We start from the raw sequence: 57,671 nt of genomic DNA on the forward strand, positions 1-57,671 counted from the left end.
TCGAGGACGTGGCGGGATGAGCGTCAACGCGAGAAAGGCATCGGAGACCAGTCCCGAGAAGCTGGCGTCCTCGCGGCCGCGCCCCTGGGCCCGGTCCCTGACCGGATCCAGAGGCGGCTCCAGGGGCGGTCTGAGTGCACCGACGCTGCTGGGTGCTGCTTCCCTGGTGGCCCTGCTCGTGACACTCGCGGGCGCCGTGCTGAACGGAGCTGCCGTCCCGCAGGCACTGGTGGATCCCGGAGCGTTCGTCCGCTGGGGGCTCCCCGTGACCACGCTGATCGTCCGACTCTCGGGCATGGTCGCTCTGGGCGGGTTGACTCTCTGTGGTGCTGTGCTGGCCCCCAACACGCAGGCCTGGCACCGTGCTGCGGCGATCAGTGCCGCAGCAGCCCTCTGCTGGGCACTGGCACAGACGCTGTACCTGCTGCTGGCTCATGCATCCATGATGGGGACGCCGATCGCGGGCCCCGGATACCTCGAGCTGCTCGTCGGTTTCGTGGTGGGAATCGAGCTGGGATCGCTGCTGGCATGGGCAGTCATGCTCGCGACGCTGACCGCTGTCCTGGCCGTGCTCAGTTCGACTCCGGCCGGGGCCCGATGGGCTGCGGCGGCCGCGATCCTGGCACTCATCCCGATCGCTGGACTGGGCCACTCCGGCAGCGCCGGGAACCACGACCTGGCGGTCTCCGCGATGTGGCTGCATCTTGTGGGCCTTGGTTGGTGGGCCGGTGGGCTCATCGTGCTGTTCGTCTCCACGAGCCGCACGGGAGAGAACCTGGTGAGCGCTGCCGGACGGTTCTCCACGATCGCAGGCTGGGCGGTCGCCATGGTGGTGCTCTCCGGCGCGTGCAGCCTGCTGATCCGTGTGACCGACCCGGTGGAGCTCGTCTCCACGCTCTGGGGACAGCTGATCCTGGTCAAGCTCGGGGCGTTCCTCCTGCTAGGGATCGCCGGGTGGTGGCACCGACGCGTGACCCTGCCGGCCTTGGCACACGCCGACGGGGGTCACAGCGGACCGTTTCGGCGACTGATCGTCGTCGAGGTGCTGATCATGGCGGCTGTGATGGGGGTGTCTGTCACCCTGGGCACCACCCCACCGCCCGTCCCGCAGTCGAACCTCGCTGAGAACGCCGAGCTGCTCGCGCTGCCGGATCCGTGGTTCACCGGTCTCCTGACCCAGTGGCAGATCGACCCGCTGTTCCTGCTTCTGGCAGGTGCTGGCACATGGGTCTATGTGTCCTGGGTTCGCCGACTGCGCCGCCGAGGAGATGCCTGGCCTGCCGGAAGGACCGCGAGCTGGCTCATCGCCATGGCTGTGCTGGTCTGGGTGACCAACGGCGGGCCCGGCGTCTACGGAGAGTCCGTGTTCAGCGTGCACATGCTGCAGCACATGATCCTGCTCTCCGTGCTCCCGATCCCCCTGGCGCTGTCTGCTCCGGTCTCACTGGGGCTGCGTGCCCTGCCCCGCCGCACAGACGGGACGGCAGGTCCGCGTGAGCTGCTCCTGGCAGCGCTGCACGCGCGCTGGGCACAGTTCCTCGCGCATCCGGTCGTCGCTGCGCTTCACGTGGTCGTGGCGATGGCGGTGTTCTACTTCTCGCCGCTCTTCGAACTCGCACTGCGCAGCCACGTGGCGCACGTGGTCATGATCGTCCACTTCACCCTCATCGGTTACCTGTTCACCAACGCGATGATCGGGCTGGACCCAGGTCCGCTTCGCCCACCGCATCCGCTGCGACTTGCACTGCTGCTGCCTTCCACGGTGTTTCACACCGCCTTCGGGCTCTTCCTGCTCAGCTCCGGCGCCCCACTGGCGGCTGACCATTTCAGCACCGCGTCACCGCACTGGGCCGGTATGGTCGCCGACCAGCAGATGGGCGGAGCCGTCTCCTGGGCCCTGGGCGAGATCCCAGTGCTTGCACTGGCAGTCATCCTCGCCCTGCGGTGGGCCGCTCAGGACGAGCGCAATCAGATCCGTGCGCGGGAACGAGCGGCGAACAGCGCTCGCTAGGTCGTCGCGACACGGCTTCAAGGTCAGGGTGAACCCACCTGCCGCTTGCGCCGCCGTACTCATTAGACTTCACTGCATGTAATTATCGGCGACCCTCGAACCTCCTGCGGAGGCGAGGGGCCGGGCCCGAGCGTGAGTTCGTCCCGGAGTGGGGATTGTTGGAAGGTCGTCTGTGAGCAAAGAACCAGCCGCTGAGGAATTGGACCTGCCGTCCGAGAATGAGGCTGCGGAACCCGCGGTCGAGCAGCAGCGCCCAGACACCTCCGACGACGACGCCCCGGCCAGCACCGCCGCCTCCACGAAATCCGCTTCCTCCACGGAGTCCCCAGTTTCGTCTGCCTCGGCGAGTTCCGGCGAGTCCGCCGACTCTGCCGGTTCGCCAGCGTCCGCCGACTCTGCCGGTTCGCCGGAGGAGCCGGGTGGCACTGGCGCAGAGGGTCGCGATCCCGTGGCGGCCTGGCTGGAATCCGTGGGCTCGGGCACTGAGAACGACACCATGCTGCGCTTCGCGCCCAGTCAGCACAACGCCATCGACCTCACCGACGCGAACTCCTCCGGGATGATGCAGCTGATGGCCGGTCGCAAGACACGGCTCTCCACGCTGCTCAATGACCCTTCCGCCTTCAACGTCGGCAAGCAGGCCGCTCAGGGGATCCGCGCGAAGATCCGCGAGATGTCTGAAGAGCGCGGGATCGACGTGGGGTTCCTGGCCGCCGGCGTGGCCAGCTGGACCGAGGACGCCGGCAGCGGGCCCTCCGGGGAGCGGTTCACCGAGGACTTCACCGCCCCGGTGATGCTGGTGCCGATCACGCTGCGTCCCCGCGAGGACGGCAGCGGAGACTTCGAGATCCAGTTCAGCGCACCCGCCCGGCTGAACCCCGCCCTGATCCGGCACCTCGCCGCTCGGCACCGCACCCACCTGGACGCTGAGGAGTTCCACAACACCGGCTACGTCACGGCCCGCTTTGATCCGAACCGACCGGCAGACATGCTGGCCCGGATCGCCGCTGAGGTCCCCTCCCTGGAGTCCGTACAGGTGTGGCGCCAGCTCTACGTGTCCACCTTCGCGGACCTGACCTTCCTGGGAGACCCCACCGGACTCGAGCTGGATCACCCGGTCATCCATGCCATGGCCAGCTCCACACAGCTGGGTCAGACCCGCGCCGTGCGCACCCTGATGGACCTGCCGCCGGTGGATGAGCGCGAGCCGCGCGATGAACGCCTCGTGGCAGATGCTGATCCCTACCAGCAGGCCTCCCTGGACGCCATCCTCGCCGGACAGTCCGCAGTGGTCTCCGCCCCCGCCGGAACCGGTCAGACCCAGACCGCGATCAACGCCGCCGCCGGCCTGGCCTGGCAGGGCAAACGCGTCCTGGTCCTCGCCGAGCGCACCGCCACCCTGGAGCAGTTCAAGGAACGCCTCTCCGAGGTGCACCTGGGGACCCTGGCCGGGAACATCTCCGCCGCGTCCACCCCGGAGGAGATCCGCGAACAGCTCATCCGCGCGATCCGCCGCGCCGAGCGTGCCGAGCCCCCTCGGCTGACCGCCCTGCACACCAGACTCAAGACCTCCCGCCATCAGCTCGTGAACCACGTGAAGTCGCTGCACAACGTGCGCCGCCGCTGGGACTGCTCGCCCTACCAGGCCATGCAGGCACTGGCCGCGCTGACCAGCCTGAACCCCGCGCCGTCGACCGCTGTCCGGCTCAAGCGCTCGGTGCTGGACAACACCGTGGACCGCACCCAGATCACCGTGAAGCTCAGGCGCGCCGCCGAACTGGGCGCCTTCTCCGCCGAGACCCGTGACAGCCCCTGGTACAACGCCCGGCTGTCCAACCGGCAGGAGACCCGGGACGCGATGACCCTGGTCGTCCAGCTGCGCGATGAGCTGCCGCAGCTGAGCCGGATGATGCGCTCGGCCTGTCAGGCCGCCGGAATCGCCCCGGGGGAGACCTTCAGCGACTGGAACCGGCAGGTGCTGCTGTTCCAGCGCGTGCAGGAGTCCCTGGGCAAGTTCAGCCACGACGTCTATGCCCGTCCCGTCGATGATCTGATCGCCGCCACCGCCCCGGGCTGGTGGCGCCGGCAGAACAACGTGGAGATGACCTCGGTGACGCGCTCGCGGCTGCGCCGGGTGGCCAAGGAGTACGTGCGCCCCAGCGTGGCCATCGGGGACCTGCACACCTCGCTGATCGAGGTGCAGAGTGAGCGTGAGGAGTGGGCCGAATGGTCCATCTCCGGCTCCGCGCCCAAGGTGCCCCATCGGGTGGACCGGCTGACCGACACCTTCGGCGAGGTCCAGGGCCGGCTGCAGCGCCTGGATGAGGTCCTCGAGGCCGGACCGCTCGCTGATATGCCGATCGAGAAGCTGCTCGACACCGTGGAGACCCTCGCCGGCGACGAGAAGCCGCTGGAGACGCTGCCCGAGCGCACCCTGCTGGGCGAACAGCTGCGGGAGCAGGGCTTCCGGGATCTCATGGAGGACTTCGCCGCCCGCGGGGTCAGCGCGAACGTGGTCGCCGATGAGCTCGAGCTCTCCTGGTGGCAGTCCGCGCTGGAGGCGATGATCTCCGGAGACGACTACCTGGCGATGACCACCGGGGAGAACCTGCGCAGCATCGAGTCCACCTTCCGCGAGGCCGACGCCGGGCACATCGAGTCCAGCGCCCAGCGGCTGGGCCACGCCCTGTCCGTGCGCTGGAAGTCCGCCGTGGAGGCCCACCCGCAGGCGGCGGGCAGCCTGCGCGAGCTGCTGCGCGATGCCGCCCCCACGATCGAGTCCCTGGAAGCGATCAACCCGAAGCTGACCCAGCCGCTGGTGCCGATCTGGACCACCTCTCCGCTGGGGCTGGGGGAACAGTTCCCCGCCGACTACCGGGCCGACGCCGTGATCCTGCTCGACGCCGAATCCCTGGCCGTGCCCACTGCGCTGAACGCGATCACCCGGGCGGGGCAGGTTGTGGCCTTCGGCGATCCGGTGGCGGGTTCGCCCACGCCGTTCCACGTCTCCGCCGATCCGGTGGCGCGGGAGACCGAGCAGCACCGCCCCGCCTCGATCTATGCGGAGCTCTCTGCGGTGCTGCCGCTCTACCCGCTGCGCCAGGTCCACCGCGGGGTGGACCAGGAGCTGACCGGACTGCTCTCCTCCGCGCTCTACGACGGGGAGCTCACCCGGCTTCCCGACGCCGCCCAGCTGACCGGACAGAACCGCCGCTTCACCGTAGAGCAGGTGGCCGGGGTGCCGGCGGGATACCGTGACGCCGTGGAATCTCCCACCGGTGAGGTCAACCGCGTGGTGGACATGGTCTTCGAACATGTCAGGTCCCGACGCAGCGCCTCACTTGCGGTGATCACGGGCTCGGAATGGCACGCTCGCCGGGTGGCCGACGCGATCCGGCTCAACCTCGCCAACCACGCCTGGGCCAAGCCCTTCTTCGCCGAGGGAGCCCACGGTGAGGGCTTCGTGGTGACCCCGGTGGAGCGCGCCGCGGGCCTGGTCCGTGACGACGTGATCTTCAGCCTGGGCTTCGGCCGCTCCGTGAAGGGCGAGGCCGCGACCCGCTTCGGGGAGCTCTCCGAGCCGCGCGGCCGCGAATACTTCGCGATCGCGGTGACCCGGGCCCGAGAGCACCTGCGCGTCGTGACCTCGCTCTCCAGCGCGGACATGGACCGACCGGCGCTGACCGAGGGCGCTCGCGATGTCTATGACCTGGTCAGGCTCGGACTCGAGGGGGACACCAACCCCACGGCGTCCGCGCAGCTGACCGATCCGCTGGTGCTGGACCTGGTGGACCGGATCCGTGCCCGCGGCGGCCGCGTGGAAGACGGGTTCCGCGGAACCCTGGACCTCGCCGCCTGTTCGCGGAAGGCGACCCCGGACACGCAGATGGTGCCGGTTGCGATGGTCTCTGACGGCACCAAGAGCTACGGGGCGATGTCAGTCCGGGAGCGCTCGCGGCAGCGCCCCACAGCCTTCGAGCACCTGGGCTGGAGCTATATGGCCCTATGGACCATCGAGGTGTTCTCCAATCCGGTGCGGTGCACCGAGGCTGTGGCCGAACAGGTGGGCCTGGCCTCCGGACCCGAGTTCGCCGAATCGGGACGCATCACCGTGCACACCGCCGGGATCACCCCGCGCGGTCGACGGGCGCGCGAGCAGGAGGCCCGCGGCGAGGGCATCCGGTTCGGCGGCGCCGCCGACATCGAGGATGAGGACTCCCACCGCAAGTCCAAGAAGTGGCTCTCGCCGCGGGAGCGCGGGGCATGGAAGGAATAGCGGACTCGGGGGACGCCGGGGCTGCCGGGGGCGCGGCTGGCACCGGACGCAGGGGACGACGCCGTGTGGTTGCCCCGCCGACCTCCGGACAGTCTCACGAGGTCGAGTCGAACTTCTCCGATCCCTTCAGCGAACCTGACGCGGATGCTGATGCTGCCAGATCCGGGGAGCGGCCTGATCCGGACGGCGAACCGGGAGCCGATCCCCAGTCGGCAACTCACCCAGGCCAGACCGCGAGTCAGAGGACAGGGAACGGGCCAGGGAAGAAATCCGGGCAGAGGCCCGGGCTCAGCGAACATGAGGAGTGGCTGCTCAGTCAGCGCCCGCCGCACTGGTAACCCTCCTGGCCTGGGCGCGCCGGTACGCTCTTCCCCAGAGACGCGGCATGCATCCGCAGGGGTGGCATTCTCCACAGTCCTGGGCCGGCCCGGTTCGGCGGGATCCGCCGCGCGCATCCTGGTCTCATGCGCACGCTTCCCTCAGCGAAGGAATCCTCCGGGCCCTTCATCCCCGAACGCCCGCGCCGGGCACGGCGACCGACTCCGGCTCAAGGTCCGACTCAGTCGCGTCGCGCCACCCAGCTCTCCCAGCCGTCTGCGCCGCACCGTGGGACTGAAGATGATCCATCGGTTCAGTCTCCTCAGCTCAGCCACCCTCGTCATCTGACCCAGTCTCGGCCTGCCCCGACGCTGCCGAATTCCCCGACACCGCTGAGGCCCCGGAAGCGTCGTCGCGGGTCTCGCGGTCCGCGACGGGGCAGACCTCCACGGGTCAACCGGCGTCTGAGTGGCTCCGCGCTGCCGGGTCTGCTGCGACGGTTCCGGATTCCGCTGGCGGTGCTGCTGGGATTGGGCGCTGCAGCTGCTGCCCTGATGACGGCCGGTGAGGGTGAGCTCGAGACGGCCTCGGCGCTTCGAGTCAGCACCGATGTCGCGGCGGGAGAACGGCTGGTCCCGGGAATGGTGGAGGAGATCGCAGTGGATGTCGCCGCAGTGCCCCGTGGCTACAGCGCTGAGTTGGAGCAGGTGGTGGGACAGCAGGTCGCCGTGCCCCTGCCCGCTGGTGCGCTGATCCATCCGAACCAGCTCGTCGGTCCGGGTCTGCTGGCGGGGCAGGACCCTGGCACGGTGGCCGTGCCGGTGCGTCCCGCCGATCCCGCCATGGTCGGTCTGCTCACTCCAGGTCAGCGCGTCGATGTCCTCGTCTCCTCGGACTCCCCGGAACGAGGCTCACACTCCGAGCCGGTGGCCCGTGAAGTGCCGGTGCTGTGGACGCCACAGGACGAGTCGGAGAACTGGCTGCCGAGCGGGGGAGAGGCCGGAAGCGTGGTCATCCTGGCCGTGGATCTCGCCGCCGCGGAGTCCATCGCACAGGCCACTCACGAGGGGAGGCTGCACCTCAGCCTGCGCGGAGCGGGAGGTTCCGGGTCGAACCCGGGCGAAGCCTCAGCGGGAGGAACTCGATGAACTCGACGACCGTGAAGTCGACGATCCCGAGCTGGACGATCCCGAGCTTGACGAACCGGCGCCTGAGGCCCCGGAGCCCGAAGAGCCCGCGCTGGAGGCTGCCTTGCTCGGCTCGGAGGACGGTGACGATCCCGAGGAGTCGGAGGAGCCGCTGGAGGCGGGCGAGGAGCCTTCCGAGCCAGAGCCCTTGGAGGACTCTGCGCCTGCTGTGGCTGCCGCGCGGGAGTCTGTGCGGTAGAAGCCGGAGCCCTTGAAGGAGACACCGACCGAGCCGAACTTCTTCCGCAGCGTGCCCTGGCACTCCGGGCACACGGTCAGCGAGTCCTCGCTGAACTTCTGCACGATGTCGAAGGCGTGGCTGCAGTCCTTGCAGGCATAGGCGTAAGTGGGCATCGAGTTCCTCAGAGGCGAAGGGCGCTGCCGGGCAGAGGGTCCACCCGGCGACGTGCGTGATTGCTGCCAGTCGATTATAGGGGGCTCACGGTCATCGCGCCGCGTTCGGTGACGATCCCGTGCACTCGCAGGTCATGGGACTCCACCGGGAAGGCCGCACGTTCGAAGACCTCTTCAGCATGGACCACTGCCAAGAAGCGCGGCGAAAGGTGAGCGGGATGCCCGACAACGCCACCACCCACCCGGGCGCCGCCAGCGGTCATGCTGGGTGCACCCGGGCCGAAGGTGGAGTCATAGAAGCCGCCTCCCTGGCCCAGCCGCGCGCCGTCGGCGTCCACAGCCAGCCCCGGAACCAGGACGGTCAGGCCCGGGTGACGTATGAGCAGCTCCGTGGTGCTGATCCTGTCCCCGACAGGCTCGTCCAGGGGAAGGACCTCATGCCGCTTCAGGACAGTGTCCTCATTCCAGGCCACCCACTGCAGCTCGCGTCGCCGCGGGTCAGCCGCCACGGGAAGGTACACCTCGCCGCCGCCGCGCCGCTGCTGACGGAGAAAGGGGCGCAGATCAGGTTCCCCCGGCATCGGCAGGTAGCCGGTCACGGCGGAACCCGCAGGCACCACTTCACGCAGAACAGCGGCCAGGGACTCACCACGGGTGGTGAGGTCATCCACGCTGAGCTTCCGACGCTGGGCGCGCAGCCTCCGTCGGACCGCAGCCTTGGCCTCCTGGACCGGCATGGGCTCGTCTGTCACGGCAGAACCCTCATCGTCGCTCTTGGGCCTGGACCAGCTCCGCGCGCAGGTGTTCCGCGGCGTCGGCCAGACTCGGAGAGAACGTGTACTGACAGCTCAGGCGCAGCAGGGCGCTGTGTTCGTAGGTGCGCAGCGCATGGTCAGAGACCCCGTTCCGGTAGGCGGTGTCGTTGATCAGCCGCGAGACCACTGCGCGCTGCTCTGCTTCCCAGAGTCCGCGGAGTTCGTTCCAGCGGGCGCAGGCGCGCAGCGAACCCAGGTCCAGCGCAGGGTCGGCCCGGCCGGCGGAGGAGACCTTCAGCAGCCCGGGTCCGAGATCGGGTGACCACAGCAGGTCCTCGTCACGCAGTTCCCGGTGGGCAGGGATCAGCCGCCCCCTCGGCAGCTTCCGCAGCGCCTCGCACGTTGCCTCCACCGCTTCTTCGAAGAGATCGGCGCCCATGATGTAGGGACGGGTCTTCTCCTCCCAGCGCTGGAGCCGGCGGACTTCGGCGGGAGCATCGTGCACCGGCGTGCTCTCCGGGAGCTCGCCGGGATGCTGGATCGCCGTGGACCACGCCTCGAGGACCTGGTCCCAGGCCGCCTCCCACTCCTGCGGCGCGAAGCGCTCTGGACGGTGCAGCGAGATTCCGGGCAGCGCCTGGAAGGTGGCGCTGGACTCGTCCTCGGCGATGGTCCGGGGGAGCCGGAAGGGACCCGAGAACGCCTGGGCGTGCTGCATCCCTTCGCGCAGCGTCTGCGCCCGGTCCAGGGGCATCACCACGGTGTAGGTCTCGTCTGCACGGTCTGCGCTGCCGGGGCGGTTCGCACGTCCGGCGCTCTCGGCGTGACCACTGGAAGTCCCCGAGCTGTGCCGCACCACCGCGCGGCGACCCGGCTCGTGAGCGATCACGATTCCGCCGCGAGCCACCTTCTCCAGGGCGGGCATGTCGGGGTCGGTGCCGGCGGCGAAGAGCTCCAGGTGCTCGGCGGGAGGATCCGACTCGGTGGGGGCCTGAACCCAGAAGCGGCCCGCCCGTCGAGCCCGGCGGGACAGAGGTGTCCCGGCCGCGGTCCGATCGGTCCGCGAGCCCGTGCCCCCAGCGACTTCGGGGCCCCTCGGTTCCCCCTCGGCGGGGACCGCGTGGCCTTCCGGAACGGCGGCCACCTCCACCATGAGCACCCCGGGCTCGCCGTCAGCGGGCCAGGCGCGCTCGACGGACCAGCGGCGCCCTTCCGCCGCGAGGGTCCGTGAGGGCAGGGGTGCGACTGTGTGGAGCATGCTCGGGACGTTCCTTTCCGGGTGGTTCGGATGGTCCCAGCTTATGCGCCGACCGACTGTGGTCACCGCTGGAAACGGCGGATCACTGCTGGTTCACAGCCAGGAATCAATCCAGATACGCATCCGCCATTCCCCATGGGGGATCATCTCCGCGGTCCACAGCGGCAGGAAGAACACCGAGACCGCCACGCACAGGAGCACGAAGCACAGCACGATCACCGTATTGCGCTGCCGGGCGGCGATGATCGCGCCGCGGCTGCGGATGAAGCCGTCTCGACGCTGCGGTCCGGTGCCGATGCGCAGCACCAGTGCCGCCATCGCGGTGATCGCGAATATCAGGAAGGGGTGATAGCTGATCGTGTAGAAGAAGAACATGGTCCGGTCGGGGAAGAGCAGCCAGACGAGCAGTCCGGCGACGAAGCCGGAGAGGATGGCCCCATAGCGCCAGTCGCGACGTCCGACCCAGAGCGCAAGCACGATGAGGACGGCGACCAGTCCGGTCCACCAGATCAGCGGATTCGCCAGGTCGAGCACTGCCGAAGAGCACTTCTGCGCACCGCAGGTCTCCCCGGTCTGCGCATAGACCTCGCCGGCGGCGATCGAGTCGTAGTGCATGGACACTGGGCGGCCCATGAAAGGCCAGGTCCAGGGGGAGGACGCATATTCATGCCCGCTGCTCAGACCCTGATGAAAGTCTGCGGCGGAGACGTGGTAGTTCCACAGTGAACGGATCGGGCCAGGCACCAGCTGCGCCAGGCCCTCCGCCGGGTTGCTCAGGTGCCAGGTCCGGCCCCACCCGTCCCGCGAGAGCAGCCACCCCGACCAGCTGGCGAGATAGGTGACCCCCGCCAGCGGCAGCACGGTGGCCACCGCCGGCAGTGCATCGCGGAGCAGTCCAGTCCGGAACCACCGTTCGACGCCGGCGGCTCGCCGGGCCTGGAGGTCCCAGAGGATGACCATGATGCCGAAGACCACGAGGAACGCCAGGGCGGAGAGCTTCACCGCCACGGCCGCGCCGAGCAGCACCGCGGCGAGCAGCCTCCAGGGTCGCAGCCCCAGCCATGGCCCGCCGCGCACCCGGCTGCTGTCCGGCCCCATTGGTGACTCGCCAGTGGCCACCCAGGCGGCCAGTCGCCGTCGTCCGCTGTATCTGTCGGCCAGCAGGGCGCCGAAGGCAGCCAGGACGAAGAACATCATGAAGATGTCCAGCAGGGCGACTCGGCTCATCACCAGGTGATGCCCCTCGATGGCGGTCAGCGACCCTGCGATCACCCCGAGGAACACCGAGCGGAAGATCCGCTGGGCGATCAGCGCGACCAGCAGCACCGCCAGCGTCCCGGCCACCGCCGCAGACACGCGCCAGCCGAACGCCGAATCATGTCCGAAGACCCGCAGGCCGATCGCGATCAGCCATTTGCCCAGCGGGGGGTGCACCACATAGGCGCCCTCCTCGGTGGGCTGTGCGTCCCCGGCCAGCCATGCTTCATCCGCGTCCTCGGGCCAGACCAGCTCGTACCCGGCGCTCAGCAGGGCGTAGGCGTCCTTGGCGTAGTAGGTCTCATCGAACATGAGCAGATGCGGGGTGGAGAGATCGCGCAGCCGCAGGATCCCGGCGAGGACGGTGATCAGCACCGGCAGGACCCAGCCCCAGACCCCGGGGCGGTAACGCTCCGCACCCAGCCGGCGCTGCATCCTCTCCAGCGCAGCTTCATCCGTCTCCTGCGCAGCTCCACCCGACGCAGCTCCACCTGGCGCAGCGCTGCCGCGTTCATCGTGGTTCGGAGTGCCGGTCTGCGCCTGGGCCTCGGCGCGCCCGGCAGACTTCCCGGCGGGGACCGGGATGCTGCGGGCAGGCTCGGCGGGGGTCACTATGGGTATGCTACTTGGCGCAAGCCGATCACCGATCAGAAGCAGGCGTGTCATGGACTCAGGCGAAGCAGACGGATCCGATGACACTCTCGAGGACACCTTCGATGAAGCCTCCGAGGACACCCTCGAGGAGCAGCCCGCGCAGGAGGCCACCCTCCAGAGCGCCGGTGCCTCCACTCTCTGGGACACCCCGATCGTCCTGGCCGCCACCCCCATCGGCAATCTCGGCGACGCCACCGATCGATTGAAGCGGCTGCTGGCCAGCGCCGAGGTCATCGCCGCCGAGGACACCCGCACCGCTCGCCACCTGGCCCGCGCGCTGGGTGTGGAGACCCACGCCCGGCTGGTCAGCCTGCATGAACATAACGAGGCCTCCCGCGCCGAGGAGCTGGTCGCCCAGGCCACCACCGGCACCCACATCCTGGTGGTCTCCGACGCGGGGATGCCCTCGGTCTCCGATCCCGGCTTCCGCCTGGTGGAGGCGGCGATCGCCTCCGGCGTGGGGGTCACCGTCGCCCCAGGAGCCTCCGCGGTGACCACGGCGCTCGCCCTGTCCGGGCTGCCCACGGACCGCTTCACCTTCGCCGGATTCGTCCCGCGCAAGGCGGGGGAGCGCAAGAAGCTGCTCACCCGCCTGGCCGGAGAGGAATGGACCACGGTCCTCTTCGAATCCCCCCACCGGGTCGCGGCGACATTGGCCGAATTCGCCGCCGCTCTGGGCGAGGACCGCCCAGCCGCCCTGGCTCGTGAGCTGACCAAGCGCTACGAGGAGGTGCTGCGCGGGGGCCTCGGAGAATTGGCCGCCCAAGCCGCGGAACGCCGCCTGCGCGGTGAGATGGTCCTCGTGCTCGGCGGCGCCTCAGCCGCCGGAACGGGGGCCGAAGCGCCGAGCCTGACGGAACTGGCCGACGTCGTGCTGCAGAAGGTCGCCGAGGGCACAAAGCTCAAGACCGCGGCCAAGGAGCTGGGCGCGGCGCACTCCCTGCCTGCCAGTGACATCTATGACGCGGCCCTGGCCCGCAGGCGCACCGAAAAGTCCATTTGAACAGTAGAATGAGCGGCACAGCGGATGAGGGACTCCACCGCAGGAGAATCGATGAGCAGGCGGGGCCATGACCGAGGACAGCCGGGGCGGCGAACAGCCGGTCCAGATCAGCACCACCGACCGGATCCGTGAGGCCGCGACCCAGCAGGTCGCGCAGCTGGATCCGCAGACCAATGCGACCGACGGGGTGCTGGAGCTTCTGGCAGCCCGGCCAGGGCAGCCGGTGTACGCGGTGCCCAACGGCACCGGCGGGTGGGTGGATGTCTCCATCACCAGCTTCGTGGACCAGGTCCGCGGCGTCGCCAAGGGACTGATCGCGCTGGGGATCGAGCCCGAGGATCGCGTGGCCGTGATGGCCCCCACCAGCTACAGCTGGGCCGTGGTGGATCAGGCGATATGGTTCGCCGGCGCGATCTCCGTGCCGGTCTACGAGACGAGCTCCCCGCACCAGGTCAACGCGCTGCTCAAAGAGGCCGACGTGAAGCTTGCGCTCGCAGGAAGCCCGAAGCTGCAGGACTGCCTGCGCACCGCCGCGGCCAAGCTCGACGGCGCCCGCCCCTCCACGCTGCCCATCGGAGAGCTGCGCCAGCTCGACGATCTCACCGCCGCGGGGGAGAAGATCTCCGACGAGCAGCTCGAGGCCGCTCGCTCCCGCGCCACGCTGGATGACGTCGCCACACTGGTCTACACCTCCGGCACCACCGGGGAGCCCAAAGGCGCGCGCATCACCCACCGAAACCTGGCCGAGGGTGCCGCGAACATCCTCCCCTTCGCCGAGGAGATCCTCGGCAAGGACGAGTCCCGCACGCTGCTGTTCCTGCCCCTGGCGCACGTGCTCGCCCGCGCCGTGCAACTCATGTGTCTGCACCGCGGTGTCCAGGTCGCCCATTCCTCGGACCCCGCCGCGCTGCTCGATGACCTGGCCAGCTTCCGGCCCATCTGGCTGCTCGCTGTCCCGCGCGTGTTCGAGAAGGTCTACGCCGGAGCCTCGGCCAGGGCCCGCGCCGAAGGCAGGGGCAAGATCTTCGAGACCGCCCGGGAGACTGCGATCGCCTATTCGAAGGCGGTCCAGGACGCGGACACCGGAGCCGGCCCCGGCCCCTCGGTGCGTCTGCGTGCGCGGCGAGCCGTGTTCGCCAAGTTGGTCTACGCCAAGCTCCACGCCCGGCTGGGCGGCAGCGTGCGCTACATGATCTGCGGGGCCTCTGCGCTGAACTCCGAGATCGCGCACTTCTTCACCGGGATCGGGCTGCCGGTCCAAGAGGGCTACGGCCTCACCGAGTCCACCGCCCCCATCACCTTGAACATTCCCGGGACCACCCGCATCGGCACCGTGGGCATCCCCGTGCCGGGCAACACCGTCCGGATCGCCGAGGACGGCGAGGTGCTCCTGAAGGGACCGGTGGTCTTCGACGGGTACCACGGCGATGCCGCTGCCACCGCAGAGTCCTTCACCGCGGACGGCTTCTTCCGCACCGGTGACCTCGGGAGGCTGGACGAGGACGGCTTCCTGACACTGACCGGGCGGAAGAAGGACATCATCGTGACCGCCGGGGGCAAGAACGTCTACCCCTTGGCGCTGGAAGAGGTCATCCGCACCAACCCGCTGGTGGCGCAGGTCGTCGTGATCGGGGACAACCGCCCCTACGTCGCCGCGCTGATCACCCTGGACGCCGACGCCGTGGCCGACTGGTGCAGGACCAACGGGCACCGGCAGCTCTCGCTGATCGACGCCGCGAAGCACCCCAAGGTGCGCCAGGAGATCGGACTCTCCGTGGAGGCCGCCAACCGGCGGGTCTCGCGCGCAGAGTCCATCCGCAAGTTCGAGCTGCTCGACGTCGAACTCTCCGAGTACTCCGGGCATATGACCGCCTCGATGAAGCTGCAGCGGCACAAGGTCCTCGCCGACTTCGAGGGCGTCATCGATTCGGTCTACACGAACTGAGCTCCCCACCGTCTGTTGGGCGCAATACGGTGGAATGGCGCCGGCCGAGCCGGGTTATTCCGACGCATTGCGCCCAACAGATGGGGCAGACCACGGGAAGGCGCCCCCTTCACGATCGAGTGCGCCGCGCGATGGCCTCCGCGACCTGCTGAACAGCTGAGCTGAACCCCTCCGCGCTGTCCTCGGCGTTGAAGTGGAGGACCATCCAACCGGCGCTGATGAAGAGGTTGTCCCGCCGCTGGTCATGGCGGGCCTGTTCAGCGGTGAAGTGCGTGGCGCCGTCGTACTCCACAGCGATCTTCAGCTCCGGATATCCCATGTCCGCGCAGGGGGAGCGTCGCCTGTCCGGACGCGCGGGAACCTGCAGGGAGGGCTCGGGGAGGCCAGCCCGCACCAGCGCGAGCCGCAGCTTCGTCTCCTTCGCGGAGTCCGACCCCACGCGCACCAGCTTCGAGGCCGACATCGCGCGCCGCCTGCCGGGCGCTCCGCGCATGGTGTCCACCAGATCCTGGAGGTCCTCGGGAGTGGCGAACGGCAGGCGCCTCCCCTCATAGGTGGGATAGGGACGGCGGACCAGGTGATCGCCGATGATCACGAGTTCGTCCAGGCTGAGCAGGGTGGCCAGGTCCAGCCAGGTTCGAACCGGCGTCGTGACGTTCGCGCCGTGGAATTCCTCGAGGTCCTCCGGACGGATGCGCAGACGATGACTGGTCACGTCCGGTCTCCTGATCCGGTGAGTCGTGCCGGCGGGCTGCGAGAGGTGAACAGTGCCTTCCTGCTCCACGCGTCGGGGGAGTGACCAGCGGTGGATCTGTGCGGCCGTGGTGTGCGAGATCCAGCACTCCGGCAGCCTCTGCGCGAGGATCAGCGCGCGTTGCAGCAGCTGCTGCTCGGTCGCGTCTGGCACGGCGAGCCGATGGACGTGGACGCCCCAGGAGACCGGGCTGACATCCTGTCGCCGAACTCGATCTCGGGGAAGACCGGCACGTGTGAGCGCCTCGTGTCCGAACGGGCCCCCGCGGAGATCACGCGGGAGCTCCTGGGGCCGTCTCATGAGCCCATTCTCGACGAGAACGACGAGGCTGCTCAGGTTCTCCACAGGCCTGAAAACGCCCCCTCCGTGAGGACATCGCTCGTCCGGCGCATCTGTTGGGCGCGATGCGGTGTTCCAGGTGCGGCGGATTCAAGCAGTCGTTGCAACAAACGGGTGTTCTAACTGGTGGTGAGTAAGTCTCTCATCGCTTCTGCTGGGGTCCGCCACTGCAGGGTCATCCTCGGTCGTCCGTTGAGCAGCCCCGCCACATGTTCGAGGTCCTCAGGCCCGTGCGCTGAGAGATCTGAGCCCTTCGGGAAGAACTGACGCAGCAGCCCGTTGGTGTTCTCGTTGGTCCCGCGCTGCCAGGGCGAGGCCGGGTCGCAGAAATAGATCGCAAGATCCGCAGCCACGCTGACCTGCTGATGCGCGGCCATCTCTGAGCCCTGATCCCAGGTCAGTGAACCCCGCAGGTGCCCCGGCAGAGACTTCATCCGCTCGGTCAACGCGTCGGCGACCGCGGCAGCGTTATGACCCTGCGGAAGGTGGCAGAGCATCGTGAACCGGGTGCGCCGCTCCACCAGGGTCGCGATCGCAGAACGATTCGACGCTCCCATGATCAGATCACCCTCCCAGTGACCGGGCACCGCTCGGTCCTCGATCTGCGCAGGACGCTCTGAGATCATGATCATCTCGTCACCGAGGACCCGGGGTCGGCGCTGCTGGCCCTGAGGTTTGCGCCGGGCCCTTCCGGTGCGCAGAGCGGCTTGGACTTCCTTCTTCAGTCCGCCTCGGGCCTGGAAGTACAGCGCCTGGTAGAGCGTCTCGTGGCTCACCCTCATCTCCTGATCCTGGGGGAAATCCTCCACCAGTCTCTTACTGATCTGGGCAGGAGACCACCGCAGCAACAGCTTCTGCTGCACCCACCGGCGCAGTTGGGTCTCTGCCACCAATTTGGACGCCTTGGGTCGGGCCCTGCGTTCAGAGGCGGCCCGGTGCGCCCCGTAGGGCAGGTAGCGGTGATCGCGGCCGCTGTTGCGGGCCAGCTCCCTGGTGATCGTGGAGCGGGCCCGGCCCAGTTCCCGTGCGATCTGGGCGGCAGAACATCCATGGTTCCTCAGATCCAGGATCTTCTCGCGTTCCGGCAGAGATAGGAACCTGTCGCAGACCTTCTCTTCGGGGGCGTGGTCAGCAGCAACTCTCATCACCGTCTTAGAGCGCTTTGGCCTCGTGTTGTATTCACGATCCCATTTCCGCGCCGAGGACTCCGCGGCCCCGGCAGCGACTGCGGCTTCAGCAATGCTGACGCCTTGGAGTCGCTGCCGGTGGAACTCGTTCTTGCCCGGATGCTTCGGGCCGCCCCGGGCCCGGCTGCGGTCCACTCCTGCGGCCTTGGCCCAGAGTCGCAGCATTTCCCGGCTGATCCCGGTTTCTCGGGCGACCCGGGTGAGGTTCGGGTTCCGGTTCAGCTGGTCGAGGACCTGATCTTTGAACCAGGGCGGGTATCCCTGCCCGATCTTGGGCCGGGAGTGCTGTGGTGATGGCACTGGCAGCTCCTGAATCTCAGGCTGTTGCAACCACCACTAGAACCCGCCTGCCCGTTGGAGCGATCATTCCGCCGTTTTCCGCCCAATCGATGGGGGGACGTGGGGGAGGGGGTGGGGCGATACAGTTGGTCACCGTGAGTGAAGAGCAGCGAAGCCCTACAGGTGCCGAGTCCAGCCCGTCCGTGGTGGCCGGAGAGATTCCGTGCGCCTATCGTCCGGCGCCCCCCGAGAAGGACGACGACGCCGCCCGCTCGGCTCCCAGCGCCGGCACGCCCTCCGCGGGGGCCGCCGGGAGAGATGCACCCTCCGGGCCCGCGCGGGATCAGGCCGAGGAGAAGTCCGGGAAGAAGCGGCGCCTGCAGTACCCGCCGGCCCCAGAGGCCCTGCCGGTGCCCGTCATCGACAATCACGCCCACCTCGACTTCCGCGACGGCGAGGTCAGCGTCACCGTGGAGCAGGCGCTGGACGCCGCCCAGGCCGTGGGCGTGGTCGGCGCGCTGTGCGTGGGCTATGACGTGGACTCCTCGGCGTTCTCCGTGGACGCCGCCGGGAAGGATCCGCGGCTGAAGGCCGCTGTGGCGCTGCACCCGAACGACGCCCCGGAGCTCGCCGCCCGCGGGGAGTACGACTCCGCCTTCGCCCGCATCACCGAGCTGGCCCGCGACGAGCAGGTGGTCGCCATCGGCGAGACCGGACTGGACTTCTTCCGCACCGGGGAGGAGGGAGTCGCCGCGCAGAGACGCAGCTTCGAAGATCACATCGCGCTCGCCGTCGAGACCGGCCTCGCCATGCAGATCCACGATCGTGACGCCCATGCCGAGGTGGTGCAGGTCCTCGACGACGCGCCCGCCCTCCCGCGCGCCGTCGTCTTCCACTGCTTCTCCGGGGACGCCGAGCTGGCCCGCATCTGCAACGTCAACGGCTGGTACATGTCCTTCGCCGGCACCGTCACCTTCAAGAACGCGAAGCACCTGCGCGAGGCGCTCGCGGTCGCAGATCCGCAGCTGATCCTCGTCGAGACCGACACTCCCTTCCTGACCCCACACCCCTACCGTGGACAGCCCAACGCGCCCTATCTGATCCCGCAGACGCTGCGGCTGATGGCCGAGGTGCGCGAGGCCCGGCTGGAATCGCTGTGCCAGCAGGTCATGTTCAACACCACCCAGGCCTACGGGAGCTGGACATGAACGATCGCCCCGCGCCGGCGCAGCTGCTCTCCGCGTCCCATATCCGCGCCCTGGCCGATCAGCTCGGCGTGCGCCCCACCAAGCAGTGGGGCCAGAACTTCGTGATCGACCCCAACACCATCCGCCGGATCGTCGGGCTGGCCGATCTCGACGGCACCGAGCACGTCCTCGAGGTCGGGCCCGGGCTGGGCTCCCTCACCCTGGGTCTGCTCGACGAGTCCGCGCTGGTCAGCGCCGTGGAGATCGACCCCAAGCTCGCTGGACAGCTGGCCGAGACGGTGCGACAGTTCCGCCCGGATCTCGCCGAGAACCTGCGTGTGATGGAACAGGACGCGCTGAAGCTCACTCCTGAGTCCTTCGCCGGGATCGGTGACGGCAACGGGCCCGAGGTGCTGGTGGCGAACCTGCCCTACAACGTCGCCGTGCCCGTCGTGCTGCACCTGCTGCAGATCCTGCCCTCGCTGCAGAAGGGCCTGGTCATGGTGCAGGACGAGGTCGCGGACCGGCTGGTCGCGGGACCCGGCTCGAAGATCTACGGTGTGCCCAGTGTGAAGGCCGCCTGGGACACGCGGATGCGCAAGGCCGGAGTGGTCGGCACGCGCGTGTTCTGGCCGGCGCCGCGGATCTCCTCCGGGCTGGTCCGCTTCGACCGGCGTCCCGTGGCCTCGGAGGAGGTCACCCGTGAGGAGGTCTTCGCGGTGATCGACGCCGCCTTCGCCCAGCGCCGCAAGACCCTGCGTGCCTGCCTGGCCGGCATCGCCGGCTCCGCGACACATGCCGAGACCGTGCTCCGCGCCGCCGGGGTGGACCCCTCGGCCCGCGGGGAGACCCTGGACATCTCGGCCTACACCGGCATCGCCGCCGCCCTGCGGGACACCCCCGTTGATGCAGACCCGCATGTCAGTGGGGAGCAGTAGGGTCGAGATATGCGCGACAGTGAATTCTTCGGACATGTCACGGCTGCGGCCCCCGGCAAGATCAACGTCAGCCTGCGCGTGGGCCCGCTGCGCGAGGACGGCTATCACGATGTCGCCACGCTGTACCTGGCGGTCTCCCTCTACGAGGAGGTCACAGCCGCCCGGCGCGAGGACAGCGCGATCACGGTCAGCTTGTCCGAGCGCTCGGCCTTCACCGAGGTCCAGACGCAGGATCCGGAGACCGGCGAGCTGGTGACCGCCGCCATCCCGCTGGACGAGCGCAATCTGGTGCACCGGGCGGCGTCGAAGCTGCGCGAACGCCTGGGCATCACTGATGGTGTGGATCTGACCATCACCAAGAACGTCCCGGTGGCCGGGGGCATGGGCGGGGGCTCCGCGGATGCCGCGGCTGCTCTGGTGGCCTGCTCCGCGCTGTGGGAGGCCGGCCTCTCCAAGGAGCAGCTGGCCGAGATCGGCGCCGAGCTCGGAGCCGATGTGCCCTTCGCCATGCTCGGCGGCGCCGCCGTGGGTCAAGGCGTGGGGGACGAGCTCTCCCCACTGCTCACCCGCGGAGAGCTGCACCTGGTCATCGTTCCGGCCAACACCGGGCTCTCCACCCCCAGCATCTACGCCAAGCTCGACGAGATGCGCGCCGCAGCGGGCATCACGGCAGAAGAGCCGGACCTGGACCCGGACCTGGTGCGGGCCGTGTGTGCGGCCGACGCCGAGCTGGTCGCCTCCCTCATGGCCAATGACCTTCAGGCCCCGGCCGTGGCGAAGCTGCCCACGCTCGAGGACATGATGGACATCGGCATGATCGAAGGGGCCCTGCAGGGGATGGTCTCCGGCTCCGGTCCGACTGTGGTGTTCCTGGCCCGGGACGCGGAGTCGGCGCACCAGCTCGCCACCAGCCTGGAGGAGCGGACCGAGGTCTGGGCGATCCCGGTCACCGGCCCCGCCCACGGAGCGCGCCTGGTCAACGGCCGGGAGAACGGCCGCGACCACCACTGAGCCGGCACCACCGACGGCTCACCACTGAGCCGGCACGGCCGAAGGCCCACCACTGAGCCGGCACCGCTGGGCATAGAGTGACGTCATCGATACGACACAGACAGTGACCGCGTCCAAGAACCCGACGACGCCGCGCCCGGCGGGTCTCCTCTGGGGCGCCCTCGGCGTCCTCGCCTTCTCCTTCACGGTGCCCTTCACCCGCGTGGCCGTGGAGTCCTTCTCCCCGCTGTTCATCGGCTCCGGCCGCGCCGTGGTGGCCGCACTCCTGGCCACGCTGGCGCTGGCGCTGACCCGGCAGAGGTTTCCCCGCCGGCGGCAGTGGGCCCGGCTCGCCGTGGTGGCCGGTGGGATCGTGGCGGGATTCCCGCTGCTGACCTCCTATGCGCTGACCACCGCGCCGGCCAGCCACGGTGCCGTGGTGATCGCGGTGCTGCCCGCAGCCACCGCTGTGGTCGCCGTCGTCCGTGGCCGGGAGCGACCGTCCACGATGTTCTGGGCGATGGCCCTGCTGGGCGCCGTCGTCGCGGTGGGCTTCGCCGCCGTCGAGGGCGGGGGCATCACCGGGGTGACGCTTTCGGACGGACTGCTCTTCGCCGCCGTCGTCGCGGCCGCCTTCGGCTACGCCGAGGGAGGACTGCTCTCCCGTGAGCTGGGCGCCTGGCAGACCATCTCCTGGGCGCTGGTGCTGGCCGCGCCGGTCATGATCGTGCTGACCCTGGTGTCCATCGCTGAGCAGCCCCCGCAGGGCAGCCCCATCCATTGGGCGGCCTTCGGATATCTGGCCGTGATCAGCATGTTCCTGGGATTCTTCGCCTGGTACCGCGGACTCGCCATCGGCCCGATGGCACAGGTCAGCCAGGTTCAGCTGATCCAGCCGGTGCTGAGTCTGCTCTGGGCCGCACTCCTGCTCGGAGAGGGGCTGACCTGGGCCACAGTCCTGGGCGGTGTGGCCGTGGTGCTCTGCGCCGGGGTCGCCGTGCGGACCCGGCTCAAGCCCCAGCTGAACGCCGCCTCCGGCTAGCTCACCTGCTCGTAGAGCTCCACCCAGCGCTCCTCGAGCTTGGCGTTGTCGCCCTGCAGCCGCTGCACGTCCGCGCTGAGCTTGCCCAGACCCTCCGAGTCGGTCGGGTCATGATCGGCCATCTGGCGCTGCTTCTTCTCGATCTGCGTGGTCAGCTTCTGCATCTTGCGCTCCAGCGCGCCGACCTCCTTGCGCAGTTCGCGCTCCTCGGCGCTGGAGAGGCCTGCCGGAGCGGGGAAGGACTTCTTCGCGGCGGCGGCGGCCGATTTCCCGCCCTTGCCGGAACCCTTCCCGGAGCCCTTGGCGTCAGCATCGGCGCCGCCGGAGGTCAGCCGCAGATACTCCTCCACGCCGCCGGGGACATGGCGGAACTTGCCGTCGAGGATCGCGTACTGCTGATCGGTCACCCGCTCCAGCAGGTACCGGTCGTGGGAGACGACCAGCAGCGTGCCCGGCCAGGAGTCCAGCAGGTCCTCCATGGCGGCGAGCATGTCGATGTCGAGATCGTTGGTGGGCTCATCGAGGATCATCACATTGGGTTCGGTGAGCAGCACGAGCAGCAGCTGCAGCCGCCGTCGCTGTCCGCCGGAGAGCTCGCCGACGCGGGCGGAGAGGTGTGCCGTGGAGAAGCCGAGGCGCTCCAGCAGCTGGGCCGGGGTGTGCTCCTTGCCGTCGACGACCACCTGGGTCTTCTCCCGGGCGAGCACCTCGCGCACGCGATCACCCTCGATGTCGGCCAGCTGGGAGAACTGCTGGTCCAGGGTGGCCAGGCGCACGGTCTTGCCCCGCTTTACCCGGCCGGCGTCGGGTTCCAGCTTCCCGGCGATGAGGTTCAGTAGCGTGGACTTGCCCGCGCCGTTCGCCCCCAGGATGCCGGTGCGCTCTCCCGGCGCGATCCGCCAGGTGACATCGTTGAGGATCTGCTTCTCGCCGAAGCCGATGGACACGTCCAGGACGTCGACCACGTCCTTGCCCAGCCGGGCGGTGGCCATCTTCTTCAGCTCGATGGGATTGCGCGGAGGAGGGACATCGGCGATCAGCTCATTGGCGGCGTCGATGCGGAACTTCGGCTTCGTGCTGCGTGCGGGCGCGCCGCGGCGCAGCCAGGCCAGCTCCTTCTTCATCAGGTTCTGCCGCTTGGCCTCCACGGCCGCGGACTGGCGGTCACGCTCCACGCGCTGGAGCACATAGGCCGCGTAGCCGCCGTCGAAGGGCTCCACGACCCGGTCGTGGACCTCCCAGGTGGTGGTGCTGATCTCGTCGAGGAACCAGCGATCGTGAGTGACCACGAGCAGCCCGCCGGAGGTGCGCGGCCAGCGGCGGTTCAGGTGGTTCGCCAGCCAGGAGATGCCCTGGACGTCCAGGTGGTTGGTGGGCTCGTCCAGGGCGATGATGTCCCATTCGCCGACCAGCAGCTTTGCCAGGGCCACGCGGCGGCGCTGACCGCCGGAGAGCTCCGAGATCCGGGCCTCCCAAGGGATGTCGCTGACCAGCCCGGAGATGACGTCGCGGATCTTCGGGTCCGAGGCCCACTCGTGGTCGTCCGCGTCACCGACGATCGAGTAGCCCACAGTGTGGTCGAGATCAAGGTCATCGGACTGGTCCAGCACGCCGAACTGCACGCCTTTGCGCCGGGTCACCTTCCCCGAGTCGGGTTCCAGGCGTCCGGTGAGCATGCCCAGCAGAGAAGATTTGCCGTCGCCGTTGCGACCGACGACGCCGACCCGGTCGCCTTCATTGACGCCGATCGTCACCGAATCGAAGACAGTGCGGGTGGGGAATTCAAGGTGTAGGGCTTCGGCCCCGAGAAGATGTGCCACCCATCCAGGGTAATGCCCCGGTTCGGGCGCCAGTTCCATCGGAGGGTCACCTGTGGTTTCATCTCGTGAGTGCGCGCATGCGAAGATGGACCAGCGCGTGGCCGGGAACTGTTGTGCTTGGACGTCCGAGCACCGAGGCCCCGGACGTCGCACTCCGCCTTGGTGTAATGGCAGCACGCCAGCCTTTGGAGCTGTGCAGTCTAGGTTCGAATCCTAGAGGCGGAACGGCACTCATCTGTACAGCCGGGCCCATCCACACCGGAGGGGTCCAAGAACCGCTTCGAGGAGCAGCCTTCGTGACCATGCCCCAGGCAGAGCAGCACATCCCATCCCCGCACCCGGCAGCCGAGAGCGCTGCGCCCGGGAGCGCCGCGCGTCCGACCGCGGTGATCGTCCTCGCCGCAGGCGCCGGGACCCGGATGAAGTCGGCCACGCCGAAGATCATGCATCCCATGGGAGGCGTCTCGATGATCGGGCATGCGCTGGCCGCGGCGAAGGGCCTGGACCCGCACCATCTGGTCGCCGTCGTGCGCCACCAGCGCGAGAAGGTGGCCGCCCACATCAGCCAGCTCGAGCCCGCGGCCGTCATCGCCGATCAGGACGAGGTCCCCGGCACCGGACGCGCCGTGCAGGCCGGACTGCAGGCGCTCACCGCCGCGGGTGCTCCCGCCGAGACCGGCACCGTCGTCGTCACCTATGGTGACGTGCCGCTGCTGACCTCGCCGATGCTCGCCGAGCTGGTGAGCACCCACGAGGCCGGCGGCCATGCCGTCACCGTGCTCTCCGCCGTGCTGTCCGACGCCGCGGGCTACGGCCGCATCCTGCGCAGCCGGGACAACCCGCAGGACGTGCTCGGGATCGTGGAGCACAAGGACGCCACCGACGAGCAGCGCAGCATCACCGAGATCAACTCCGGGATCTACGCCTTCGACGCCGCAGTGCTCAACCGCGCGCTGGCCCAGGTCACCACCGAGAACGCGCAGGGCGAGATGTACCTCACCGATGTCCTCTCCATCGCCCGCGCCGAGGGCGGCAGGGTCTCCGCCGTGGTGACCGAGGACCGCTGGCAGGTGGAGGGCGCCAATGATCGGGTGCAGCTGCAGGCGCTGGGCGCCGAGCTGAACCGGCGCAATGTGGAGCGGGCCATGCGCGCCGGCACCACGGTCATCGACCCGGCCACGACCTGGATCGACTCCACTGTGACCCTGGAGGAGGACACCACGATCCTCCCGGGCACCCAGCTCCACGGGGCCACCCACATCGGCCGCGATGCCGTTGTCGGCCCGGACACCACGCTGACCGATGTGATCGTCGGCAAGGCCGCCACGGTCACCCGGGTCCACGGCTCGGGCGCGCAGATCGGCGACGGGGCCAGCGCGGGACCGTTCACCTACCTGCGCCCCGGCACCGTCCTGGGCGAAGAGGGCAAGATCGGCGCGTTCTACGAGACCAAGAACGTCGAGATCGGCCGCGGCAGCAAGCTGAGCCACCTGGGCTACGCCGGGGACGCCACGATCGGCGAGTTCACCAACATCGGCTGCGGCAACATCACCGCCAACTACGACGGCGAGAACAAGCACCGGACCGTCATCGGCTCCCACGTCCGCACCAGCTCCAACACCGTCTTCGTCGCCCCGGTGGCGGTCGGTGACGGCGCCTACACCGGAGCCGGCGCCGTGGTGCGCAAGGACGTGCCGGCAGGGGCCCTCGCGCTGTCGATCGCTCCGCAGCGGAACGCCGAGGGCTGGGTGCAGGCCAAGCGGCCCGGATCCTCAGCGGCCGACGCCGCCCGGGCCAGTGACGCCCGGGCCGGCGACGCTGGGGAGTCCGACGGGCGGAGCGCGCACGCCCAGCAGAACACCAAGAACTCCGACTAACGTTTCACCAGGCACGAACCCACCAGCAACGCCGGCGAGAGGCAAGAACACCCATGGACGAAATCAGGCTGAGCGGGGAAAAGACCCTGGTACTGGCCTCCGGGCGGGCACACCCGGAGCTGGCAGCAGAGATCGCCGAGGAGCTCGGCACCGAGCTGCTGCCGATGAGCGCCTACGACTTCGCCAACGGGGAGCTCTACGTCCGCTCCTCCGAATCGGTCCGCGGCAAGGACATCTTCCTGCTGCAGTCCCATCCGGCGCCGCTGAACAACTGGCTCATGGAGCAGCTCATCATGGTGGACTCGATGAAGCGAGCCTCCGCCAAACGGATCACCGTGGTCTCCCCGTTCTACCCCTACGCCCGCCAGGACAAGAAGGGCCGCGGCCGTGAGCCGATCTCCGCCCGACTGGTGGCCGACCTCTATAAGGCGGCCGGCGCGGACCGGATCATGAGCGTGGACCTGCACACCGCGCAGATCCAGGGCTTCTTCGACGGACCCGTGGACCATCTCTTCGCGGTGCCGCTGCTGGCCGAGCACATCCGCAGCCGGGTCACCGAGGATGAGATCACCGTGGTCTCCCCGGACACCGGACGTGTCCGTGTCGCCGAGCAGTGGGCCGAGCGTCTGGGCGGGGCTCCGCTGGCCTTCGTGCACAAGACCCGCGACGTCACCCAGCCGAACAAGGCCGCATCCAAGCAGGTCGTCGGTCATGTGGAGGGACGCACCTGTGTGCTCATCGACGACATGATCGACACCGGCGGCACCATCTCCGGCGCCGTGAAGGTGCTCAAGGACGCCGGCGCGAAGGACGTCATCATCGCCGCCACGCACGCCGTGCTCTCCGAGCCGGCCTCCGAACGCCTCGCGAACTGCGGTGCGCGGGAGATCGTGGTGACCAACACCCTGCCGATCCCCGAGGAGAAGCGCTTCGAAGCTCTCACGGTGCTCTCGATCGCCCCGATCCTTGCGCGGGCGATCAAGGAGGTCTTCACCGACGGCTCGGTGACCTCCCTCTTCGACGGCCACGCCTGAGGGGCGCGACAGAGGGCAGCGTTACGGCCGGGTGGCCCAGGAGACGACGACGTCGCCGATGAAGCGCCGCATCCGGTCCTGGCGCGGCTCCGTGGTGAAGTCCGGGTCGAAGAGGTAGCTGAACGTGTAGCGGTTGGCGACCTGGAAGACGCAGTAGGAGCTGATCAGCAGGTGCAGGTCCAGCGCGTTGACCTCGTCGCGGAAGACGCCCTGCTTCTTGCCCTGGACGATGATGCCGTCGAGGATCGTCACCGCCGGCCTGCCCAGATCGCTGAGTGATTCCAGCTTGCGGATGTACTGGCCGCGGTGGATGTTCTCGATCGAGACCAGCCGGATGAAGGCAGTGTTCCGCAGGTGGTGCTCGTAGGTGAGCTCGGCGAGCTGGCGCAGCGCATCGATCGGATTCAGCTCATCGACTTCCAGCGTCTGCTCCGCCTTGCGGATTCCGCGATACGCGTTGTCCAGGACAGCGAGATAGAGCTGTTCCTTGCCGCCGAAATAGTAGTAGATCATCCGCTTCGTGGTGCGCGTGCGGCGGGCGATCTCATCGATGCGGGCCCCGGAGTATCCGTCATCGGCGAAGACCTCTGTGGCCACGGCGAGCACCTCGGCGCGGGTGCGCACGGCGTCGCGCTGACGGGGCGGCGTCTGGGTCACAGTATTCTCCTCTGGGTTCGCCGCGAGAGTATCAGATACCCCCTCAGCCAGGCTCTGCGGTCTCATGCCCCTGTCAGGAGGCGTCTTGGGTTCTCCACCAGCAGCTGGTGCTCCAGCGCAGCATCGACACCCAGGGCGCGCAGCCTCGGCAGGATCCGCCGGTGCAGATGGTCCATGCTCCACTGTGGTGCATGAGCGGCGCGCCAGGAGGGAGGAGTGATGCGGCTGAACACCGCGGCGTCGTGGGAGAGCAGAAGCCTGTCCTGGTAGCCGAGCTCCAGCAGCGCCAGCAGCATGCGGATCCGATCCTCGTCGGAGCCGGTGTGGCTCATCCCGAAGCGGTCGAAGCCCAGGAAGGATCCCGCGTCGGCGAGTTCGCGCAGGTAGCTCAGGTCTGTGGAATCTCCGCTGTGCCCGATGACCACCCGTTCCAGATCGACGCCGAGCTCGCCCAGCAGACGCTGCTGGTCCAGCCCGCCGCGGGAGGCAGGATCGGAGTGTGTGGTGATCGGGACGCCGGTGCTCCGGTGGGCGTGTGCGGCGGCGGTGAAGACGTGGGCCACGTCCGTGGTGATGCCGGCACGGTCCGAACAGACCTTCAGCATGGCTGCGCGCAGGTCGGTGCCGGCGATGCCCTGCTGAATGTCGCGGAGAAACAGCTCCACCAGCGGATCGGGACCCTCCACCAGGCGGCCGGGCCCGTTGAGCCGGAAGAAGTGTGGCAGCACGTCGCTGGTGTACCAGCCGGTGGACACCAGGATGCGGACCGAGGTGCGGCGGGCCAGCTCAGCGACCCGCCGCACGTCTCGTCCCAGACCGGGGACGGTGAGGTCCACGATCGTGTCCACGCCCAGCTCTGCCAGTCCCTGCAGCTGCGTCTCGGCCCTGGCCATGACGGCGGCCTCGTCCCACTCGGGGTGGGGGAGGTCGCGATCCAGCTGCGGGTCGCTGACGATCAGATGTTCGTGCACCAGAGTGGTGCCCAGCTCGGCGCCGGGCACCTCTCCGGTCAGCGTGGGGATCATGCTGGACATGGGGTCAGATCACTCGCTGGTGGAGCGGATGGCCTCGAAGGTCGCCAGCGAGTCACCCTCGAGGGCCTCTTCGAGGTTGGCCACGGTCTGCTCCTGGAATGCCTCGACGTCGACATCGTCGTTGACCTCCCACTCACCGCCGTCGCGCCATTCGGCCAGAGTCTCCTCCTCGTCGGTGGCGACGCAGTCGGTCACCTCGGTCACGGCGGATTCCACGGCGCTGTTCAGCGCCTCCTGCTGGTCCTCGTCGAGCTCGTTCCACCGCTCCGACATGATCACCAGGTTGGTGTTCAGCTGGTGCGAGCTGAGGTTGAGGTAGTCCTGGACCTCGTTGAGGTTCTCCGACTCGATGTTGGTGATCGGGTTCTCCTGGCCGTCCACAGCACCCTGCTGCAGCGACAGGTAGAGCTCCTCATAGGCGACCTCCACCGCGTCGGCACCCATGGCCTCGGCGTTCATCAGGAACTGCGGTGACCCGGGGAAGCGGATCTGCATGCCCGACAGATCCTCGGGGGAGCTGATGGGCTCGTTCGAGGTGAAGTGGCGAGCGCCTGCGGACCAGGCGCCGAGGGTCTGGATGCCGGCGGACTCGGCGAAGTCGTCGACGACCTGCTGTCCCTCCTCGCTCTCCATGAAGCGGGCGAGGTGATCGGCGTCGTCGAAGGCGTAGGCGGCGTCGAGCACGCTGATCGGCTCGTAGACCGCGCCCAGGGCCGAGGCGCCCTGGATGTCGATGTCCACGTCGCCGGAGGCCACCGAGGCGATCCGGTCGGCGTCGCCGCCGAGCTGGCTGGAGCCGTAGATCTCGATGGTGAGTCCGACGTCGGCGGCCTCGACCTCTTCCTTGATCACATCGGCGCCGCAGCGGGCCTGGGGCTGATCATCGTTGTAGCTGTGCGCCAGGGTCAGCTCCACAGACTCGCCGCCACCGCCGCCGTCACCGCTGGCCTCCTCGTCGCCTCCGCCGCAGGCGGTGAGGCCCAGGATGGGAAGTGCCGCGAGGACTGCGGCCTTGCTCAGGGTGTTGTATCGCTTGGACATGATGGGTGTTCCTTTCATCGGTGCAACGCTGCACGCGGGTGTGGTGATTCAGCTTCGATCAGGGCATTGAGGTCATCGAGCATGGCCCGGCGGTCCGCGGTCTCGCCGGTGAAGATCTCGAAGGCGTCGGCGGCCTGGTGCATGGCCATGCCGAGCCCCGAGACGGTGCGGCAGCCACGTTCCTCGGCTGCGCGGAGCAGCACCGTGTCCACCGGTCGGTAGACCACATCGGCCACCCAGTGCTGCGGCTGCAGCAGGTCGGTGTCGAAGGGCGAGCCGGGGTGATGCGCCATGCCGAAGGGAGTGGCGTTGACCACGCCGTCGGCACGTTCCATGAGCTGGGGCAGGTGCTCGGGTTGAGCCTGCTCAGCGGTGAAGCCATGCGTGGTGTGCAGGCTGTGAATCAGGGAGGCGCTCTTGTCGAGGTCCACGTCCACCAGGCTCAGACTCGTGACCCCGCGCATGACCAGCGCATGCGCCACGGCCGAGCCGGCGCCGCCGGAGCCGACCAGCACCACGTCTCCGCAGGCGGTTTCGCCCAGGCCGTCGTCGATGCAGGCCTGGAAGCCGGTGACATCGGTGTTGTGGCCGAGCGTGCCGCCGTCGTCGCCGAACACGACGGTGTTGACCGCGCCGATCATGGCGGCGGAGGGGGCCAGGTCATCGAGCAGCGGCAGGACGGACTGCTTCGCCGGGAAGGTGATGTTCAACCCGTTGAAGCCCAGGCGTCGGGCCATCTGCAGCAGCTGCCCGAGCTCTTGGTCGCTGTCCTGGCCGCCGGCGAACTCGATGCTGCGGTAGATGTAGCGCATCCCGTGCCGGGAGCCTTCGAGCTCATGCATGGGCGGAGTCAGCGAGGGTCCCACGCCGTGGCCGATCAGCCCGGCGAGGATGCTGCGTCCGGTGTCGGTGCTTCTCACAGTCCGAGCACCTCCGGGAAGAACATCAGCGCGTCGGGGAAGATGATCACGAGCAGGAGCACGATCACCGCCGGCATCGCGAACGGCAGGGCTCCCTTGAAGACCTCTCCCACGCGGGTCTCGGAGACCGAGGCGGTCACGAACAGCGCCGTGCCCACCGGCGGGGTGAGCAGGCCGATCATCAGCGAGATGATCAGCACCACGCCGAGCACGATCGGGTCGATCTGGTACTGCAGCGCGATGGGCAGCAGGATCGGCACCACGAGCACCAGGATGGCGGTGGCGTCGATGACCGTGCCCAGGATGAGCATCAGCAGTGCGACCAGCAGCAGGAAGACCAGCGGGCTCTCGGTCAGGCCCAGCAGCGTCTCGGTGAGCAGCTGAGGCAGCCGCTCCAGCGCCATGATGTGTCCGAGCAGAGCGGCGGAGGCCACGATCAGCATGATCGCACCGGTGGTGATCGCGGTCTCGCGGACCGCTGCGAGGAAGCCCTTCCAGGACAGCGAGCGCTGGATCAGCGCGATCAGCAGGACCCAGAAGACGGCGACGGCGGCCGCTTCCGTGGGGGTGAACAGTCCGCCGAGGATGCCGCCCAGGATGATCACCGGAGTCACGGCCGGAAGCAGGACGCCCTTGGTGGACTCGAGCAGCTCCCGGCGGTCGAAGCGGCCGGCCTTGAGGTTCGGGTTGCGGCGGACCAGGATCCAGACCACCACGCAGAGCCCGAGGGCCATCAGCAGCGCCGGCACCACGGAGGCGGCGAAGAGCGCACCGGTGGAGGCCGCGGCGAGGCCGGCGTAGATGACTGCCGGGATGCTGGGCGGCATCACCGGGGCGATCAGTGAGGACGCGGCGGAGAGTCCGGTGGCGAAGCGGCGGGTGTAACCATTGCGCAGCATGGCAGGGATCTGCACCTTGCCCAGCGCGGCCGCATCGGCCACGGCCGAGCCGCTCATCCAGGAGAAGCCGACGCTGGCGCCGACGGTGACATAGCCGAGGTTGCCGCGGATCTTGGCCAGGGAGGCCATGGCGAAGCGGAAGAGCCGGTCGGCGAGGCCTGCGTGGTTGGCGAGCGTGCCGAGGAAGACGAACAGCGGCACGGCCAGCAGCGGGAAGCTCTGCACCGCGTTGGTGACCTGGCGCAGGCTCGTGCCGGAGGACTGGCCGTCGAGCAGCATGTAGACCAGGGAAGGTCCGAGGAACGCGAAGGCGACCGGCACCCGGAGCAGGAGCAGGAGGGCGATCGCGACGCCCAGGAGAATGAGAGTCACGAGTTGTCCTCCGTGGTGTCGGGCTTCAGTTCAGCGGCCTGCAGTTCAGCAAGGGGCATGATGGGGCCGTGCTTGGCGATCATCCACGCGGCGACCAGTGATCGGATGACCGTGCTGACCATTCCGGTGAGCACCGGGATGTAGACCAGCGCCATGGACATGCCCAGCACGGGGGAGCGCAGGGCTCCCTGGGTCTGGACCAGGCCCCAGGCCTCGTTGGTCAGGCCGATGGCGATCACGGCGACGATGAGCAGCGATCCCACCTGCACGGTGCGGATGAGCCGCGGCGCCGGGAGGGTGTCCACCACTTCGAGGGCGATGTGTCCGCGCAGGGTGATGAGCACACCGGCCACGGAGAAGGTCATCCAGGCCAGGCCGAAGCGGGAGATCTCACCGGTCCAGGCAATGCCCTCGAAGGGGGTGTAGCGCTGGGCGGCCTGGGTGAAGACGAGGACGAGGATCACGAGAAGCATCACGCCGGCGAAGCCGAGCTCGATGCGCGTGAGCAGGTCCACCACTCGGCGACTCAGGGGTTTCCTGGTGTTGATCACGGGGTTCCTTTGATCACGAAATAGTGGCGTGCGCCACAACGACTAGAACAAACGTACCGGTTCGTACATTAGGTGTCAAAGCTCACTCTCCCAGCGGCAGAACCCGCCTGTCTGCGGCTGTGGGGAAGCTTTTGCACGGTCCCGCATGTTGCACCGGACAGGCATCCAGGCGCGACCGTCTCACTCGACCGACTCACTCGACCGACTCACAGGAGCAGCTATGGAACCCCAGACCGACACAGGCGCCACCGGCAACACGGCCGACACGGCCGAAACAGCCGACACAGGCGACACGGTTGAGCAGCAGCGTCCGCAGGGCACGGAGTTCGACGTCATCGTGATCGGCGGGGGAGCCGTGGGTGAGAATGCCGCGAACGGGGCGGCCCAGGGCGGTCTGAGCGCGGTGGTCGTGGAGGCTGAGCTGGTGGGCGGGGAATGCTCCTACTGGGCATGCATTCCCTCGAAGGCGCTGCTGCGTTCCCCGCAGGTGCTGCGCAATGCCCGTCAGATGCCGGGAGCCGCGGAGGCCGTGACCGGAGTGCTCGACGTCGAGGCTGTGCTGGCCCGCCGTGATTCCTTCACCAGCGGCTGGAAGGATGACGGGCAGGAACAGTGGCTCGACGGCGCCGGGATCAGCCTGATCCGCGGCCATGGTCGGATCACCGCTCCCAGGCAGGTCACCGTCACCTCCTCCGCGGGGGAGCAGACCACGCTCACCGCGCGGCATGCCGTGACCATCGCGACCGGCTCGGTCCCGGTGATCGCCCCGATCGAGGGCCTGCGGCAGGCTCAGCCCTGGACCAGCCGTGAGGCCACCAGCGCCCACGCCATCCCGGCAAGCCTGGCGATCATCGGCGGCGGAGTCGTGGCCACGGAGATGGCCAGCGCCTACGCCGCGCTCGGCTCGCAGGTCACCCTCCTGGCCCGCAGCGGACTGCTCGGCGGTATGGAGCCCTTCGCGGGTGAACTCGTGGGCAGGGCCCTTCAGGACCAGGGCGTCACGCTGCGGCTGAACACGTCTCCAGAACGGGTCTCCCGCACGGCTGACGGGGTGCGGATCGAGACCTCTGCGGGGGATGCTGTCCTGACGCAGGAGGTGCTGGCCGCAACCGGGCGCTCACCGCGCACCGATGACCTGGGTCTGGAGACCATCGGCCTGGAGCCGGGGACCTGGATCGACACCGACGACACCATGCTGGTCCACGGGTTCGACTGGCTCTACGCCGTGGGGGACGTGACCCACCGGGTCCTGCTCACCCACCAGGGCAAGTATCAGGCCCGCGCGGCCGGGGATGTGATCGTGGCGCGGGCCAAGGGCGCGCCGGTGCAGGATCAGCCCTGGGGCGCCCATGTCGCCACGGCGGATCATGCCGCCGTGCCGCAGGTGGTCTTCAGCGACCCCGAGGTCGCCTCGGTGGGGCTCACCGCCCAGGCCGCCCGGGAGGCGGGCCACACCATCCGCGTGGTGGACTACGAGCTGGGCGACGTCGCCGGCACCGCGCTGAAGGCCGAGGCCTACGCCGGGACCGCACGCATGGTGGTCGACGAGGACCGGCAGGTCATCCTGGGCATGACCTTCGTCGGCTCCGGCGTCGGCGAACTGCTGCAGGCGGCCACGATCGCGGTCACCGCCGAGGTGCCGATCGGCCGACTCTGGCACGCGGTCCCGGCCTTCCCCACCGTGAGCGAGATCTGGCTGCGCCTCCTGGAGAGCTACGGCCGGCCACAACAAGGCTGAGCGGCGGATTCTCGTGACACCTGACCCCGAGAACCCAGCCAACTGGTCGGAGAATCCGCCCCTCAACGCGGGGCGGACCGCTCTGGATCCTCGTCGACCTTCGCGGGTGGGCCCGACCAGCGGCCGGAGCGCACACCTTTGAAGTAGATCCTGCCCAGCACCAGGGAGCCGATGAACAGCACGATCATCGGCACCAGAACGATGTAGACGCTGCCGGTGGCGACCATGAGCGGGACAGACAGGGCGGTGACCAGCCCGCCGCCGAAGAACGGCTCGAAGAACAGCTGCTTATAGCCGAACGCCTCCAGCGCGGGAGATTCGTCGTTCGGATCGGCCACCCGCAGCAGGACCAGTCCGGTGGCCGTGACTCCCATCGACTGGCCGAAGTCAGCGATGCCTCGCTCCAGCCAGAACTCCGGGATGATGCGCGGGGTGAGGACCACCAGCATGGTGGTGCAGAACAGGATCCCGGCGATGGAGAGGATCAGGAAGGTCTCCCAGTAGCTGGCGATGACGTCCAGCGAGATCGTCGCCAGTGCGGCCACGATCAGGATGTCCAGCGAGAGTCCCTGAATGCGCTTCATGGTCTCGTGATCCACCAGCCGGGTGTTGCCGGTGCGGTCCAGGACGACCTGGATGATCACTCCGCCGATCATCGCCAGCGGAAAGAGCGGGACATAGCTGTACTGACCTGACAGGTTAATCAATCTGGTGATGGGAGCCTTGTTCCCGCAGGCGGTGTGGGGCCGGTGATGATTATATTCGTGGAGCCATCCCGCAAGGTCATCCCGGCGCTGTGTCTCGCTGGTATAACAACGCGCATAACCCCACCCATCAGCCAGGGTGCGATGGAATCGTTCGATCTTGCCGTTGGTCTGTGGCCGGCGAGGCCGAGTCCGGCAGTGCCGGATGCCGAGTTCGATACATGTGTCTCGCCACAGGTGTGAGACGTAGGCCGAACCGTTGTCTGAGAGAACCCTTCGGGTGGTGACCCCGCGCTCGGCGAACCACGTCACGGCCCGTTTCAGCACCGCGGTGGCCGTGGCGGCGGTCTCGTCATCGTGGACCTCGGCGTAGGCCACCCGGGAGTGGTCATCGATCACCGTATGCACGAAGGCGTACCCCATTTTGGGGTTGCGATACTGATTCTTCGGCTTTCCCAGGGTCGCGGCCCGGTTCCGTCCACCCTGGGAGCGACCTACGAAGCGCCAGCCGCCGCCGTCGGGGATGTTGCCGAGCTTCTTGACATCTACGTGGAGCAGATCCCCGGGTGCAGCGTGTTCGTAGCGGCGAACGGGCTCACCGGTGGCCCGGTCCACATGGGCGAGCCGATGCAGCCCGCACCGAGTCAGCACCCGGTGAGCGGTCGAGGGAGCGACCCCGGTCGCGGCGGCGAGCTGGACCGGACCGACCCGCTTACGAAGCCGCAGCGACACGATCCGCTTCGTCACCGCAGGCGGGGTCTTTGCCGGCATGCGGTCTGGACGGCTGGAGCGATCGGCCATCGGCTCCCCGGCTGCGTACCGGTCCGCCCAGCGCTTCACGGTCGGCCAGGCGCATTGAAACCGTGCCGCGACTTCGGAGATCGGGACGCCTCGATCGATGACCAGCTGGGCGACCTTCAGGCGGTGACGCGGAGTCAGAGCAGCGTTAGCGTGGGACATGGGAGCCTCCTGTGCGTGAGCGGATACTTAGGCAGTTCCACTCCACCGCAGGAGGCTCTCTTTGTGCCAGGGTTCAGATCAGCGGATCACACAGAGTTAACCAACGTCCCCGGTCAGTACACATAGCCCAGCAGGGTGAGTCCCTCCTCCGACCAGGGCGACCCGGGCTGCCCCCACAGCTGATCCTCGACCCAGACCAGCCCTTCCAGGATGAGCCATCCGATGATGATGGCGAGCCCGACCACGGCCACGTGCAGGGTCAGCGGCTCGATCGAACCTGGCCGAGAGGTCATCCGGCCGGTGGAGACTCGCTCGTCGTCGCTGTAGAGCCCGCGCAGCTCGGCCTTCGACTGCTGGGAGATGCTCTTGATCACGCGAGTTCGCCCGGTGCGCACTCCCCAGTTGATGACTGAGATGCCGATGACGATCCCGAAGACGAGGCCCACGGTGGCGATCGCCAGGGCAAGGTCGGTGGCTTCAGGCATGCCCATGTCCTCGAAGGCCGGCTGCATGCCGGCCGCAGTGCCGTGGCCACCCTCGAAGGCGATCTCGATCAGCGCGCCGAAGACGGGATCGACGCCGAGCAGCGGGGAGAGCACCAGCAGCCCCAGCACGATGCCGACCACGTACTGGCCAGAGCCATAGGCCACCCCGATGGAGAGCTGCGGGCCGACCAGTTTGGCCACCCTGACCGGGGAGGGGATCCGTGATCCCAGAAAGAGGGTGGCGAAGACCACCGAGATCAGCAGGCCAGGCAGCTCGGCCCAGACCTCCACGATCCCACTGGTGAGCAGCCCGCCGTCCTCCAGCCAGGCCCAGCCGAGGGGCTCGCCGAGCCGCCCGATGACCTGCGGCCCGAGGAGAAGTCCGATGAACCCCGCGATGATCGCGCTGGGCAGCAGGAGTTTCTGGATGAACGAGACTTTGACGCGGACGTACTTGCCCAGAAGCATCACTGCTGCCAGCAGCACAATCGCGAACCCGACTACCTCTGGACTCATCGGAGACCCACTTTCCCAGATGGACCGCCGACGGCGGCTGCGCGTGTGGGGGAATAACACCACACTTCAGTCACTGGTTGCGAGGGTTGAGCACCCCTGCACCGCTGAGCGGCGGATCTTCGGGGCATCTGGGCCTGAAAACCGCCTCAACTGCTCGGGGATCCCTCCCTCAGCGTGAGGTGGGGGGGATTCGCCGCTCAGCGTGAGGTGGGGTGCGGATGGGGCCGGCGGCGCTGTGCGGCCAGGCGAACCGGCGCATTGGCGGCGCCGTAGCCGTCGTAGGTCCCCACGCGCTGGACCATCTCGATGAACAGTCCGCCGATGCTCGGCGTGTAGAAGTGGATGAACTCGCCCGCCTCATCGCGGTCGTAGAGCAGGTTGAGCTCCCTGAGCGTGGCCAGGTGCTCGGCCCCCAGGCCGAAGCGGGCCTGGACGTCCGCGTAGTAGTTCTCCGGGATCCTCAGGAAGTGCAGCCCTCGTTCATGCGCACTCTGGGCCAGTCCGACGATGTCGGTGCAGGTCACGGCGATGTGTCGCGGAGGCAGGGGGGCCGTGGGTGGGGCCAGGTTCAACGGAAGCCGGACCGTGCCGTCGTGCGTGCGCATCACCTGGCTGCGCACCAGTCCCTGCGGACTGGGCACGTTCTCCGGAGCCTGCGCGTCCAGACCCAGCACGCTGTGGAAGAAGAGCACGGTCTCTTCGAACTCGTGCCAGCGGTAGGAGAGGTTGATGTGATCCACGGCGTGGGAAGAGTCCACCGCCGGCTGGCCGCCATGGAACTCGCTGACCCAGGTGTCCTCCGCCGGTGCGTCGTTCCAATAGATCACCGTGCCGTCCGGGGCCCCGAGGGCCTTGAGTTCGTGGTCTCCGGCGTAGGTGCGCCGGAAGACGACCGGGGCGCCCAGGGCGGCTCCGCGGGCGAGGGCCTGCCCGGCGTCGTCGACCAGCAGGCCGATCGCAGAGAGATGCGGTTCGGGCTGCTGGCTCTGCTCGTTGAGGATGATCCGGGTGGAGCCCATGGTCCAGAGTCTGACCTGCTTGGTGCGGTGCTTGCCGCGGAAGGTGAAGCCGAGCTGGTTCAGCGTCTCGTCGGCCTGGCCCAGGTCGCTGCCGGTGATCTCCACGAAGTCCACGCTGCGCGGGGTCTGTGCCGCCGGGAGCCGATCGGTGCTCCAGTCATTGGCCGCCGAGGCGCGGTCGGCCAGCCAGGTCAGCGACCGCCGGGCGTGGGCCGCCGTGCCGGTGACATCTGTCTGGCGGAAGGTGTCGTTGAAGACCTCCAGCGAGAGCGGACCGGTGTATCCGGCCTTGAGCACATGGGTCAGGAAGCTGCTCAGATCGAAGGAGCCCTCGCCCGGGAAGAGCCGGTGATGCCGGCTCCAGGAGAGCACGTCCATGTCCAGCTGGGGAGCATCGGCGAGCTGGAGGAAGAAGATCTTCTCGCCGTCGATGTCCTCGATCTCAGCCGGGTCATGTCCGCGCGCCAGGATGTGGAAGCTGTCCAGGCAGGTGCCGAGATTCGGCCGGTCCGCCATCTGGACCAGCCGCCAGGCGTGCCGGTAATCGTTGACGTAGCGTCCCCAGGCCAGCGCCTCATAGGCGATGCGGATCCCATATTCGGCGGCGAGGTCCGCGAGTCTGCCGAGCTGGGCGGCGGCGGTGGCGTCGTCGTCGATGGTCGCAGTCCCGGCATTGCTGCACACCAGGATGGTCTCCGCCCCGAGCCGGTTCATCAGCGCGAACTTCGCCTCGGCGCGGTGCAGGTTCTCCGCGAGCAGCTCCTCGGACACGCCTTCGAAGTCGCGGAAGGGCTGGAAGAGGTCGATGCTGAGCCCGAGGCGCCGGCACAGCGCGCGGATCTCCTCGGGGGATTCATAGGAGACAGTCAGGTCCGCATCCATGATCTCCACTCCGTCGAAGCCGGCGTCCGCACAGGCGTGGAGCTTGTCGGTGAGGGTTCCGGAGAGGCAGACAGTCGCGATAGAGGTGCGCATGATCGCAATGTACCAAACATTACATTCCTCGCCCATGGCTGGTGCACCTTCAGCGATCCCTCGAGCGAACGGGGGCCGCGGGAGTGGGTCGGTAGGATCGGCTCATGGATCAGGATCAGCCGGGCCCGCCGGCCGTCAGTCGCAATGAGTTCGTGCGTTCGCTGTCCACCGGGCTCAAGGTCCTGGAGTCCTTCTCCGCCGTGGAGCCGAAGCTCACCCTCTCCGATGTGGCCCGCCGCAGCGACGTCAGCCGGGCCACCGCCAGGAGGATGCTGCTGACTCTGGTCCATGAGGGCTATGCCTACACCGATGGGCGCTTCTTCGAGCTGACCCCGAAGGTGCTGGGTCTGGGCCAGGGGTACTGGTCGGGGAGGGGCTGGCATGAGCTGCTGCAGCCTTCCCTCGGCGAGCTCTCCGGAAAGCTGGCCGAGTCCTGTTCGGCCGCCCTGCTGGTCGATGACGAGGTGATGTATGTCTGCCGCGTGCATACCCGGCGCATCATGCGCATCGACCTCGCCCTGGGCACCAAGCTGCCGGCCTTCGTGACCTCCATGGGACGGGTGCTGCTCTCCGCGCTGGATGATCGGACGCTCGAGGATCGGCTGCAGGCGACGTCCCGCACCGCCTTCACCGACCGCACCGTGACCGATCCGGTCCAGCTGCGGCAGATCATCACCCAGGTCCGCAGGGACGGCTACGCAGTGGTGGATGAAGAGCTGGAGGAGGGGCTGCGGTCAGTGGCAGTGCCGGCGCGGGACAGCACCGGGAGGATCGTGCTCTCGCTGAACACCTCCATCTCCGCGGGCAAGGAGAGCGCCGCCGAATCGGTGGAGCGCACGCTGCCGCACCTGCTGCGCTGCGCCTCCGCCGTGGAGGACCTGATCCGCTCCCTGGGTGACGACGTCGCCCGGCTCACCGTTCCTCAGGGTCTCTAGAAGACTCCTGGCGCTCTGGAAAAACTCTCTCCGGCGGACTATGATCGGTGTACATAGCGCACAGATGTTTGCATAGCGAACATCACAGTGTTCACACGATCAGATGCTGGGAGCTCATATGCAGGACGTCTTCGTCTATCAGGGCGTACGCACCCCCTTCGGCAAGGTCGGCGGCGCGCTCTCCGGACAGCGGCCCGATGACCTCGCGGAGCTCGTCATCTCCACTCTTGTGGAGCAGGCCCCGGGGCTCAGCCCCGAGAATGCCGGGGAGATCGTCGGAGAGGTCATCTTCGGCAACGCCAACGGCGCCGGCGAGGAGAATCGCAACGTTGCGCGCATGGCCTGGCTGCTGGCGAAGCTGCCGGTGAGCGTGCCTGCGACCACGATCAACCGGCTCTGCGGGTCTTCCCTGGACGCGGCGATCTCCGGCGCCCGGCAGATCGCCCTGGGTGAGACCGAGGTGATCCTCGCCGGCGGGGTCGAGTCCATGTCCCGGGCTCCGTGGGTGCTGCCCAAGACCGAGCGGCCCTTCCCGATGGCCAATCTCGAGCTCGCCAACTCCACGCTGGGCTGGCGGCTGATCAATGAGCGCATGCCGTCCGAATGGACCGTTTCGCTGGGGGAGGCCACCGAGCAGCTGCGCGAGCGCCACGGCATCGATCGCGAACGACAGGATGCCTTCGCCGCACGCTCCCATGAGCTGGCCGCCCGCGCCTGGGAGGAGGGCCGCTTCGACGAGCTCACGGTGAACGTGCCCGGAGTGGACCTGGACCGCGACGAGACCATCCGTCCCGGAGCCACTGCCGAGAAGCTCGCCGGGCTGCGGACCGTGTTCCGCTCCGAGAACGGCACGGTGACTGCGGGCAATGCCTCCCCGATGAACGACGGCGCCTCTGCGGTCTGGCTCGGCTCGGCCGCCGGCGGTGAGCAGCTCGGGTTGAGCCCGCAGGTGCGCATCGCTGGTTGGGCCGCGGCGGCGAATGAGCCGCAGTACTTCGGCTATGCCCCGGTGGAGGCCAGCAACAAGGCGCTGGCGCGCGCCGGGATCGGTTGGGGCGAGGTCGGTGCGGTGGAGCTCAACGAGGCCTTCGCGGCTCAGTCCCTGGCCTGCCTGGATGCCTGGGACATCGATCCTGAGATCGTCAACGCCTGGGGCGGGGCGATCGCGATCGGTCATCCGCTGGGGGCCTCCGGGACCCGTGTGCTGGCCACCCTGGCGAAGCGCATGGAGCTCAGCGGTGAACGCTGGGGTGTGGCCACGCTGTGCATCGGCGTGGGCCAGGGCCTCGCCGTCGTCCTGGAGAACGCCAACTGAACCCCATGCCGCGCAGCGTCACCCGACCCAGCTTCCCGCTGGTGAGACTCACAGAACCTGAGGAATGGACCCATGACTGAATTTGTAGACACCGCCGCCGAGGCGGTGGCCAGCGTGAAGGACGGCTCCACCGTCCTGCTCGGCGGCTTCGGCAACGCCGGCCAGCCCATGGAGCTCATCGACGCGCTCCTGGAATCCGGCACCACCGAGCTCACCGTGGTGAGCAACAACGCGGGACAGGGCGATCGCGGACTGGCGCTGCTGATCAAGGAGCGCCGGGTGCGCAAGGTCATCTGCTCCTTCCCGCGGCAGTCAGACTCCTGGCACTTCGACGCGGCCTACCGCGCCGGGGAGCTCGAGCTCGAGCTCGTCCCGCAGGGCAACCTCGCCGAACGGCTGCGCGCCGCCGGTGCCGGCATCGGGGCCTTCTTCACCCCCACCGGCTACGGCACCAGCCTCGCCGAGGGCAAGGAGACCAGGGAGATCGAGGGCCGGCACTACGTGCTGGAGCATCCGATCCGCGGCGACGTGGCACTGATCAAGGCACTCAGGGCCGACGACGCCGGCAACCTCACCTATCGCAAGACCGCCCGGAACTTCGGCCCGGTCATGGCGGCCGCCGCCGCCCACACCGTGGTCCAGGTGCAGGAGCGGGTCCCCGCGGGTGCGCTGGACCCGGAGAACGTGGTCACCCCCGGGATCTACGTGAACACCGTCACCGCCCTCGGACAGGGTGCAGCCCAGCCTGCCGAGACGAGCCAGGAAGCGAAGGAATCATGAGCAGCCAGAACTCCTCCGAGACCAAGACCCTGGACCGCGAGGACCTCGCGCGGCTCGTCGCCGCCGACATCGCGCCGGGATCCTATGTGAACCTCGGCATCGGTCAGCCCACCAAGGTCTCCGACCACCTCAGCGCAGAGAAGAAGATCACCCTCCACACCGAGAACGGGATGCTGGGCATGGGCCCGCAGGCCCATGGCGAGGACATCGACGAGGAGCTCATCAACGCCGGCAAGATCCCGGTGACCGAGCTCCCCGGCGCCAGCTACTTCCACCACGCCGACTCCTTCGCCATGATGCGCGGAGGACACCTCGATGTCTGCGTGCTCGGCGCCTTCCAGGTCTCCGCCTCCGGTGACCTGGCGAACTGGTCCACCGGCGCGCCCGACGCCATTCCCGCCGTGGGCGGCGCCATGGATCTGGCCATCGGCGCCAAAGAGGTCTTCGTGATGATGTCCCTCTTCGCCAAGGACGGATCGCCCAAGATCGTGCCGGACTGCAGCTACCCGCTCACCGGTCTGGCCTGTGTGAGCCGGGTCTACACCGACCACGGCGTCTTCCTCATCGAACAGGGGCCGGACGGCCCGAAGGTCACGCTGCGCGAGGCCTACGGGATGACGCCCGATCAGCTCGCCGAGCGTCTGGACTTCCCGCTGACCCTGCCCGACTACAAGGGCTGAGCCGGCTGGTATAGTTGACAGCTGTGCCCAGGCGAGGGGGCGACGTCGGCGGATTTCTCCGCAGAGGTCAGCCCCGTGATCGACGAGGCGAACTGCAGGACCTCATATCCGCCACGGCGCGGAGAGCCTGAATTTCACTTGTCGTTGGCCTGGATCATTACGCATCCAACCAACGAAGGACAACATCATGGCTGACAAGATCGTCATTCCCGCGACAAAGCGGACCGAATTCGGCAAGGGCGCAGCCCGCAAGGCCCGTCGCGATGACAAGATCCCCGCAGTGGTCTACGGACACGGCGAAGACCCCATCCACGTGATCCTGCCCGGTCACCAGACCCACCTGGCCGTGCGCAACCCCAACGCACTGATCACCCTGGACATCGAGGGCACCGAGCAGCTGGTGATCCCCAAGGCCATCCAGCGCGACATCATCAAGCGCACCATCGATCACATGGACCTGCTGACCGTGCGCCGCGGCGAGAAGGTCGTCGTGGACGTCTACGTCGAGGTCACCGGCGAGCCCGCCGTCGGCTTCGAGTGGATCCTGGAGCAGGCCACCGTCTCGGTCGAGGCTGAGGCCACCCACCTGCCCGAGCACGTCACCGTGGACATCACCGACCGCGACGAGAACGCGCTTCCGGAGCACATCCAGCTGCCCAAGGGCGTCACCCTGGCTCTGACTGACCTGGAGTCCCCGATCGTCTCCATCCACGAGCCCACCGCGCAGGACCTGGGCGACGAGGAAGAGACCACCGAAGGCGGGGCTGCCGAGGGCGAGACCGCCGAGGGCGAGTCCGATTCCGAGGAGAACTCCGAGGGCAACGAGTCCTGAGCAGGACGACTCTGAACCTCCACTAGGCTCGAAGCATGGCTTCAGAGACTTGGTTGATAGCGGGACTCGGCAACCCCGGGTCCCGCTATCGTCATACCCGGCACAATATCGGGCACATGGTGCTCGATGAGCTCCTCGACCGCATGGACGCGAGCTACACACGCACCAAGGTCGGAGCCAAGGCCGTCGCGGCCCGGCTGGGCCCCGGCGGCCCGAAAGTCGTCTTCGCGATCTCCGAGGGATACATGAACCTCTCCGGGAAACCCGTGCGCGGTCTCATGGACTATTTCTCCGTGCCCACCGAGAACCTGATCGTGGTCCACGACGAGCTCGACCTGGACTTCGGCCGGGCCAAGCTCAAGCGCGGCGGCTCCGAAGGCGGGCACAACGGACTGAAGTCCATCACCACCCACCTCGGCGGAGACCGCGACTACCTGCGCGTGCGCGCCGGAGTCGGCCGGCCCCCCGGGCGCATGGACAGTGCTGACTACGTGCTGCAGAAGTTCAGCACCACCGAGCAGAAGGAGCTCCCGCTGTTCATCGGGAGGCTGGCCGACGCGGTGGAGCTGCTGATCGCCGAAGGACTGCCGGCGGCGCAGAACGCCGTGCACCAGTCATAGACACGCACCGGCCGCAGGCGTGCACCCCGCAGGGAGCTGCCTCACAGGTCCGCGGCGAGCTGTTGACGCGCGGGGCCGCAGCGAGAAGGCTGAAGGTCAGGGCGGAGCCCAGACTCGGCCGCTCCGGTCCCTGACGCTTGGCGTTCCAGGTCGAGATCGATCCACTTGGAGGCAGATCATGGCGGTATGCGACACCCGCGGCACCTGCGACAGCCGCGGCACCTGTGACACCCGTGGCACTGCGGCGGCCGGAGATCACACGTGATGACATACACGCAGCCGCAGACCCGTGACCGCATCAGCAGCTTCTCCCGGGCCGGACTCACCTTCGACGTGTCCGACAGCGGTCCATTGGACGGACCCACGGTCGTGCTGCTGCATGGGTTCCCGGCGAACCGGCATGGATTCGACGACGTGGCGGGAATCCTCAACGCTGCCGGGCTGCGCACCCTGGCACCGGACCTGCGCGGGTACTCGGACGGTGCCCGTCCGCGGCGCCGGCGGAGCTATCGCGCCGTGGAGCACCAGCGCGATGTCTCGGCACTGCTCGACGCGGCGGGGACCGAGCGCGTCCACCTCGTCGGCCATGACTGGGGCGGGGCACTTGCCTGGCAGCTGGCGCTCGCCGCTCCGGAGCGGCTGAGTCGGCTCACGGTGCTCTCGACGCCACATCCCAGTGCACTGGTGCGTTCGCTCTGGTCCTCGGCGCAGCTGCTGCGTTCCTTCTACGTGCTGGTGTTCCAGCTGCCGTGGCTGCCGGAGGCCCTGCTGCGCCGGCGACTCACCACCCTGCTGCGCAGGATGGGACTGAACGAGTCCTCAGCGATCGCGTACGGAGAGTTCATGGCGATCGACGGCCGACTCACCGGAGCGCTCAACTGGTACCGCGGGATGGGACTGCCGGATGACCGCGGCTCGCGCCGTCGGATGGTGACAGTGCCGACCACCTACGTGTGGGGCAACGGAGACCAGGCCCTGGGACGGCGCGCCGCCGAGCTGACGGAATCGTATGTGCAGGCGAAGTATCGCTTCGTGGAACTGGATGCGGACCACTGGCTCCCAGAGAACGTCCCGGAACTGGTGGCCCGGGAGATCCTCGCCGACAGACTGCACTGAGCACAAGCGGGGCGCAGCCGATGCTGGGCCCCGCCTGTGGCAGGTGCTCAGGCCCGGCGGGAGATCCAGGCGCTGACCTCGCGCGCCTGCAGATCCACGAACTTGCGCATGTACGGCTCCGCAGCGGCCTTGATCTTCTTGCCGATCAGCGGAATGTTGACGTTGACCTCGCCGCGCACGGTGGACAGGGTCTCCTGATCTCCCCGTGCGTGCAGGTTCTGCGCTGAGTCGGCCGAGACCGGGGCCGAGGCGATCTTCACCGCCGTGTCCGCGCGGCGGGACCCGCTCGCGTCCGGGGCGCTCCAGGAGTGCGTCACATGCACGCTGACCTCCCCCTTGATGACCTTCTTCGCGATCTCGGGAAGCTTGTCCGCGGGCATCGACTGTTCCGTCACGATCTCGAAGGCGCCGTCCAGGGGCCCGTTGACCTCGAAGCTCAGCAGCTTCGCGCCGACCTTCTTGGACAGGTGCTCGTTGAAGTCTCGGTCGGCGTAGGCCTCGATGATGCTCTGCACGTTGTGCTCGATCACGAGTTCGGTTTCAAGTGCCACGGATGGTCTCCTTCGTAGGTCCAGATCCTGGTGGTGGGATCTCATGCTCGGATCACCGGCGCATGGGCGCCGACGTCGCTTGCGGAACCTTCCCATTGTAAAGTTGCCGCAGTGACCATTCTGACTGTTCTCCTGCTGCTCGGCGGCCTCGTCCTGCTCGTCGCCGGCGGGGAGGCCCTGGTGCGCGGCGCAGCTTCGCTGGGCAAGACCGTGGGGCTCTCCTCGCTGATCATCGGACTGACGGTCGTCTCCTCCGCGACCTCGGCCCCCGAGCTCGCCGTGAGCATGGGAGCTGCGCTGAGCGGCTCCCCGGGCCTGGCGGTGGGCAATGTCGTGGGCAGCAACATCGCCAACATCCTCTTCGTCATGGGCCTCACCGCCATCTTCGGCGCGCTGGTGGTCAAGGTGCAGCTGATCAAGGCAGACATACCGATCATGATCGGGTTCTCGATCCTCGCCCTGATCATGGCGCTCGACGGCGGCATCAGCACAGTGGACGGCGTCGTGCTGGTCGGGCTGCTGATCGCCTACCTGGTGGTCACCGTCGTCCTCGCCCGCCGAGCGACCCGCGGCGAACGCGCGGCCGAAGCGGCGCAGGAGGAGAAGCACGAGCTCGACGTCGAAGCGGCGATCCTGCACGGCCCGCGTCAGCTGACCAAAGCACGGCGCACCTCCCGGGTTCGCGCCACGCTGATCGACCTTGCCCTGGTCGTCGGGGGAGTGGTGCTGCTGGTCATCGGGGCACAGATGCTGGTCAGTGCGTCCACCAGCATCGCCATGGTCCTCGGGGTCAGCGACCTGATCATCGGGCTGACCATCGTGGCCATCGGGACCTCGCTTCCCGAGCTCGCGACCAGCGTCATCGCCGCGCTCCGCGGGGAGCGGGACATGGCCGTGGGCAATCTGGTGGGCAGCAACATCTTCAACATCGGCGCCGTCCTCGGACTCACCGCGATCATCTCCGGCGATGGCATCGAGGTGGCCTCCGCCGCGGCGAACTTCGATCTCCCGGTCATGGTCGCCGCGGCCCTGGTGCTGCTCCCGCTGGCCTTCACCGCCGCGTCGATCGGCCGCTGGGAGGGCCTGGCGCTGGTGATCTCCTACAGCGCCTATGTGGTCTACCTGGTGCTCTACGCCTCGGGGCATGCCGCGCTGGAGCCCTTCAGCTCGGCGATGCTGTGGTTCGTGCTCCCGATCACCGCGCTGTGGCTGGCGGCGCTGGTGGGCTATGAGGTCGGTGTGCTGCGCAGCCGCCGAGCGGCCCGGGCAGGGGAGCCCTGAGTCGGGAACAGCGAGTATCCTGTGTGAGGCCCGATCTCCAGCACGACTGATCTCGTGCCCGACTGATCATCCGGCACGACTGATCTCGTGCGTCACTGAAGCTCCTGCATCGATCTGTATGCGAAACGAGGCGTCACTCTCCCATGGCTCTTTCTGGTCTGCGCACGGCACTGACGGCGAACCCCTCCTATAAGCGGGTGGCCTCGGCCGCCGCGCACCCGGCCCCGGAGCGCACCGAGGAGCTGCAGATCTCCTCGACCACCGGGCTGCGGCCCGCGCTGATCGCTGAGATCGCCGCCAAGCTGCGCGGCACCAGCGAGACCGGGACGCTGCTGGCCGTCACGGCCACGGACCGCGAGGCCGATGAGCTGGCCACCTCGCTGGCCGCCTACGCGCCCGAGGCCGCCGTGGCCCACTTCCCCTCCTGGGAGACCCTGCCGCACGAGCGGCTCTCTCCGCGCTCGGACACTGTGGGCAGGCGCCTCGGAGTGCTGCGCCGGCTGGCGCACCCGGAACAGACCGGAGGAGCGCTCGACGTCGTCGTCGCCCCGGTCCGTGCCGTGGTGCAGCCACTGGTGAAGGGGCTGGGGGACCTCACCCCGGTCAGACTGCAGGTCGGGGAGTTCGCCGACTTCGACCAGACCGTGGCCGACCTGGCCGACGCCGCCTACTCCCGCGTGGACATGGTCACCCGGCGCGGAGAGTTCGCCGTCCGCGGCGGCATCCTGGACGTGTTCCCACCCACCGAGCCGCACCCGGCGCGCATCGAGTTCTTCGGCGACGAGGTCGAGCAGATGCGCTGGTTCGCCGTGGCCGATCAGCGTTCCCTGGACGGCGAGTCCACAGCACACCCGGAGGTGCTCGACGCCGCGCCCTGTCGCGAGCTGCTCATCACCGAGGATGTGAAGGCCCGCGCCAAGGAGCTCATCGCGCAGATGCCGCACGCCGCGGACCTGCTCACCAAGCTCGCCGAGGGCATCGCCGCCGAGGGCATGGAGTCCCTCGCGCCGGTCCTGGTCCCGGAGATGGTGCCCTTCGTCTCCCAGCTGCCCGCGGGATCGCTGACCGTGGTCATCGAGCCCGAGAAGACCCGCGGCCGTGCCCATGATCTCTCCGCCACCAATGAGGAGTTCCTCGCCGCCGCATGGTCCGCAGCCCCGGACGGCGCGGCCGCGCCCCTGGATGTCAGCGGAGCCCAGATCGGCAGCGAGCAGCAGGGCCTGGCCGCCGGCGCCTTCGCGAGTCTGGCCGAGACCCGCGAAGCCTCCCTGGACCACGGCGCCGGCTGGTGGTCGATGACCTCGCTGGGCCTGGACGAGGAGCTCGAACAGGACGCCGACATCGTCTCCATCGACTCCCGCGAGCCGATCGGCTACCGCGGCAGCGTCGAAGATGTGATGACCTTCCTCGCCGAGCGCGCGAAGGCGAACTGGACGGTGGTGGTCACCACCGCCGCAGCCGGCTCCGCCCAGCGGGTCCACGAGCTGCTCACCGAGCACGATGTGCCCTGCGTCCGGGTGGACACCCTGGACGAGGCTCCCGCGCCGGGACGGATCACCATCTCCACGGCGAACGTCTCCGAGGGCTTCGCGGTGGATCCGCTGCAGCTGGCGCTGCTGACCGAATCCGAGATGCTCGGACGCTCCATCCGCCAGGATGCCGGCTCCGCCCGCAAGGTGCCCGCCCGCCGGCGTCGTCATGTGGTGGATCCGCTGGCGCTCAATCCCGGGGACTACGTGGTCCACGAGCAGCACGGCATCGGCCAGTTCGTGGAGCTCATCCAGCGCAAGGTCGGGTCCCCGCAGGCGATCAAGGCCGGCACCGCCGGCATCCGCGAATACCTGGTCCTGGAATACGCGGCCTCCAAGCGCGGCGGCGCGAAGGACCGGCTCATGGTGCCCACGGATCAGCTCGACCAGGTCTCGCAGTACGTGGGCGGGGAGGCGCCGTCGCTGTCCAAGATGGGCGGCAGCGACTGGTCCCAGACCAAGCGCAAGGCCAAGAAGGCCGTCAAGGAGATCGCCGGCGAACTGATCAGGCTCTACGCCGCGCGCATGGCCTCACGCGGGCATGCCTTCGGCCCCGACACCCCCTGGCAGGGCGAGCTCGAGGACGCCTTCCCCTATGCGGAGACCCCGGATCAGCTGACCGCCAGCGATGAGGTCAAGGCGGACATGCAGCGCGAGATCCCGATGGACCGGCTGATCTCCGGCGATGTGGGCTACGGCAAGACCGAGATCGCGATCCGAGCCGCCTTCAAGGCGGTCCAGGACGGCAAACAGGTCGCCGTGCTGGTGCCCACCACGCTGCTGGTCTCCCAGCACTACGAGACGTTCACCGAACGCTATGCCGGCTTTCCGGTCAGGGTCGCCCCGCTGTCGAGGTTCCAGACCGCCAAGGAGTCCAAGGAGACCCTGGCCGGACTGCGCGAAGGCAGCGTCGACATCGTGATCGGCACCCACCGGCTGCTCTCCAAGGAGGTCGACTTCCACGATCTGGGTCTGGTGATCATCGACGAGGAGCAGCGCTTCGGCGTGGAGCACAAGGAGCAGCTCAAGAAGATGCGCACCAACGTGGATGTGCTGGCCATGTCGGCCACGCCCATCCCGCGCACCCTGGAGATGTCCATGGCCGGGATCCGGGAGACCTCCACGCTGGCCACCCCGCCGGAGGAGCGGCACCCGGTGCTGACCTTCGTGGGGCCCTACACCGATAAGCAGGTCTCCGCCGCGATCCGCCGCGAGCTCATGCGCGAGGGGCAGGTGTTCTTCGTGCACAACCGGGTCTCCTCCATCGATGCGACCGCGGCCCGGGTCCGTGAACTGGTCCCCGAGGCGCGCGTGGAGGTCGCCCACGGTCAGATGAGCGAGTCCCGGCTGGAGCAGATCATCCAGGACTTCTGGGAGAAGCGCTTCGACGTGCTGGTCTCCACCACGATCATCGAGACCGGCCTGGACATCTCCAACGCCAACACGCTGATCGTGGACCGCGCCTCGACCTACGGGCTCTCCCAGCTGCACCAGCTGCGCGGACGCGTGGGCCGCTCCCGGGAGCGCGCCTACGCCTATTTCCTCTACCCGGCGGAGAAGCCGCTGGGCGAGGTGGCCCTGGAGCGGCTGCGCGCGGTGGCGGCGAACAACGAGCTCGGCGCCGGTCTGCAGCTGGCCATGAAGGACCTGGAGATCCGCGGGGCCGGCAACATGCTCGGCGGGGAGCAGTCTGGGCACATCGCCGGGGTCGGCTTCGACCTCTACCTGCGCCTGGTCGGTGAGGCCGTGGCCGACTACCGCGGAGACGAGGAGGAGACCTTCACCGAGGTCAAAATCGAGCTGCCCATCAACGCCCACCTGCCCCACGACTACGTCCCCGGTGAGCGGCTGCGTCTGGAGGGCTACCGCAAGCTGGCCGCGGCTGACACCGAGGAGAAGATCGCCGAGGTCGTCACCGAGTGGCAGGACCGCTACGGCGACCTGCCCGAGCCGGTCACCAACATCGTGGAGGTGGCCCGCTTCCGCAACCGTGCCCGCGGAGCCGGCATCCACGACGTCGGCACCCAGGGCCCCTTCATCCGGTTCGGGCCGGTGGTGGAGCTGGCCGAGTCCAAGCAGATGCGCATGGAGCGGATGTATCCAGGAAGCCAGCACAAGGCCTCGATGAAGCAGGTGCTGATCCCCAAGCCCAAGACCAGCGGGATCACCGGGGTGGAGCTCACCGACGGGGAGCTGCTGAGCTGGCTGAATCAGGTCTTCGAGGCGATCTTCCCGCCGCTCTGATCCGCCCCCGGGTCAGTCCCCGGACGCGGGGTCGCCGGCCGGGTGATCCCGTTCAGCGGCAGCGCCAGCGGCGTGCGGTTCACCAGCACGCCGATGCTCCAGCAGAGCAGCAGGGTCACCGCCGTGCGCAGCGGCGGGTTCTCCAGCTCGACGAGGCGCAGCAGCAGGTAGAGCACGATCGGGTGCAGGAACACGACCAGGGTCGCGGTGCGCACCAGTTCCGCGATGACGACGCCGACGCCGCGACTCCACCGCGAGGGCTCCCTCGGCAAGGAGACATCGCCGAGGCGGCCGGGCTGCTCCGGGTGCCCGAGCTGTTCAGAGCGGCCGGGCTGTTCAGAGCGGCCGGGGCGGGCCCCGCCCAGCAGGACATGGACCACCGTGGAGAAGAGCAGCACCAGCCCGATGCTGATCAGCAGCGCCAGCGCGGGGGAGAGCAGGTATGTCCCGAAGCCTGACCACTTGATGTTCATCGGCTTCGCCCCGGCGATCACGCCGCCGAATCCGAGGATCAGGCAGAGAAGCCCGAGCAGCGGCTTCGCCGGCAGCGAATGGCCCCGCGGTGTGCGCATGAACCGTCCGAACCAATGTCCGGCGAACATGAACGCCATGCAGGCAGGTGCCAGACCGATGCCCAGCGGGGTGTACGCCATCGCGGAGTCCGGCAGCTGAGCCAGCGTCAGTCCAGCCAGGCTGACCAGCACGCCCGTCCACCAGGGGAGGGCGAGCACCGCACGCAGCAGCAGCGCCGCGAAGAACAGCACGGAGATGAACCAGAAGGCCAGGAAGGGCATGTCTGTCCGGGCCCCGCCGATCACCGCCCCGGTGACGGTGCCCGGCTCGAAGGGCCACCGGCTGTGCTCCATCGCGATCACCGCAGCGCTGAGCAGCAGCAGCCAGACCAGGTAGGGCAGCGCGAGGCTGCGGGTGCGGATCTTCAGCTCCCCGGTGAACGTGCGCGAGGTGGAGAAGAAGAAGCCGGCGAGGAAGAAGAACAGCGGCATCCGCCAGATCTGCAGGTACGCCTCACCGGGCATGCCCGGCCAGGCGTGTCCGATGACCACAGCGGCCACCGAGATCACGCGCAGCAGATCGATGCCGCGGTTCCGGCCGCGGGGGGCAGAGACGGCCGGAGTGGGCATGAGAGTCAGGTCAGTCCCCGAACGACGGCGGACCTCAGCGGACGTGCGGCTCCGCCGCCGACTCGCGGGACGAGGTGGCGCGGGAGGCCATGGCGTCCAGCGGCTCACCGTGCTCGCCGTGGAGGTCCTGCTGCGCCAGGGAGTCCGAGCGACCGATGATCTCCTTGGAGACCAGGAAGGCGCCGCAGTAGAGCACGATGAAGGTCAGTCCGGGAACCCAGACCTGGTCCAGATCCCAGAAGTTCAACGCGACGATGGAACCCACCAGCATGAGGAAGACGAGCAGGAACGCCATGAAGTTCCCCACGAAGTTGCCCTGGCCCGAATAGGCCTTGACCTTGCCGTTGCTGATCATGTGCTCCCCTTAGGATGCGATGCGGACTGCGCCGCAGGCTGTGTCAGTAGCTGTCGGCGGCACCGGATGTGCTGGAATCTCTATGGCCCACGATATCAAGACCCGAGCTCGCCCCGATGCGCGTGGCGCCCGCCGCGACCATGGCCGCGGCGTCGTCATAGCTGCGCACTCCGCCGGAGGCCTTGATCCCCAGCCGACCGCCCACCAGCGAGTGCATCAGCGCGATGTCCGCAACGGTGGCACCACCGCCGGCGAAACCGGTGGAGGTCTTCACGAAGTCTGCTCCGGCGGCCTCGGCGGCGCGGCAGACAAGCGCCTTGGCATCCTCGCTGAGCAGCACGGTCTCCAGGATGACCTTGAGGATCGCGCCCCCGGCGTGGGCGGCATCGGCCAGTGCGCGGATCTGGGCTTCGACATACTCCTTGTCCCCAGCGTTGGCTGCCGCGATGTCCACGACCATGTCCACCTCCTCGGCACCGAGCTGCACCGCCTCCACCGTTTCGGCGAGCTTCGAGGCAGTGGTGGTGGCGCCCAGCGGGAATCCGACCACCGTGCAGGTCTTCACGGTGCTGCCGTCGAGCTCGGCGGCGACCAGGGACACCCAGCGCGGGTTGATGCAGACGGCCGCGAAGGAGCGGGCCTTCGCCTCGGTGACGAGACGCCGGATGGTCGCCTCGTCGGTGTCCGGCTTCAATGCCGTGTGATCGATCAGCGGCGCCATCTCGGAGGGGGAGAGGGTCTGGGTCATAACGGTGTTCCTCAAAGTCAGGGGTCGGATCTCGTCGGCGGGCTGAAGAGCACTCAGCCCAGGATGCTCTCCATGGATTTGCGCAGCTCATCGAGGCGGTGCGAGGCCTTGGCGCGTGCCTCGGTGATGACTTCCGTGGAGGCGTCGAGGCCGGGGGTGTCGGCCACCGCTTCGAGGTAGCACTTGACCTTGGGCTCGGTGCCGGAGGGTCGCACGATCACGCGGTCGCCCGCCTCGGTCAGGTAGATCAGCGCGTCGGTCTTGGTGGCCTCGCTCAGCTCGGACCCGGGCAGCGGGTCCTGGGTCAGATCCAGGGACTGCACCACGGAGGAGCCGGCGATCTCCAGCGGAGGCTCGGTGCGCAGGGCCGCGGTGACCTTGCCCAGCTCGGAGAGGTCACTGACCCGGATGGTGACCTGCCCGGTGACGAAGACCCCGGCCTCCGCGGCGATCTCGTCCAGGGCGGCGATCAGGCTGACGCCCCGTGCCTTCAGCGATGCGGTCATCTCGGCGAAGATCAGCGCCGCGGAGACGCCGTCCTTGTCCTTGACGTGTGCGGGGTCCACGTTGAAGCCGATGGCCTCTTCGTAGCCGAAGCTCATGTTCTGCACGCGGGCCAGCCATTTGAATCCGGTCAGGGTGGCGGCATGGCCGATCCCGCGCACCTGGCACAGCCGCTCGAGCAGCCGGGAGGAGACGATGGAGTTCGCGAGCACGGGCGCGGCGTCGGGCGCCTCGGTGCGAGTGGGCGTGGGGGAGTTCAGCACCTGCGGGCGCAGCGGACCGCGTTCGAGCAGATGGCGTCCCAGCAGGGCGCCGATCTCATCGCCGGAGAGCTGACGCCAGGCCTCGGTGCGCTCGTCATAGACCGCCGCGGAGAGGCGATCAGCATCCGGGTCATTGGCCAGCACCAGATCCGCATCCTCGGCCTCGGCGGTCTTCAGCGCCAGGTCCAGCGCCCCGGGCTCCTCCGGGTTGGGGAAGGCCGCCGTGGGGAAGTCGGGGTCCGGCTTGTGCTGCTCGGCCACCGGCGTCACGGTGAATCCGGCGGCGCGCAGCAGCGAGGCAACCATCTCTCCGCCGACCCCGTGCATCGCGGTGTAGACCACGTGCAGATCGCGCTGCGGGTAGGTCTCGGTGTCCAGCAGCTCCAGGGCCTCGGCCTCGTAGCTGCGGCGAGCCTCATCGGTGATCCGGTGCACCCCGGAGGTGTCCTGCGCGGCCTGGCGGGCGTCTGCGGACTCCACCAGCTCAGCGATGCGGGCGGCGATCTCGCGATCCACCGGGGGCACGATCTGCGCACCCACGCCGAGACCATCGGGTTCGAGGAACCGGGAGAGCTCTCCGCCGAGGTAGACCTTATAGCCGTTGTCCTGGGGCGGGTTGTGGCTGGCCGTGACCATCACGCCGATCTCGGCGTCGAGCACCAGCACCTGGCGGGCCAGCAGGGGAGTGGGTCCCGGGCGGTCGAAGAGATGGACCTCCCAGCCGGCGGCCGAGAAGATCTCAGCGGTGTCGGCGGCGAACTCATCGGACTGGTGGCGGGCGTCGAAGCCGATCACGATCCTGCGAGGGCCCTGGAGCGCGTCCTGTGGGTTGTCCGCCTGGCCTCTGGCCTGCGTGAGCTTCTCCTCCGCGTAGCTGAGCATTCCGGCCGCGGTCTGACGGACCACGAGCCGATTCATCCGCAGCGGACCGGGGCCGAGCTCGGCGCGCAGTCCGGCGGTGCCGAAGGCGAGCCGTCCGGAGAACAGCCGCTGCAGCTCATCCTGGGCGGCGGCGTCGGAGTCCTCGGCGCGCTGGAGCAGCTGCTCCACCGCGGTGCGCGTCGCAGCATCGGGGTCATCGTTGATCCAGCGGCGGACGTCGGCGATCAGCTTCTCGGTCATGATGTTCTGCTCCATCTGAAGAGGTTGACTCAGTGATTCGCGGGTGATCCGCAGTGATTCGCAGGGGTGCCCGAACTCAGGGACGCGGCGCGCCCACGGAGCTCACGGGCTGAGGATCCGTGAGATGACTTTGGCCAGCAGCGCGGAGATCCGCGGGCCCGCCTCGCGACCGGCCTGGAGCACCTCCTGGTGGCTCAGCGGCTCGGGGGAGATCCCGGCGGCCTGGTTCGTCACCAGAGAGATCCCGAAGACCTCCATGCCTGCCGCGCGGGCCGCGATGGCCTCCAGCGCGGTGGACATGCCGACCAGATCGGCGCCGAGGGTTCCAGCCATCGCCACCTCCGCAGGGGTCTCGTAGTGCGGGCCGGGGAACTGTGCGTAGACGCCCTCGCCCAGCCCGGGGTCGATCTCCCGGGCGAGCGCGCGCAGCCGTGAGGAGTAGAGATCGGTCATGTCCACGAAGTGGGCGCCGCGCAGTGAGGAGGTGCCGGTCAGGTTCAGGTGGTCGGAGATCAGCACCGGAGTCCCGGGAGCCCACTGTGGGTTCAGTCCGCCGCAGCCGTTGGTCAGCACCATGGTCCTCGCTCCGGCTGCCGCCGCGGTCCGCACCCCGTGGGCGACGGCGTCGACGCCGCGGCCCTCGTAGTAGTGGGTGCGGGCACCGATGACCAGCACATGCGCGCCTGCGGAGGTGCGGATCACCGTGAGGGTCCCGCTGTGACCGGAGACCCCCGAGGGGTGGAAGCCTGGGATGTCCTCGGCGTTCACCTCGGCCACCGGTTCGCCGAGCTGCGCCGCCGCGTCACCCCATCCGGAGCCCAGCGTGCAGGCGAGATCGATGGAGTCCACTCCGGCCTGCTCCAACAGTGCTCGTGCGGCCTCCTCGGCGAGGAGACTGCCCGGGGCCGTCGGATCATTCGTGGGTGTCAGCTCAGGGTGCGCGACCAGATGCTCACCGGTCTGTCCTGGGGTCCGGGCTGTGGACTGGACGCTGGTTTGTCCGGTGGGCCGGTCACCGGAGTCGACACCTGGTTGGGCAGCGGGCTGGGTCTGGGATATGTCATCGCTCACGGGGTCAATCTACCGTCTGAGGCCGACATCCGGGTGGGGTGAGCTGGCGAGATGTGCCCCCAGCAGAGAGGGGCTGGGAGCTGCCGAGGGGACATGCGGCCCGGCGTCGTATGACATTGGACGGGTATCTGGGCAGAATGGGAGCGTGACTTCCATCAACGCGCACAGCCGCTTCGCCCCTGACCGCATCGCCATCCTGGGAGGCGGGCCCGGCGGATACGAAGCCGCCATGGTCGCCGCAGATGCCGGTGCCGAGGTCACCATCGTGGAGGAGAAGGGGATGGGCGGCTCGGCCGTGCTGACTGACGTCGTTCCCTCGAAGACCCTGATCGCGACGGCGGACGCCATGCGCCGGGTCAACCTCTCCACCGACTTCGGAGTGCGGTTCGGGGAGCGCAACGGCGATGAGACCCATGCCTGGGCGGACTTCTCCAAGGTCAACGAGCGTCTGCTCAAGCTGGCGCACAGCCAGTCGGCGGACATCCAGTCCACCCTGGAGTCCTACGGGGTGCGCGTGGTCATCGGCCGTGGCAGGATCCTGCCCCCGCACAGCATCGAGGTCACCAGCGGCGCAGAACAGGGCGAGGTCATCGCCGCCGACGCCGTCATCGTGGCCACCGGCGCGCATCCCCGCGAGCTCAGCTCCGCCAAGCCCGACGGCGAACGCATCTTCAACTGGACCCAGGCCTACAACCTCACCGAGGTTCCCGAGCACATGATCGTGGTCGGCTCGGGCGTCACCGGTGCCGAGTTCGCCTCCGGCTATCGCCGTCTCGGAGCAGAGGTCACGCTGGTCTCCTCCCGCGAGCAGGTCCTCCCCGGTGAGGACTCCGACGCCGCCAAGGTCCTGGAGAACTCCTTCGAACGCGTGGGAGTCCATGTCGCCTCGCTGACCCGCGCCGAATCGGTGCAGCGCACCGAAGACGGAGTGGAGGTCTCGCTGACCAACGGCGAGACCCTGAAGGGATCGCACTGTCTGATGGCAGTGGGCGGCATTCCCAACACCGCCGGCATCGGACTCGAAGAGTGCGGGGTCGAGATCTCCGAATCCGGTCACATCATGGTGGACACCGTCTCCCGGACCACAGCCAACAATGTCTACGCCGCCGGTGACTGCACCGGGGTGATGCCGCTGGCCTCCGTGGCCGCGATGCAGGGCCGGGTCGCCGTCGCCCATATGCAGGGCGAGCCGGTGAAGCCGCTGAAGCTGCACCAGGTCGCCTCCAACGTCTTCACCTCCCCGGAGATCGCCACCGTCGGCGTCACCCAGGAACAGGTGGACTCGGGCAGGTATCAGGCCGACGTGGTCAAGCTGGATCTGGCCACCAACGCCCGGGCAAAGATGATGAACATTCGCGAAGGCTTCGTGAAGATCTTCTCGCGCAAGGGATCCGGCACGGTGATCGGCGCGGTGGTGGTTGCGCCGCGCGCCTCTGAGCTGATCTTCCCGCTGGCCCTGGCGGTCACGCACAAGCTGCATGTCGATGACGTCGCCACCACCTTCACCGTCTATCCCTCCCTGACCGGGTCGATCTCGGAGGCCGCGCGCCGCCTGCACCTCCACGTCACCGATTCCGAAGACTGAAGCGCGCATGCCCAGAAGTCCACGCGGGGGCAGCCCCGCCCGCCCGTCGCGCCCCGGCGCAGCCCCGAGCTCTGACCCAGCTCGCACCCCGACCGCAGTGGACGCCTTCGCCGAGGACTACCACGAGCGGCTGCTCGCGCTGGACCCCGAAGAGGCCACCGTGCTCGGCAGGCCGGGAGCAGAGACGCAATATGCGGACTACTCGCCGGCCGGACGTGAGGCGCTCGCGCGGATGCAGCACGACGCCCTGGAGCAGCTCGAAGAGCTCCAGCCGGCGGACGCCACGGACGAGGTGACGCTGCATGCCATGGCCGAACGCATCGGACTGGACATCGCCCTGCACGAGACCGGGCGCACCGAGCTGAACAACCTGGCCTCAGTTCCGCAGAGCGTGCGCATGGTGCTGGAGCTCATGCCTGCCGAGACCGAGACCGACTTCGGACACCTCGCGGGACGGCTGAGCAACCTGCCCGCCGCGCTGCAGGGCTACTGGGAGTCGCTGCAGGACTCCGCCCGACGCGGACACGTGCCCGCCCGCCGCCAGGTGAACGCGGTGGCGCAGCAGTGCAGAAGCTACGCCCAGCACGACGGCGCGCTCTCCGGCTACCTGCTCGGCGCCCGGACCGCAGGGGTCAGCGCGGCGACCCAGGCAGCCGTGGCCG

At 68.5% G+C, this 57,671-nt stretch carries 45 protein-coding genes, 1 tRNA gene and 1 pseudogene (2 of these 47 running past the window's edge); 25 read left to right on the top strand and 22 right to left on the bottom strand.

Annotated elements, in window-relative coordinates:
- The 4 genes from H4W27_RS02945 to cpaB form a co-directional block, all read left to right on the top strand.
- Positions 1 to 20, top strand: partial view of a cupredoxin domain-containing protein gene (locus H4W27_RS02945; protein WP_192594612.1) — the 3' end only. It extends 418 nt beyond the left edge of the window; only the last 20 of its 438 coding nucleotides appear in the window; its start codon lies beyond the left edge, outside the window; it ends in the stop codon at positions 18 to 20.
- Positions 17 to 2,011 carry a cytochrome c oxidase assembly protein gene (locus H4W27_RS02950; RefSeq protein ID WP_192594613.1) on the top strand — a complete coding sequence of 665 codons (1,995 nt, stop codon included), beginning with the start codon at positions 17 to 19 and terminating at the stop codon, positions 2,009 to 2,011. Before H4W27_RS02945 ends, H4W27_RS02950 begins: the two co-directional genes overlap by 4 nt.
- 172 nt (positions 2,012 to 2,183) lie before the next feature.
- Positions 2,184 to 6,287: a DUF4011 domain-containing protein gene (locus tag H4W27_RS02955; protein ID WP_192594614.1), complete on the top strand. Its 4,104-nt coding sequence runs from the start codon at positions 2,184 to 2,186 to the stop codon at positions 6,285 to 6,287.
- A gap of 464 nt (positions 6,288 to 6,751) precedes the next feature.
- Complete coding sequence (gene cpaB / locus H4W27_RS13525; RefSeq protein WP_225938979.1) at positions 6,752 to 7,753, top strand: Flp pilus assembly protein CpaB; 1,002 nt, start codon at positions 6,752 to 6,754, stop codon at positions 7,751 to 7,753.
- Here the strand turns inward: cpaB and H4W27_RS02965 are convergent.
- From H4W27_RS02965 to H4W27_RS02980, 4 genes are all read right to left on the bottom strand, one after another.
- Positions 7,733 to 8,146: an FmdB family zinc ribbon protein gene (locus H4W27_RS02965; protein ID WP_192594616.1), complete on the bottom strand. Its 414-nt coding sequence runs from the start codon at positions 8,144 to 8,146 to the stop codon at positions 7,733 to 7,735. The two genes, cpaB and H4W27_RS02965, sit on opposite strands and share 21 nt — an antisense overlap.
- Before the next feature lie 74 nt (positions 8,147 to 8,220).
- Positions 8,221 to 8,898, bottom strand: coding sequence for a 5-formyltetrahydrofolate cyclo-ligase (locus H4W27_RS02970; protein WP_192594617.1), 678 nt, complete (start codon positions 8,896 to 8,898; stop codon positions 8,221 to 8,223).
- A 10-nt stretch (positions 8,899 to 8,908) separates the two neighbouring features.
- Positions 8,909 to 10,159, bottom strand: a complete 1,251-nt coding sequence (locus H4W27_RS02975; RefSeq protein ID WP_192594618.1) for a hypothetical protein — start codon at positions 10,157 to 10,159, stop codon at positions 8,909 to 8,911.
- Positions 10,160 to 10,252: 93 nt separating this feature from the next.
- Positions 10,253 to 12,028 (bottom strand): dolichyl-phosphate-mannose--protein mannosyltransferase, encoded by a 1,776-nt coding sequence (locus tag H4W27_RS02980; RefSeq protein WP_318782101.1) that lies wholly within the window; start codon positions 12,026 to 12,028, stop codon positions 10,253 to 10,255.
- 52 nt (positions 12,029 to 12,080) lie between these two features.
- Here H4W27_RS02980 and rsmI point away from each other — a divergent pair, with 52 nt between their 5' ends.
- Together rsmI and H4W27_RS02990 are read left to right on the top strand one after the other, a co-directional pair.
- Positions 12,081 to 13,073: a 16S rRNA (cytidine(1402)-2'-O)-methyltransferase gene (gene rsmI / locus H4W27_RS02985; protein ID WP_192594619.1), complete on the top strand. Its 993-nt coding sequence runs from the start codon at positions 12,081 to 12,083 to the stop codon at positions 13,071 to 13,073.
- A gap of 67 nt (positions 13,074 to 13,140) precedes the next feature.
- A complete protein-coding gene (locus H4W27_RS02990; RefSeq protein ID WP_225938980.1) occupies positions 13,141 to 15,018 on the top strand; it encodes an AMP-dependent synthetase/ligase in 1,878 nt (625 codons plus the stop codon).
- Positions 15,019 to 15,127: 109 nt separating this feature from the next.
- Here the strand turns inward: H4W27_RS02990 and H4W27_RS02995 are convergent, their stop codons facing one another.
- The gene (locus H4W27_RS02995) at positions 15,128 to 16,072 is read right to left on the bottom strand and encodes a DUF559 domain-containing protein (protein ID WP_192594620.1); all 945 of its coding nucleotides are present in this window, start codon (positions 16,070 to 16,072) and stop codon (positions 15,128 to 15,130) included.
- Positions 16,073 to 16,230: 158 nt separating this feature from the next.
- A complete protein-coding gene (locus H4W27_RS03000) occupies positions 16,231 to 17,463 on the bottom strand; it encodes an IS30 family transposase (RefSeq protein ID WP_449867019.1) in 1,233 nt (410 codons plus the stop codon).
- 269 nt (positions 17,464 to 17,732) lie between these two features.
- Here H4W27_RS03000 and H4W27_RS03005 point away from each other — a divergent pair, with 269 nt between their 5' ends.
- From H4W27_RS03005 to H4W27_RS03020, 4 genes are all read left to right on the top strand, one after another.
- Positions 17,733 to 18,785 carry a TatD family hydrolase gene (locus tag H4W27_RS03005; protein ID WP_318782103.1) on the top strand — a complete coding sequence of 351 codons (1,053 nt, stop codon included), beginning with the start codon at positions 17,733 to 17,735 and terminating at the stop codon, positions 18,783 to 18,785.
- Positions 18,782 to 19,702: a 16S rRNA (adenine(1518)-N(6)/adenine(1519)-N(6))-dimethyltransferase RsmA gene (gene rsmA, locus H4W27_RS03010; protein ID WP_192594622.1), complete on the top strand. Its 921-nt coding sequence runs from the start codon at positions 18,782 to 18,784 to the stop codon at positions 19,700 to 19,702. Before H4W27_RS03005 ends, rsmA begins: the two co-directional genes overlap by 4 nt.
- Positions 19,703 to 19,711: 9 nt before the next feature.
- Positions 19,712 to 20,713, top strand: coding sequence for a 4-(cytidine 5'-diphospho)-2-C-methyl-D-erythritol kinase (locus H4W27_RS03015; RefSeq protein ID WP_192594623.1), 1,002 nt, complete (start codon positions 19,712 to 19,714; stop codon positions 20,711 to 20,713).
- A 103-nt stretch (positions 20,714 to 20,816) separates the two neighbouring features.
- The gene (locus H4W27_RS03020) at positions 20,817 to 21,734 is read left to right on the top strand and encodes a DMT family transporter (RefSeq protein ID WP_318782105.1); all 918 of its coding nucleotides are present in this window, start codon (positions 20,817 to 20,819) and stop codon (positions 21,732 to 21,734) included.
- Here the strand turns inward: H4W27_RS03020 and H4W27_RS03025 are convergent.
- Complete coding sequence (locus tag H4W27_RS03025) at positions 21,731 to 23,554, bottom strand: ABC-F family ATP-binding cassette domain-containing protein (RefSeq protein ID WP_192594624.1); 1,824 nt, start codon at positions 23,552 to 23,554, stop codon at positions 21,731 to 21,733. The two genes, H4W27_RS03020 and H4W27_RS03025, sit on opposite strands and share 4 nt — an antisense overlap.
- A 153-nt stretch (positions 23,555 to 23,707) precedes the next feature.
- Between H4W27_RS03025 and H4W27_RS03030 the strand changes: the two genes are divergently transcribed.
- From H4W27_RS03030 to H4W27_RS03040, 3 genes are all read left to right on the top strand, one after another.
- A tRNA-Gln gene (locus tag H4W27_RS03030) sits at positions 23,708 to 23,779 on the top strand.
- Positions 23,780 to 23,856: 77 nt separating this feature from the next.
- Positions 23,857 to 25,431 (top strand): bifunctional UDP-N-acetylglucosamine diphosphorylase/glucosamine-1-phosphate N-acetyltransferase GlmU, encoded by a 1,575-nt coding sequence (gene glmU, locus H4W27_RS03035; protein WP_192596390.1) that lies wholly within the window; start codon positions 23,857 to 23,859, stop codon positions 25,429 to 25,431.
- A gap of 53 nt (positions 25,432 to 25,484) precedes the next feature.
- Entirely contained in the window at positions 25,485 to 26,465 is a 981-nt protein-coding gene (locus H4W27_RS03040; protein ID WP_192594625.1) for a ribose-phosphate diphosphokinase, read from the top strand.
- Positions 26,466 to 26,486: 21 nt separating this feature from the next.
- Here H4W27_RS03040 and H4W27_RS03045 read toward each other — a convergent pair whose 3' ends face one another.
- The 6 genes from H4W27_RS03045 to H4W27_RS03070 form a co-directional block, all read right to left on the bottom strand.
- A complete protein-coding gene (locus H4W27_RS03045; RefSeq protein WP_318782107.1) occupies positions 26,487 to 27,122 on the bottom strand; it encodes a TetR/AcrR family transcriptional regulator in 636 nt (211 codons plus the stop codon).
- Positions 27,123 to 27,184: 62 nt separating this feature from the next.
- On the bottom strand, positions 27,185 to 28,156 hold the full coding sequence (locus tag H4W27_RS03050) for a phosphotriesterase family protein (RefSeq protein WP_192594627.1): 972 nt from the start codon (positions 28,154 to 28,156) through the stop codon (positions 27,185 to 27,187).
- A 9-nt stretch (positions 28,157 to 28,165) separates the two neighbouring features.
- Positions 28,166 to 29,197 carry a DctP family TRAP transporter solute-binding subunit gene (locus tag H4W27_RS03055; protein ID WP_192594628.1) on the bottom strand — a complete coding sequence of 344 codons (1,032 nt, stop codon included), beginning with the start codon at positions 29,195 to 29,197 and terminating at the stop codon, positions 28,166 to 28,168.
- A gap of 14 nt (positions 29,198 to 29,211) precedes the next feature.
- On the bottom strand, positions 29,212 to 30,117 hold the full coding sequence (locus H4W27_RS03060; protein ID WP_192594629.1) for a shikimate dehydrogenase: 906 nt from the start codon (positions 30,115 to 30,117) through the stop codon (positions 29,212 to 29,214).
- Positions 30,114 to 31,388 carry a TRAP transporter large permease gene (locus H4W27_RS03065; protein WP_192594630.1) on the bottom strand — a complete coding sequence of 425 codons (1,275 nt, stop codon included), beginning with the start codon at positions 31,386 to 31,388 and terminating at the stop codon, positions 30,114 to 30,116. The genes H4W27_RS03060 and H4W27_RS03065 overlap by 4 nt, the downstream gene beginning before the upstream one ends.
- Positions 31,385 to 31,939 carry a TRAP transporter small permease gene (locus H4W27_RS03070; protein ID WP_192594631.1) on the bottom strand — a complete coding sequence of 185 codons (555 nt, stop codon included), beginning with the start codon at positions 31,937 to 31,939 and terminating at the stop codon, positions 31,385 to 31,387. Before H4W27_RS03070 ends, H4W27_RS03065 begins: the two co-directional genes overlap by 4 nt.
- A 220-nt stretch (positions 31,940 to 32,159) precedes the next feature.
- Here H4W27_RS03070 and H4W27_RS03075 point away from each other — a divergent pair, with 220 nt between their 5' ends.
- Positions 32,160 to 33,677, top strand: a complete 1,518-nt coding sequence (locus tag H4W27_RS03075; RefSeq protein ID WP_192594632.1) for a dihydrolipoyl dehydrogenase family protein — start codon at positions 32,160 to 32,162, stop codon at positions 33,675 to 33,677.
- Positions 33,678 to 34,360: 683 nt separating this feature from the next.
- Here H4W27_RS03075 and H4W27_RS03080 read toward each other — a convergent pair.
- The 3 genes and pseudogenes from H4W27_RS03080 to H4W27_RS03090 all read right to left on the bottom strand — a co-directional run.
- Positions 34,361 to 35,341 (bottom strand): annotated as a pseudogene (locus H4W27_RS03080) (IS481 family transposase); the annotation flags it as partial.
- Positions 35,342 to 35,454: 113 nt separating this feature from the next.
- Positions 35,455 to 36,342 carry a sodium/glutamate symporter gene (locus H4W27_RS03085; RefSeq protein ID WP_192594633.1) on the bottom strand — a complete coding sequence of 296 codons (888 nt, stop codon included), beginning with the start codon at positions 36,340 to 36,342 and terminating at the stop codon, positions 35,455 to 35,457.
- 197 nt (positions 36,343 to 36,539) lie between these two features.
- A complete protein-coding gene (locus tag H4W27_RS03090) occupies positions 36,540 to 38,336 on the bottom strand; it encodes a sugar phosphate isomerase/epimerase and 4-hydroxyphenylpyruvate domain-containing protein (RefSeq protein WP_192594634.1) in 1,797 nt (598 codons plus the stop codon).
- A 104-nt stretch (positions 38,337 to 38,440) separates the two neighbouring features.
- On the opposite strand from H4W27_RS03090, the gene H4W27_RS03095 reads away from it, so the two are divergent.
- The 7 genes from H4W27_RS03095 to H4W27_RS03125 all read left to right on the top strand — a co-directional run bounded on the left by H4W27_RS03095 (position 38,441) and on the right by H4W27_RS03125 (position 44,614).
- Positions 38,441 to 39,271, top strand: coding sequence for an IclR family transcriptional regulator domain-containing protein (locus H4W27_RS03095; RefSeq protein ID WP_192594635.1), 831 nt, complete (start codon positions 38,441 to 38,443; stop codon positions 39,269 to 39,271).
- Positions 39,272 to 39,389: 118 nt separating this feature from the next.
- Positions 39,390 to 40,586 carry a thiolase family protein gene (locus tag H4W27_RS03100; protein ID WP_192596391.1) on the top strand — a complete coding sequence of 399 codons (1,197 nt, stop codon included), beginning with the start codon at positions 39,390 to 39,392 and terminating at the stop codon, positions 40,584 to 40,586.
- 72 nt (positions 40,587 to 40,658) lie between these two features.
- A complete protein-coding gene (locus H4W27_RS03105; protein WP_192594636.1) occupies positions 40,659 to 41,366 on the top strand; it encodes a 3-oxoacid CoA-transferase subunit A in 708 nt (235 codons plus the stop codon).
- Entirely contained in the window at positions 41,363 to 42,046 is a 684-nt protein-coding gene (locus H4W27_RS03110) for a 3-oxoacid CoA-transferase subunit B (protein WP_192594637.1), read from the top strand. Before H4W27_RS03105 ends, H4W27_RS03110 begins: the two co-directional genes overlap by 4 nt.
- 187 nt (positions 42,047 to 42,233) lie before the next feature.
- Entirely contained in the window at positions 42,234 to 42,878 is a 645-nt protein-coding gene (locus H4W27_RS03115) for a 50S ribosomal protein L25/general stress protein Ctc (RefSeq protein WP_192594638.1), read from the top strand.
- Positions 42,879 to 42,913: 35 nt separating this feature from the next.
- Positions 42,914 to 43,498, top strand: a complete 585-nt coding sequence (gene pth, locus H4W27_RS03120; RefSeq protein WP_192594639.1) for an aminoacyl-tRNA hydrolase — start codon at positions 42,914 to 42,916, stop codon at positions 43,496 to 43,498.
- A gap of 264 nt (positions 43,499 to 43,762) precedes the next feature.
- Positions 43,763 to 44,614: an alpha/beta fold hydrolase gene (locus H4W27_RS03125; protein ID WP_192594640.1), complete on the top strand. Its 852-nt coding sequence runs from the start codon at positions 43,763 to 43,765 to the stop codon at positions 44,612 to 44,614.
- Positions 44,615 to 44,661: 47 nt separating this feature from the next.
- Here H4W27_RS03125 and H4W27_RS03130 read toward each other — a convergent pair whose 3' ends face one another.
- Positions 44,662 to 45,165 (bottom strand): DUF2505 domain-containing protein, encoded by a 504-nt coding sequence (locus H4W27_RS03130; RefSeq protein WP_192594641.1) that lies wholly within the window; start codon positions 45,163 to 45,165, stop codon positions 44,662 to 44,664.
- A 111-nt stretch (positions 45,166 to 45,276) separates the two neighbouring features.
- Here H4W27_RS03130 and H4W27_RS03135 point away from each other — a divergent pair, with 111 nt between their 5' ends.
- On the top strand, positions 45,277 to 46,446 hold the full coding sequence (locus tag H4W27_RS03135; protein WP_192594642.1) for a calcium/sodium antiporter: 1,170 nt from the start codon (positions 45,277 to 45,279) through the stop codon (positions 46,444 to 46,446).
- A gap of 143 nt (positions 46,447 to 46,589) precedes the next feature.
- Positions 46,590 to 50,219, top strand: a complete 3,630-nt coding sequence (gene mfd / locus H4W27_RS03140; protein WP_192594643.1) for a transcription-repair coupling factor — start codon at positions 46,590 to 46,592, stop codon at positions 50,217 to 50,219.
- Here mfd and H4W27_RS03145 read toward each other — a convergent pair.
- From H4W27_RS03145 to H4W27_RS03165, 5 genes are all read right to left on the bottom strand, one after another.
- Positions 50,186 to 51,361, bottom strand: coding sequence for an acyltransferase family protein (locus tag H4W27_RS03145; RefSeq protein WP_192594644.1), 1,176 nt, complete (start codon positions 51,359 to 51,361; stop codon positions 50,186 to 50,188). The genes mfd and H4W27_RS03145 overlap by 34 nt on opposite strands.
- A 34-nt stretch (positions 51,362 to 51,395) precedes the next feature.
- Positions 51,396 to 51,716, bottom strand: coding sequence for a hypothetical protein (locus H4W27_RS03150; protein WP_192594645.1), 321 nt, complete (start codon positions 51,714 to 51,716; stop codon positions 51,396 to 51,398).
- A gap of 43 nt (positions 51,717 to 51,759) precedes the next feature.
- Entirely contained in the window at positions 51,760 to 52,464 is a 705-nt protein-coding gene (deoC, locus tag H4W27_RS03155) for a deoxyribose-phosphate aldolase (RefSeq protein ID WP_192594646.1), read from the bottom strand.
- Positions 52,465 to 52,517: 53 nt separating this feature from the next.
- Positions 52,518 to 54,368 carry a phospho-sugar mutase gene (locus tag H4W27_RS03160; protein WP_225938982.1) on the bottom strand — a complete coding sequence of 617 codons (1,851 nt, stop codon included), beginning with the start codon at positions 54,366 to 54,368 and terminating at the stop codon, positions 52,518 to 52,520.
- 87 nt (positions 54,369 to 54,455) lie between these two features.
- Complete coding sequence (locus tag H4W27_RS03165; protein ID WP_192596393.1) at positions 54,456 to 55,283, bottom strand: purine-nucleoside phosphorylase; 828 nt, start codon at positions 55,281 to 55,283, stop codon at positions 54,456 to 54,458.
- Between the two features lie 295 nt (positions 55,284 to 55,578).
- On the opposite strand from H4W27_RS03165, the gene H4W27_RS03170 reads away from it, so the two are divergent.
- Both H4W27_RS03170 and H4W27_RS03175 read left to right on the top strand, forming a co-directional pair.
- Positions 55,579 to 57,009, top strand: a complete 1,431-nt coding sequence (locus H4W27_RS03170) for an NAD(P)H-quinone dehydrogenase (RefSeq protein ID WP_318782379.1) — start codon at positions 55,579 to 55,581, stop codon at positions 57,007 to 57,009.
- A gap of 7 nt (positions 57,010 to 57,016) precedes the next feature.
- Positions 57,017 to 57,671, top strand: partial view of a DUF885 domain-containing protein gene (locus tag H4W27_RS03175; RefSeq protein ID WP_192594648.1) — the beginning only. 1,082 nt of this gene lie beyond the right edge of the window; 655 of the gene's 1,737 nt are visible here — the first part of the coding sequence; the start codon lies at positions 57,017 to 57,019; the stop codon falls past the right edge of the window.

This window comes from Nesterenkonia lutea (assembly GCF_014873955.1).
In the GTDB taxonomy this organism is placed as follows: domain Bacteria; phylum Actinomycetota; class Actinomycetes; order Actinomycetales; family Micrococcaceae; genus Nesterenkonia; species Nesterenkonia lutea.

What these genes read in the sequence shown, in the direction of transcription:
- mfd (WP_192594643.1), top strand. Translation starts at nt 46,590, where the DNA reads ATGGCTCTTTCTGGTCTGCGCACGGCACTGACGGCGAACCCCTCCTAT.
- H4W27_RS03000 (WP_449867019.1), bottom strand. Translation starts at nt 17,463, where the DNA reads ATGCTGCGACTCTGGGCCAAGGCCGCAGGAGTGGACCGCAGCCGGGCC.
- H4W27_RS03015 (WP_192594623.1), top strand. Translation starts at nt 19,712, where the DNA reads ATGCGCGACAGTGAATTCTTCGGACATGTCACGGCTGCGGCCCCCGGC.
- H4W27_RS03090 (WP_192594634.1), bottom strand. Translation starts at nt 38,336, where the DNA reads ATGCGCACCTCTATCGCGACTGTCTGCCTCTCCGGAACCCTCACCGAC.
- pth (WP_192594639.1), top strand. Translation starts at nt 42,914, where the DNA reads ATGGCTTCAGAGACTTGGTTGATAGCGGGACTCGGCAACCCCGGGTCC.
- H4W27_RS02975 (WP_192594618.1), bottom strand. Translation starts at nt 10,159, where the DNA reads ATGCTCCACACAGTCGCACCCCTGCCCTCACGGACCCTCGCGGCGGAA.
- H4W27_RS02965 (WP_192594616.1), bottom strand. Translation starts at nt 8,146, where the DNA reads ATGCCCACTTACGCCTATGCCTGCAAGGACTGCAGCCACGCCTTCGAC.
- H4W27_RS03150 (WP_192594645.1), bottom strand. Translation starts at nt 51,716, where the DNA reads ATGATCAGCAACGGCAAGGTCAAGGCCTATTCGGGCCAGGGCAACTTC.
- H4W27_RS03115 (WP_192594638.1), top strand. Translation starts at nt 42,234, where the DNA reads ATGGCTGACAAGATCGTCATTCCCGCGACAAAGCGGACCGAATTCGGC.
- H4W27_RS03055 (WP_192594628.1), bottom strand. Translation starts at nt 29,197, where the DNA reads ATGTCCAAGCGATACAACACCCTGAGCAAGGCCGCAGTCCTCGCGGCA.
- H4W27_RS02995 (WP_192594620.1), bottom strand. Translation starts at nt 16,072, where the DNA reads ATGAGACGGCCCCAGGAGCTCCCGCGTGATCTCCGCGGGGGCCCGTTC.
- H4W27_RS03050 (WP_192594627.1), bottom strand. Translation starts at nt 28,156, where the DNA reads ATGTCCAGCATGATCCCCACGCTGACCGGAGAGGTGCCCGGCGCCGAG.
- deoC (WP_192594646.1), bottom strand. Translation starts at nt 52,464, where the DNA reads ATGACCCAGACCCTCTCCCCCTCCGAGATGGCGCCGCTGATCGATCAC.
- H4W27_RS03145 (WP_192594644.1), bottom strand. Translation starts at nt 51,361, where the DNA reads ATGCCCACTCCGGCCGTCTCTGCCCCCCGCGGCCGGAACCGCGGCATC.
- H4W27_RS03100 (WP_192596391.1), top strand. Translation starts at nt 39,390, where the DNA reads ATGCAGGACGTCTTCGTCTATCAGGGCGTACGCACCCCCTTCGGCAAG.
- H4W27_RS03105 (WP_192594636.1), top strand. Translation starts at nt 40,659, where the DNA reads ATGACTGAATTTGTAGACACCGCCGCCGAGGCGGTGGCCAGCGTGAAG.
- H4W27_RS03095 (WP_192594635.1), top strand. Translation starts at nt 38,441, where the DNA reads ATGGATCAGGATCAGCCGGGCCCGCCGGCCGTCAGTCGCAATGAGTTC.
- H4W27_RS03160 (WP_225938982.1), bottom strand. Translation starts at nt 54,368, where the DNA reads ATGGAGCAGAACATCATGACCGAGAAGCTGATCGCCGACGTCCGCCGC.
- H4W27_RS03075 (WP_192594632.1), top strand. Translation starts at nt 32,160, where the DNA reads ATGGAACCCCAGACCGACACAGGCGCCACCGGCAACACGGCCGACACG.
- H4W27_RS03085 (WP_192594633.1), bottom strand. Translation starts at nt 36,342, where the DNA reads ATGAGTCCAGAGGTAGTCGGGTTCGCGATTGTGCTGCTGGCAGCAGTG.
- H4W27_RS03110 (WP_192594637.1), top strand. Translation starts at nt 41,363, where the DNA reads ATGAGCAGCCAGAACTCCTCCGAGACCAAGACCCTGGACCGCGAGGAC.
- H4W27_RS03040 (WP_192594625.1), top strand. Translation starts at nt 25,485, where the DNA reads ATGGACGAAATCAGGCTGAGCGGGGAAAAGACCCTGGTACTGGCCTCC.
- glmU (WP_192596390.1), top strand. Translation starts at nt 23,857, where the DNA reads ATGCCCCAGGCAGAGCAGCACATCCCATCCCCGCACCCGGCAGCCGAG.
- H4W27_RS02950 (WP_192594613.1), top strand. Translation starts at nt 17, where the DNA reads ATGAGCGTCAACGCGAGAAAGGCATCGGAGACCAGTCCCGAGAAGCTG.
- rsmI (WP_192594619.1), top strand. Translation starts at nt 12,081, where the DNA reads ATGGACTCAGGCGAAGCAGACGGATCCGATGACACTCTCGAGGACACC.
- H4W27_RS03125 (WP_192594640.1), top strand. Translation starts at nt 43,763, where the DNA reads ATGACATACACGCAGCCGCAGACCCGTGACCGCATCAGCAGCTTCTCC.
- rsmA (WP_192594622.1), top strand. Translation starts at nt 18,782, where the DNA reads ATGAACGATCGCCCCGCGCCGGCGCAGCTGCTCTCCGCGTCCCATATC.
- cpaB (WP_225938979.1), top strand. Translation starts at nt 6,752, where the DNA reads ATGCGCACGCTTCCCTCAGCGAAGGAATCCTCCGGGCCCTTCATCCCC.
- H4W27_RS02990 (WP_225938980.1), top strand. Translation starts at nt 13,141, where the DNA reads ATGACCGAGGACAGCCGGGGCGGCGAACAGCCGGTCCAGATCAGCACC.